General features: G+C 36.1%; 51 protein-coding genes and 1 riboswitch. Of the genes, 21 read left to right on the top strand and 30 right to left on the bottom strand.

The annotated features are described in order from the left end of the window. Positions 1-933 precede the first annotated feature (933 nt). Positions 934-1,500: a hypothetical protein gene (locus D8M05_RS15405; protein WP_121133371.1), complete on the top strand. Its 567-nt coding sequence runs from the start codon at positions 934-936 to the stop codon at positions 1,498-1,500. Between the two features lies 1 nt (position 1,501). On the opposite strand, the gene D8M05_RS15410 is transcribed toward D8M05_RS15405, so the two are convergent. From D8M05_RS15410 to D8M05_RS15425, 4 genes are all read right to left on the bottom strand, one after another. Next, positions 1,502-2,224: an undecaprenyl pyrophosphate synthase gene (locus D8M05_RS15410; RefSeq protein WP_245985422.1), complete on the bottom strand. Its 723-nt coding sequence runs from the start codon at positions 2,222-2,224 to the stop codon at positions 1,502-1,504. 21 nt (positions 2,225-2,245) lie between these two features. Then, positions 2,246-3,709 (bottom strand): DUF4153 domain-containing protein, encoded by a 1,464-nt coding sequence (locus D8M05_RS15415; protein WP_121133374.1) that lies wholly within the window; start codon positions 3,707-3,709, stop codon positions 2,246-2,248. Between the two features lie 82 nt (positions 3,710-3,791). Beyond that, complete coding sequence (locus D8M05_RS15420) at positions 3,792-4,424, bottom strand: HAAS signaling domain-containing protein (protein WP_121133376.1); 633 nt, start codon at positions 4,422-4,424, stop codon at positions 3,792-3,794. Continuing rightward, entirely contained in the window at positions 4,421-4,753 is a 333-nt protein-coding gene (locus D8M05_RS15425; RefSeq protein WP_121133378.1) for a PadR family transcriptional regulator, read from the bottom strand. The genes D8M05_RS15420 and D8M05_RS15425 overlap by 4 nt, the downstream gene beginning before the upstream one ends. A 385-nt stretch (positions 4,754-5,138) precedes the next feature. On the opposite strand from D8M05_RS15425, the gene D8M05_RS15430 reads away from it, so the two are divergent. The 4 genes from D8M05_RS15430 to D8M05_RS15445 all read left to right on the top strand — a co-directional run bounded on the left by D8M05_RS15430 (position 5,139) and on the right by D8M05_RS15445 (position 8,891). Then, a complete protein-coding gene (locus D8M05_RS15430; RefSeq protein ID WP_121133380.1) occupies positions 5,139-6,716 on the top strand; it encodes a Vga family ABC-F type ribosomal protection protein in 1,578 nt (525 codons plus the stop codon). Between the two features lie 138 nt (positions 6,717-6,854). Further along, on the top strand, positions 6,855-7,586 hold the full coding sequence (locus D8M05_RS15435; protein ID WP_121133382.1) for an ABC transporter ATP-binding protein: 732 nt from the start codon (positions 6,855-6,857) through the stop codon (positions 7,584-7,586). After that, positions 7,583-8,359 carry an ABC transporter permease gene (locus D8M05_RS15440; RefSeq protein ID WP_121133384.1) on the top strand — a complete coding sequence of 259 codons (777 nt, stop codon included), beginning with the start codon at positions 7,583-7,585 and terminating at the stop codon, positions 8,357-8,359. The genes D8M05_RS15435 and D8M05_RS15440 overlap by 4 nt, the downstream gene beginning before the upstream one ends. Positions 8,360-8,456: 97 nt before the next feature. Continuing rightward, positions 8,457-8,891 (top strand): MarR family winged helix-turn-helix transcriptional regulator, encoded by a 435-nt coding sequence (locus D8M05_RS15445; protein ID WP_121133386.1) that lies wholly within the window; start codon positions 8,457-8,459, stop codon positions 8,889-8,891. A gap of 40 nt (positions 8,892-8,931) precedes the next feature. Here D8M05_RS15445 and D8M05_RS15450 read toward each other — a convergent pair whose 3' ends face one another. Both D8M05_RS15450 and D8M05_RS15455 read right to left on the bottom strand, forming a co-directional pair. Beyond that, on the bottom strand, positions 8,932-9,885 hold the full coding sequence (locus tag D8M05_RS15450) for a calcium/sodium antiporter (protein ID WP_121133388.1): 954 nt from the start codon (positions 9,883-9,885) through the stop codon (positions 8,932-8,934). A 201-nt stretch (positions 9,886-10,086) separates the two neighbouring features. Further along, positions 10,087-10,593, bottom strand: coding sequence for a CarD family transcriptional regulator (locus D8M05_RS15455; RefSeq protein ID WP_342772271.1), 507 nt, complete (start codon positions 10,591-10,593; stop codon positions 10,087-10,089). Positions 10,594-10,730: 137 nt separating this feature from the next. Between D8M05_RS15455 and D8M05_RS15460 the strand changes: the two genes are divergently transcribed. Continuing rightward, positions 10,731-11,159 carry a winged helix DNA-binding protein gene (locus D8M05_RS15460; protein ID WP_245985424.1) on the top strand — a complete coding sequence of 143 codons (429 nt, stop codon included), beginning with the start codon at positions 10,731-10,733 and terminating at the stop codon, positions 11,157-11,159. Between the two features lie 343 nt (positions 11,160-11,502). Here the strand turns inward: D8M05_RS15460 and D8M05_RS15465 are convergent, their stop codons facing one another. Beyond that, the gene (locus tag D8M05_RS15465; protein WP_121133392.1) at positions 11,503-12,363 is read right to left on the bottom strand and encodes a VOC family protein; all 861 of its coding nucleotides are present in this window, start codon (positions 12,361-12,363) and stop codon (positions 11,503-11,505) included. Positions 12,364-12,558: 195 nt separating this feature from the next. Further along, positions 12,559-12,603: riboswitch (PreQ1 riboswitch) on the top strand. A 6-nt stretch (positions 12,604-12,609) separates the two neighbouring features. Between D8M05_RS15465 and D8M05_RS15470 the strand changes: the two genes are divergently transcribed. Continuing rightward, positions 12,610-13,095 carry a QueT transporter family protein gene (locus tag D8M05_RS15470; RefSeq protein WP_121133394.1) on the top strand — a complete coding sequence of 162 codons (486 nt, stop codon included), beginning with the start codon at positions 12,610-12,612 and terminating at the stop codon, positions 13,093-13,095. A gap of 54 nt (positions 13,096-13,149) precedes the next feature. On the opposite strand, the gene D8M05_RS15475 is transcribed toward D8M05_RS15470, so the two are convergent. The 3 genes from D8M05_RS15475 to yfkAB form a co-directional block, all read right to left on the bottom strand. Then, entirely contained in the window at positions 13,150-14,250 is a 1,101-nt protein-coding gene (locus D8M05_RS15475) for a mechanosensitive ion channel family protein (protein WP_121133396.1), read from the bottom strand. A 512-nt stretch (positions 14,251-14,762) separates the two neighbouring features. Beyond that, positions 14,763-15,260, bottom strand: a complete 498-nt coding sequence (locus D8M05_RS15480; protein WP_121133397.1) for an NUDIX hydrolase — start codon at positions 15,258-15,260, stop codon at positions 14,763-14,765. A gap of 18 nt (positions 15,261-15,278) precedes the next feature. After that, complete coding sequence (gene yfkAB, locus D8M05_RS15485; protein ID WP_121133399.1) at positions 15,279-16,406, bottom strand: radical SAM/CxCxxxxC motif protein YfkAB; 1,128 nt, start codon at positions 16,404-16,406, stop codon at positions 15,279-15,281. 229 nt (positions 16,407-16,635) lie between these two features. Here yfkAB and D8M05_RS15490 point away from each other — a divergent pair, with 229 nt between their 5' ends. Next, a complete protein-coding gene (locus D8M05_RS15490) occupies positions 16,636-18,252 on the top strand; it encodes a catalase (RefSeq protein WP_121133401.1) in 1,617 nt (538 codons plus the stop codon). A gap of 156 nt (positions 18,253-18,408) precedes the next feature. Next, the gene (gene aroD, locus D8M05_RS15495; protein ID WP_121133403.1) at positions 18,409-19,176 is read left to right on the top strand and encodes a type I 3-dehydroquinate dehydratase; all 768 of its coding nucleotides are present in this window, start codon (positions 18,409-18,411) and stop codon (positions 19,174-19,176) included. 91 nt (positions 19,177-19,267) lie between these two features. On the opposite strand, the gene D8M05_RS15500 is transcribed toward aroD, so the two are convergent. The 6 genes from D8M05_RS15500 to D8M05_RS15525 all read right to left on the bottom strand — a co-directional run bounded on the left by D8M05_RS15500 (position 19,268) and on the right by D8M05_RS15525 (position 25,311). Further along, complete coding sequence (locus D8M05_RS15500) at positions 19,268-21,001, bottom strand: ABC transporter ATP-binding protein (protein ID WP_121133405.1); 1,734 nt, start codon at positions 20,999-21,001, stop codon at positions 19,268-19,270. A 20-nt stretch (positions 21,002-21,021) separates the two neighbouring features. Further along, the gene (locus tag D8M05_RS15505) at positions 21,022-21,828 is read right to left on the bottom strand and encodes a MerR family transcriptional regulator (RefSeq protein WP_245985425.1); all 807 of its coding nucleotides are present in this window, start codon (positions 21,826-21,828) and stop codon (positions 21,022-21,024) included. A 159-nt stretch (positions 21,829-21,987) separates the two neighbouring features. Further along, positions 21,988-22,308, bottom strand: coding sequence for a nucleotidyltransferase domain-containing protein (locus tag D8M05_RS15510; RefSeq protein ID WP_121133409.1), 321 nt, complete (start codon positions 22,306-22,308; stop codon positions 21,988-21,990). Between the two features lie 4 nt (positions 22,309-22,312). Next, positions 22,313-22,720 carry a nucleotidyltransferase substrate binding protein gene (locus D8M05_RS15515; RefSeq protein WP_121133411.1) on the bottom strand — a complete coding sequence of 136 codons (408 nt, stop codon included), beginning with the start codon at positions 22,718-22,720 and terminating at the stop codon, positions 22,313-22,315. Positions 22,721-22,798: 78 nt separating this feature from the next. Beyond that, positions 22,799-24,400: an ABC transporter permease gene (locus D8M05_RS15520; protein WP_121133413.1), complete on the bottom strand. Its 1,602-nt coding sequence runs from the start codon at positions 24,398-24,400 to the stop codon at positions 22,799-22,801. Further along, positions 24,400-25,311, bottom strand: coding sequence for an ABC transporter ATP-binding protein (locus D8M05_RS15525; protein ID WP_121133415.1), 912 nt, complete (start codon positions 25,309-25,311; stop codon positions 24,400-24,402). The genes D8M05_RS15520 and D8M05_RS15525 overlap by 1 nt, the downstream gene beginning before the upstream one ends. Before the next feature lie 142 nt (positions 25,312-25,453). On the opposite strand from D8M05_RS15525, the gene D8M05_RS15530 reads away from it, so the two are divergent. Continuing rightward, positions 25,454-26,047: a TetR/AcrR family transcriptional regulator gene (locus tag D8M05_RS15530; protein ID WP_121133417.1), complete on the top strand. Its 594-nt coding sequence runs from the start codon at positions 25,454-25,456 to the stop codon at positions 26,045-26,047. 20 nt (positions 26,048-26,067) lie between these two features. On the opposite strand, the gene D8M05_RS15535 is transcribed toward D8M05_RS15530, so the two are convergent. The 3 genes from D8M05_RS15535 to D8M05_RS15545 form a co-directional block, all read right to left on the bottom strand. Beyond that, positions 26,068-26,784 carry an EcsC family protein gene (locus D8M05_RS15535; protein WP_121133419.1) on the bottom strand — a complete coding sequence of 239 codons (717 nt, stop codon included), beginning with the start codon at positions 26,782-26,784 and terminating at the stop codon, positions 26,068-26,070. Between the two features lie 95 nt (positions 26,785-26,879). Next, positions 26,880-27,398, bottom strand: a complete 519-nt coding sequence (locus D8M05_RS15540; RefSeq protein WP_121133421.1) for a DUF2812 domain-containing protein — start codon at positions 27,396-27,398, stop codon at positions 26,880-26,882. Then, positions 27,388-27,741 carry a PadR family transcriptional regulator gene (locus D8M05_RS15545; protein ID WP_121133423.1) on the bottom strand — a complete coding sequence of 118 codons (354 nt, stop codon included), beginning with the start codon at positions 27,739-27,741 and terminating at the stop codon, positions 27,388-27,390. The genes D8M05_RS15540 and D8M05_RS15545 overlap by 11 nt, the downstream gene beginning before the upstream one ends. Before the next feature lie 257 nt (positions 27,742-27,998). Between D8M05_RS15545 and D8M05_RS15550 the strand changes: the two genes are divergently transcribed. The 4 genes from D8M05_RS15550 to D8M05_RS15565 all read left to right on the top strand — a co-directional run bounded on the left by D8M05_RS15550 (position 27,999) and on the right by D8M05_RS15565 (position 31,354). Next, positions 27,999-28,760 carry a GTP cyclohydrolase II gene (locus D8M05_RS15550; protein WP_121133425.1) on the top strand — a complete coding sequence of 254 codons (762 nt, stop codon included), beginning with the start codon at positions 27,999-28,001 and terminating at the stop codon, positions 28,758-28,760. Then, positions 28,753-29,850 carry a bifunctional diaminohydroxyphosphoribosylaminopyrimidine deaminase/5-amino-6-(5-phosphoribosylamino)uracil reductase RibD gene (gene ribD, locus D8M05_RS15555; protein ID WP_121133427.1) on the top strand — a complete coding sequence of 366 codons (1,098 nt, stop codon included), beginning with the start codon at positions 28,753-28,755 and terminating at the stop codon, positions 29,848-29,850. Before D8M05_RS15550 ends, ribD begins: the two co-directional genes overlap by 8 nt. Before the next feature lie 2 nt (positions 29,851-29,852). Continuing rightward, positions 29,853-30,425 (top strand): 5' nucleotidase, NT5C type, encoded by a 573-nt coding sequence (locus D8M05_RS15560; RefSeq protein ID WP_121133467.1) that lies wholly within the window; start codon positions 29,853-29,855, stop codon positions 30,423-30,425. A gap of 275 nt (positions 30,426-30,700) precedes the next feature. Beyond that, complete coding sequence (locus D8M05_RS15565) at positions 30,701-31,354, top strand: GntR family transcriptional regulator (protein ID WP_121133429.1); 654 nt, start codon at positions 30,701-30,703, stop codon at positions 31,352-31,354. 135 nt (positions 31,355-31,489) lie between these two features. Here D8M05_RS15565 and brnQ read toward each other — a convergent pair whose 3' ends face one another. Further along, entirely contained in the window at positions 31,490-32,848 is a 1,359-nt protein-coding gene (brnQ, locus tag D8M05_RS15570; protein ID WP_121133431.1) for a branched-chain amino acid transport system II carrier protein, read from the bottom strand. A 214-nt stretch (positions 32,849-33,062) separates the two neighbouring features. Between brnQ and D8M05_RS15575 the strand changes: the two genes are divergently transcribed. Further along, positions 33,063-34,226, top strand: coding sequence for a pyridoxal phosphate-dependent aminotransferase (locus tag D8M05_RS15575; protein ID WP_121133433.1), 1,164 nt, complete (start codon positions 33,063-33,065; stop codon positions 34,224-34,226). A 448-nt stretch (positions 34,227-34,674) separates the two neighbouring features. Here D8M05_RS15575 and D8M05_RS15580 read toward each other — a convergent pair whose 3' ends face one another. From D8M05_RS15580 to glgB, 5 genes are read right to left on the bottom strand one after another with little or no spacing between them, the layout of a single operon-like run. Beyond that, complete coding sequence (locus D8M05_RS15580; protein ID WP_121133435.1) at positions 34,675-37,104, bottom strand: glycogen/starch/alpha-glucan phosphorylase; 2,430 nt, start codon at positions 37,102-37,104, stop codon at positions 34,675-34,677. A gap of 14 nt (positions 37,105-37,118) precedes the next feature. Then, positions 37,119-38,549: a glycogen synthase GlgA gene (gene glgA, locus D8M05_RS15585; RefSeq protein WP_121133437.1), complete on the bottom strand. Its 1,431-nt coding sequence runs from the start codon at positions 38,547-38,549 to the stop codon at positions 37,119-37,121. Between the two features lie 24 nt (positions 38,550-38,573). Further along, the gene (gene glgD, locus D8M05_RS15590; protein ID WP_121133439.1) at positions 38,574-39,680 is read right to left on the bottom strand and encodes a glucose-1-phosphate adenylyltransferase subunit GlgD; all 1,107 of its coding nucleotides are present in this window, start codon (positions 39,678-39,680) and stop codon (positions 38,574-38,576) included. Continuing rightward, positions 39,680-40,834, bottom strand: a complete 1,155-nt coding sequence (locus tag D8M05_RS15595; RefSeq protein ID WP_281271923.1) for a glucose-1-phosphate adenylyltransferase — start codon at positions 40,832-40,834, stop codon at positions 39,680-39,682. Before D8M05_RS15595 ends, glgD begins: the two co-directional genes overlap by 1 nt. Continuing rightward, the gene (gene glgB, locus D8M05_RS15600) at positions 40,831-42,741 is read right to left on the bottom strand and encodes a 1,4-alpha-glucan branching protein GlgB (protein ID WP_121133441.1); all 1,911 of its coding nucleotides are present in this window, start codon (positions 42,739-42,741) and stop codon (positions 40,831-40,833) included. Before glgB ends, D8M05_RS15595 begins: the two co-directional genes overlap by 4 nt. A 316-nt stretch (positions 42,742-43,057) precedes the next feature. On the opposite strand from glgB, the gene pulA reads away from it, so the two are divergent. Further along, positions 43,058-45,166, top strand: a complete 2,109-nt coding sequence (gene pulA, locus D8M05_RS15605; RefSeq protein ID WP_121133443.1) for a type I pullulanase — start codon at positions 43,058-43,060, stop codon at positions 45,164-45,166. A gap of 661 nt (positions 45,167-45,827) precedes the next feature. Here pulA and D8M05_RS15610 read toward each other — a convergent pair. The 5 genes from D8M05_RS15610 to D8M05_RS15630 form a co-directional block, all read right to left on the bottom strand. Further along, positions 45,828-46,118 (bottom strand): DNA-binding protein, encoded by a 291-nt coding sequence (locus D8M05_RS15610; RefSeq protein ID WP_121133445.1) that lies wholly within the window; start codon positions 46,116-46,118, stop codon positions 45,828-45,830. A gap of 77 nt (positions 46,119-46,195) precedes the next feature. Then, on the bottom strand, positions 46,196-46,951 hold the full coding sequence (locus D8M05_RS15615) for a GNAT family N-acetyltransferase (protein WP_245985426.1): 756 nt from the start codon (positions 46,949-46,951) through the stop codon (positions 46,196-46,198). A 35-nt stretch (positions 46,952-46,986) separates the two neighbouring features. Then, entirely contained in the window at positions 46,987-47,748 is a 762-nt protein-coding gene (locus D8M05_RS15620) for a class I SAM-dependent methyltransferase (protein ID WP_121133449.1), read from the bottom strand. A 105-nt stretch (positions 47,749-47,853) separates the two neighbouring features. Further along, the gene (locus D8M05_RS15625; protein ID WP_121133451.1) at positions 47,854-48,459 is read right to left on the bottom strand and encodes a methyltransferase; all 606 of its coding nucleotides are present in this window, start codon (positions 48,457-48,459) and stop codon (positions 47,854-47,856) included. Positions 48,460-48,945: 486 nt separating this feature from the next. Further along, the gene (locus D8M05_RS15630) at positions 48,946-50,739 is read right to left on the bottom strand and encodes an SLC13 family permease (RefSeq protein WP_183072824.1); all 1,794 of its coding nucleotides are present in this window, start codon (positions 50,737-50,739) and stop codon (positions 48,946-48,948) included. Between the two features lie 303 nt (positions 50,740-51,042). On the opposite strand from D8M05_RS15630, the gene D8M05_RS15635 reads away from it, so the two are divergent. The 5 genes from D8M05_RS15635 (at position 51,043) to D8M05_RS15655 (ending at position 55,557) form a co-directional block, all read left to right on the top strand. Beyond that, positions 51,043-51,255 carry a hypothetical protein gene (locus D8M05_RS15635; RefSeq protein WP_121133455.1) on the top strand — a complete coding sequence of 71 codons (213 nt, stop codon included), beginning with the start codon at positions 51,043-51,045 and terminating at the stop codon, positions 51,253-51,255. Positions 51,256-51,653: 398 nt separating this feature from the next. Then, entirely contained in the window at positions 51,654-52,190 is a 537-nt protein-coding gene (locus D8M05_RS15640) for a ribonuclease H-like YkuK family protein (protein WP_121133457.1), read from the top strand. A 152-nt stretch (positions 52,191-52,342) separates the two neighbouring features. Further along, positions 52,343-53,398, top strand: a complete 1,056-nt coding sequence (gene ytvI / locus D8M05_RS15645) for a sporulation integral membrane protein YtvI (protein WP_121133459.1) — start codon at positions 52,343-52,345, stop codon at positions 53,396-53,398. Positions 53,399-53,611: 213 nt separating this feature from the next. Continuing rightward, the gene (locus tag D8M05_RS15650) at positions 53,612-54,205 is read left to right on the top strand and encodes a TetR/AcrR family transcriptional regulator (RefSeq protein ID WP_121133461.1); all 594 of its coding nucleotides are present in this window, start codon (positions 53,612-53,614) and stop codon (positions 54,203-54,205) included. Continuing rightward, complete coding sequence (locus tag D8M05_RS15655; protein WP_121133463.1) at positions 54,205-55,557, top strand: MATE family efflux transporter; 1,353 nt, start codon at positions 54,205-54,207, stop codon at positions 55,555-55,557. The genes D8M05_RS15650 and D8M05_RS15655 overlap by 1 nt, the downstream gene beginning before the upstream one ends. Positions 55,558-55,704 lie beyond the last annotated feature (147 nt).

The raw sequence follows: 55,704 nt of genomic DNA on the forward strand, positions 1-55,704 counted from the left end.
CAATCAGACGAGTCTTAGCTTTTAGAAGTGTTACCTTCTATAGAAAGAAACTAGCGTTTCTTTTGTATAATTGTCTAGTTCGAGCGTTCAACGACTAGCGAAACTTCCTTCACCTCCGTACAATAAGTCAACATCGACTCCTTACAGTCGTCGTGTTTCCTTTATCTCCTTTGGCTCAGTCCAGTTCGTACGTCGTAAAACGAACGCTCTCACCTTTCCTTAAATCATACTGGTTGTTTTGTTCAGTTTTCAAAGAGCAATTTCATGTTACTTTTGCAAAAAGCAACTTTATCACTATATCATTTTCAATCGTTGCTGTCAACATCTTTTTTTAATTAGTGTTAACAAATTGTTTTGCTGTCTTCTAGCGACAACTTTTATATCATATCAACTTTCAAATGAAAAGTCAACACTTTTTTTATTCCTCTTAAAAAGGTTTAAAACATAAGAGAAAAGCCTTTTTAAGCAGCGAATTAAATATTACTCTAGAATATCTAAAAAGTCAACACAAATTTTAAAGTGATTAATAAATAAGTAAGCAAACAACTTCAAACAAGGTTTTCGTACTGTCTTTCTATCTATTACTTAAGTTACTCCTCAACAGGCTTTTTGATATTCCCATTAATTGTTTCTTCCCATCTTAATAGTACTTCTTTTATAATACTCGTATATGTAGTAATAATAGATAACGAACTATTAATACTTTAAACTAGTTAACCATTATTTTCTCTTTTACCGTAACCTACTCCTCACAAAAGATTCATTCACTGACGTTATTAGCAGTAAAATCCCACATAAGCCTCAAGTCTTAGACTTAAATATTTCTCAGAGGGCCTTATATAAGTCACAGGGATAGGGTAATATAAAGAAAAACTATAAATATGAAACTATGAATAGCAATATAACGTACTATATACAAAGGGGGATTTTTTTATGGGAGAAAGAAAGATATATATCCTTCTATCTGATACAGGAACATTATTTACTAGAATGATAAAATTATATACAAAGAAACCCTATAACCATGCATCTATTTCCTTCGACCCGTACTTTACAGAGGTATACAGCTTTGGAAGGAAGCAACCACACAATCCCTTTATTGGGGGATTTGTGAGAGAAGACATTAGAGATGGACTATTCACACATGCAAGAGGGGCAATTTATAGTTGTACAGCAACAGATGAACAAATTCGCTACATGCTAGATTACATTAAAAAGATAGAGGCACAAAAACACCTCTATCGATACAATCTTTTAGGTTTGTTTTTCTTAACCTTTAACAAAAGGATGGATAGAAAACACGCTTTCTTCTGTTCTGAATTTGTTGCAACTGTATTAAATAAAGGAAATGTAGTTCAATTTGATAAAGCCCTATCCTTTGTGACACCTCATGACTTTCATGAGGTGGATACATTTCAACTGGAGTATCAAGGTGACCTTGCTGATATTTTTAGCGTTGAAAATCAATTTTTCTTCAATACCTCTATCATCCAGGGCTAGCTTATGCATAATGAGTGTGCTTTAGATCATAGTCATATATTACTTTAGCAAGTGACTTTTTATCAAAATCAGGGAAATAACATTCTATAAAATGTAACTCTGATCTAGCGGATTGCCATAATAAGAAATTACTTATCCTTTGTTCTCCTCCAGTTCGAATAATAATATCCGGGTCAGGTAACCCAGTCGTATATAAGAAACGTTGAAACAAAGATTCATCTACCTGATCCACTTCTATCTTTTTATCCTGAATTTCCTTTATAACTTTTTGACACGCCTGAAGAATTTCCATTCGTCCTCCATAATTTAAAGCAAAGTTAACAATTAAGCCATTATTCCCTTTCGTCTCCTCTACAGCTTTAACCACTGCACGCTTTGTAGCCTTGGGAAGCCCTTCAATATTCCCCGTGGCCAAAATTTTTATATTCTTTTCCATAAAAATGGGTAATTTTTGTTTAAAGAACTTAATCGGTAGATACATCAAATAATTTACTTCATCTTTTGGACGGTTCCAATTCTCTGATGAGAAAGCATATAAGGTAAGAATCTTAATATTCATATCAAAGCAAGCATCTATTATCTTTTCCATCGCCTGCACTCCAGCAAAATGCCCCTCACTACGACTAAGCCCTCTCTTTTCTCCCCATCTTCCATTACCATCCATAATGATCGCTACATGTTTCGGAAGACTCAAAAGCGTTGTCCCTCCTTCTTCCTGTTCCACATTTGTTTTACCGATATTTCCTTATAAATCTAATTCCTCCAAATCCTCTATAACCCGCTCCTTCGTAAAATTAAAGGATTGCCATGTTTCATCTGAACGATTTAATACCTCGTACTTTCGATTAACAAGCATATATTCCAATTCCGGATAGTTAGGGTCTATTTCATACAACTCAATTAGCCCATCTACCCCTGTATACGATAAGGAATTCAAGTAATAGAGATCTATCTTTTCTGTCTCCTTAAATCGTTCCAAATTCCCATCAACAATAATTCGTTCTATATTTACTACATTTAATGCTGTATAAAAAATCAACCCTGCAATGAGGTAAAAATGTAATAACGCGATGCTTTCAACCCAAACATGGATCAACGTATATGCAAAAATTACAATAAGAAAAATCATCACCGCATGTGCAAGTAATCGGTCTAACGTATAGCCATATGCCGCTTCATACATACTTAAGCGCTGATATGCTGAAGCTAGCATAATACCACTTACAACAATAAGAATGGAATACATTATCTTCATCGTAACTTTCATGACCTTCGAAGGGGATTCTACCAATCGTAAACAAGATAACAAGATAGACCAATTCAATAAAGTAACAAATAGCAGTTCAAAGAATCCCCTCCTTGCATACGTTGCGTACGTATATCCCTCTTGTAACCCGTCATGAAAGAAATATTGAAATTGTATTACTGCGAACAATACATAAACCGCATTAAGCATAACTAAGATTGTAAGCACAGTTAAACTATCCCAACGCTTCTTTTTATCAATGGAGGTAGACAATCGTTTTTCTAGTTTAGACGCTGTAGATAGAACCTGAAATATGCCGAAGAACAGTAGTGTGATCACAACAACTAATGCTGTTCGAATAAGCCCATCCCAAAAATTAAACTGCGTAATAAAGCGAGGGAAATGTAAAACAAATTCTTCAAAGACAGCATCCGCTGACATTAATAGACCGATTATAATGAGTAATAACGGTCCCCCGATCACCAAACCAATCAGAATACGTTTCAACGCATATTCTGTTTGTTCATTCATATTGCGAAAGATCTTCTTGAATACCCATTTACAAAAAGAAATACTATATTTAACCCCTTCACTGCCTTTCGCTTTTAGAACAACAACAAATTCCCTTGAAGCCCAACTAAGCTGATTCGGACTTGTAATCAGCACAATATGAAAGTAAACAAGAAAAGGAATAACCAATGCATTAAGTACATAAAAAAAGCCACTATCATAAATTACATAATTCCCCGCTAATATCCAAATGACCAACATAAGCAGTACACCAATTCTCCTGTGTTGAAATGCAAATTTATATTTAAGAAACACTACTATATAAAAAGCACTAATAAATATCGGATACGAGATCCCTACTCTACCGTGAAAAAAACTTAATTCTGCTAATATAGCTAATCCCAAGCAAGCAATGAAAAAGCTCCAATTCCTTTTCTCCATCTTCAAATCCATGAAAAAACCCCACCTTACAAAGTTATTCTAGTTACATAGTATACCTATGTATATATATGTAAAAAATATGGGCACGAACGCTTCATATAGAAATCTTCCGTCCCCACCGGTATCCAATCCACGTTATTGGATACAAAAGACCCGTAAACACAATACAAACGATAATAAAAGGAACACTTAGAAGTGGCTGAAACCATTCATGTGGTATTAATTTAAAAATAACCAAGTACATTAGTAAAAGATTAGGTACAATGGATAGCCAGAATGTCCGCTTTAACAACTTATACCCCCTTTCGCCAAACTCTTTTCCAATTTCATAACCTAACAAAGCCCAAAATAGAATATACACAAAGATGATAATGGATGGAATATCCGTCAAACCTTCCCACAACTGCTCTGCCCATTCCCACTGAAAAACATTATATATAAACGTTAGAAATATCCCGCCAGCAAAAATCGCAGTATTTATAATAACAAATAACCACTGTGTTTTTCTCGGCGTAATTGTCTTTTCTTCTTGCCAGACTTTTGCTATTTCCTCTGGACTACCAAGCCTCGAAATTAATTGCTCATATGTAGATCCATCTTTTTCAGTGAATTCTTGAAGCAGATCATAGATATGCACCTCGTACTCTTCCAAGATTTCTACTTTCTGTGGATGCTTCCCAATTGCTTTATCTAATTCTTGAATGAACCTTTGTTTTGGCTCAATCATGATTCATTTCTCCCAATCAAATTGTTCATCACCTGAACATACCTAAGCCACTCATTCGTCTTCTCCTCTAGAATTTCTTTTCCCTCTAAAGTGATTCGGTAATATTTACGCGCTGGCCCTTTAACTTGCTCTTGCTTGTAACTTTCAATATATCCTTGTTTCTCCATCTTGTGGAGAGCTGGATATAAGGTGCCTTCTTTCATTTGCATATGATGTTCACTTCGCCGATCCATTTCTTTCACAAGCTCGTAACCATACATGTCCCGTTCATTTAATAACTGCAATACTAAAAGGGAAGTACTTCCTTTCACCAATTCCCGGTTAAACATATCATCACCTACCTAGAATTATTAGGTATCTATACTATATAAAATTTATAGGACCGTGTAAAGAGGAATTTCTAAAAACACGTGAGTTTGATTAGACATTAGAGCATTCCATCGCATATAATAAGACTAACTACAAACGGAAGGGTGAACATTGTAACAATGAAAAACTAATCCTATTTTTCGAGATCATTCAGAATAAAGGCATTCTATTTAGCAGAAAATCCTGCTTTTTTCAGTATGGCTTTTATCCTGAATTTTTCAGAATAGGATTGGTTTGTATATTCACCAATAGACGTGGTCTCTATCTGCCTACACCTATGCCTCCTATTCTGTATAAAGAAAAGGAGGCATTTGTGTCTCCAATAAAAGAAACGGAGATGATTGTATGATGTTACTAGAAGCAATCAATTTAAAATATGAAATAAAAGATCGATTATTATTTGAGGTAGAAACCCTCAAGATTAACAATAAAGACCGAATTGGCCTTGTCGGACGAAATGGCAGTGGAAAAACAACATTATTAGAATTACTTGCTAATAGACGACAACCTACAGAAGGAACGATTTTAACAGAAGCAACAAGGGAATTAATTCCCCAATTGAAAAGGACAGATAGTGTTATGAGTGGTGGCGAAGTAACGCAGGAATACATTAATCTTTCACTCGCGAAGAAAGCGGAAATCCTACTGGCCGATGAACCGACAACAAATCTTGACACAGCCCATATCGAGAAACTAGAAAAGCAATTATTAAAATTCCCTGGTGCACTTGTAATTGTTTCCCATGACCGTGCCTTCTTGGATACGATTTGTACGCAAATTTGGGAAATTGAAGATGGGAAAATGAATGAATATAAAGGGAACTATACCGATTACGTAACGCAAAAGGATATAAAAAGAAAACAACAAGAAAACGCCTACGAACAATACATTCAAAAGAAAAAACAACTGGAGAATGCACTAGAGTTAAAGGAACAAAAAGCACAAAGGGCAACCAAAAAGCCAAAGAAAGTAAGTGCGTCTGAAGCAAAGATCACAGGAGCAAAACCCTATTTTGCCAAAAAACAAAAGAAATTACAAAAAGCAAAAAAAGCAATCGAAACACGCTTAGAAAAGCTAGATAAGGTGGAAAAAATAAGGGAAAATCCTGCAATTAAAATGCAGCTTCCCAATGAAGAAGCTTTTACAGGAAGAACCATATTAAGGATTGAGGATATACGAGGAAAAGTTGGTCAGCGCACACTTTGGGAACCTGCACGCTTTTCAATAAAAGGTGGAGACAAGGTAGCAATCATTGGTAACAATGGTGTTGGAAAAACTACTTTGATAAGAAAAATAGTCACTGAAGAAAGTGGTATTTCTATCTCCCCTTCCGTAAAAACAGGGTATTTCAGTCAAAATTTAGATGTACTGGAAAAAACGAAGTCAATTTTAGAAAACGTCCGCTCGACTTCGAATCAGGATGAAACATTAATTCGCACCGTTCTTGCTAGACTTCATTTCTATCGGGATGATGTTTATAAGAAAGTCCACATTCTTAGCGGTGGCGAACGAGTAAAGGTTGCTTTTGCTAAATTATTTGTCAGTGACATCAATACATTAATCCTTGATGAACCAACGAACTATCTTGATATTGGAGCACTCGAAGCGCTAGAGGAACTCTTAACAGACTATAAAGGTACGGTACTATTTGTTTCTCATGATAGAAGATTTATTGAAACGGTCGCTACCAAAATCGTCTCAATCGAGAACCAAGAAATAACATTCTTTGCAGGAAGCTATCAAGCATTTAAAAAACAGGAGCCAAAAACAGCACCTAACGCCAAAGAAGAACAGTTACTTCTATTAGAAACAAAAATATCAGAAGTACTCAGTAAACTAAGCATCGAACCAACAGAGGAATTAGATCAAGAATTCCAAAACCTACTAAGAAAAAAGAGGGAAATCAAAAACGGCAGAAAGTAGTCTGCCGTTTTTTTCCACTAGTAGGTGTTCAACCAATTTTTTTAACATCCTCTATTATAATGCATATTTCTAGAAACCAACTATACAATAAAAGATAATAGATAATGTCGTTACAATTACGCTTAGAAAGGAACTATAATGACCATCACATATAATCCAATTATTGAACTTAGTAATGTAAACTTCTCAGACAGAGGGGTACCTATCTTAAAAAATATCACAGGCTCATTCCCAGAAGGTAGAATTACAACATTAGTGGGACCATCTGGTGCGGGTAAAACGACATTATTCCGATTATGTAATGGGCTAATCTCTCCTGATTCTGGAGAAATTATTATAAAGGAAAAGGCTATTGAAACGTATGACCCTACGGAATTACGACGCAAAGTTGGAATAGCGTTACAAAGTGCTACAATGATAAGTGGCAGTGTATATAAAAATCTCTCCCTTCCACTTTCATTACAAGGGAAACAACTAGCCAAGGAAAGAGCAATAGAACTGTTGAATGATGTTGGATTAGATGAGGAGTTATTACATCGAAATGTGAAAGATTTATCTGGGGGACAGCGTCAAAAAGTATCGATTGCTCGTACATTAGTGAACCAGCCAAAAGTATTATTACTAGATGAAATCACTTCTTCCCTTGATCGCGTCTCCCAGCAAGATATTGAGGAGTTAATTGGAAAAGTAAATAAGAAATATGGGACGACAATTCTTTGGATTACCCACAACCTTGAACAAGCTTTAACTATCGGTGATTACACTTGGGTAATGATGGCTGGAGAAGTAATTGAAACTGGAGAAAGCTCATTATTAAATCATCCAACCGATGAAAGAGTGAAGCGATTCATTAGGGGGGATATGGAATGAGTTATCTAACTTTATCACTAGCTTTAATATTCGTTCTCATTCCGATTATATTATCAAAGACACTTCATTTAGGATTGGAAAAAGATACCGTAAGTGCAACCGTTCGTTCCATTATTCAGTTGTTAGCAGTCGGTTATATCCTTCAATTCGTATTTGACTCGGAACATATCATTTATATCATACTGATGATCTTGCTAATGATTATTGCCGCTACACAGAATGCCAGGAAAAAGGGAGCTTCTATTAAAGGAATTACATGGAAGCTTGTAGCAACGTATGTTTTTGTTGAAATTTTAACTCAAGGTATTTTACTCGGATTCAATATAACACCTGCTACAGCTCAATATATTATACCGATTAGCGGGATGATGATTGGAAATTCGATGGTACTTTCTATCCTTTTCCTTAATCGTTTTACGTCAGAGGTAGAAGCAAACCAAGATGAAACAGAGCTTATTTTATCTCTAGGCGGAACACCGAAACAAGCCATTCATCGACAGCTAATTACTTCGATTCAAGCAAGTACCATTCCGACAATAGAAAGCCAAAAAACAATTGGCCTTGTGCAGTTACCAGGAATGATGAGTGGACAGATTATGGCTGGCGCTGACCCTGTTCAGGCAGTACAATTTCAGTTACTTATTCTCTTCCTCCTTTTAACAGCTGCAGTCGTGACGAGTGCGATGCTTGGATTTCTATCGTACCCAAGTCTCTTTAATGAACGCATGCAGATGCTGAAGATACGAAGAAAAGATGAACTGAATTCCCACTAGGAGTTGACAATTTTACATCTATTTTGTATCATTATATTTAATTAAGTATATTTTAATTAAATATAATGATAAAATAATCCTTTAAGGAAGTGTTACGATGAGTGAGAATCTAGCATTGAAAGCTTTTGTCGTTTTAATGAAGGCAAATAAATCGCTTGAGGAAATTATTAAGAAAGATATTAGCAATCATGGTATGCGAACTTCAGATTTTACCATTTTAGAAGCATTATACCACAAAGGAAGACAAACCATTAGGCAGATATCCGAAGCAGTTCTCATTAGCACAGGCTCAATTACCTATGTTATTGATAAATTGGAAAACAAAGGACTTCTGGAACGAAGCGATTGTAAAGATGATCGCCGTGTTGTTTACATCCAATTAACAGACAAAGGAACAGAACTAATGGATGAAATCTTTCCGAAACACCAAAAAGTAATTGAAGAAATCTTTCAAGATGTGTCAACTGAAGAAAAAGAAATTATAATCGATGTTTTAAAACGAATAGGCAAAAAGGGAGAAGAACTAAAATAAAGAAACCTGCTGTTTATATGGAACAGCAGGTTTCTTTATTTTAATTTCGTATAATGATATACACAAGATAGATGATATAAGCTATTGCTAAAAGCATGCCTTCTCTCTTCCCAATTCGATAATTTGTTCTAGAGAAGATAAGCAATACAACCGTTAGAATAATCATAACATATATATCAATATACATTTTCGTATTAACCGCAAGTGGCGAAATAATTGATGAAGCACCAAGAACGAATAAAATATTAAATATATTACTTCCCACTATATTGCCTAGTGCAATTTCACTTTCTTTCTTTAGGGCTGCAGTTATGGAAGTTACTAATTCTGGTAGAGATGTTCCAATAGCAATAATTGTTAGTCCAACTAATGCCTCACTCATACCCAATGCATAAGCAATCTCCGTCGCGTTTGTAACTACCATATCCCCACCAATAATGATCCCGGCAAGACCTATTACGGTTATGAGTACATTTTTTCCCCATTTCACATTACGAGGAACCGATTCGTCTGAAGAACTATGTCTACTTTTCAAAGCAACTTCTATGACATAATACATAAAAACAGCAAAGAACAATAGAAAGATAAAGCCATCACTTCTGGTGATAAGATTATCTCCGAAGCCAACTAATGCAACGTCGCTCATAAGGATTAACAAAGCTACACTTGCTAATAATGTAAATGGTATTTCCTTACGAATCGTTTCTGTTTGTACCTTAAGCGGATAAATAAATGCCGCCAATCCAACAACAAGTGTTAGGTTAAAAATATTACTACCAACAATATTCCCTAATGATACATCCGCATTTCCTTCCAACGCTGCGATAATACTTACTGTTGCTTCTGGGGAACTTGTTCCAAATGCTACAATCGTTAAACCAATTAATATCGACGGAACACGAAGTAGTCTCGCTATATTGGAGGCACCGTCAACAAAGAAGTCTGCCCCTTTAATTAATAATGCAAAACCAATAATCAACAAAATATAAGTCATAGACATTTCTCCAATTCAAAATAGAATATAGTATATCCATTCCCAAATTTCCATTAAGAATTCCTCATAAATAATGGATACTCGTATTCATACGTTTCAAATTAGAGAAAGGTATCAGAATGGAATAAAAAAATGCCCCTTTCTTAAAAAAATTTGGAAATTGGGCACTTCTAACATTAGTACGGGGTAAGTATGTAATTTTCACGCACGATATTTGATCAAACGATTAATTTGTTCCGATATATCTTCATAAGAAATATTAAGGGACATGGCTAATTCCTTAAACAATATTTTTTGTATATTGGCTAATAGTGTTCGATCCTGATCATATAGTCTCTTTTTGTTCTGGTGAGCTTCATTATTTTTCCTCATTAAGGTATTTACGATTCTTGATATTTCCTTACGATCTCCTGTATTTACGAGACTATTATACTTTTTGCTCCGATTCCTAGCATCCTCTATCCAACTAATACCTGGCTGCCTAAACAATTGTAAAATCTCTTCCGCTTCTTCCTTTTCCATCATATTTAGCATAACTACTTTATCACTATCTACTGGTGTATTTATTGTTAGTCTCGGATCCTCTAGCGGATGCATCACATAATAAGTTCTCGTAACGTTGCCATAGGTTTTATCCGTTATATCATCGATTTCACATAAACCGTGCACAGAATATATAACCAAATCTCCAACATTAAACATTCTCATTAGCCTCAACTCCAAAGTCGTCAACTTAGTTTACAATATTATTGTACTACATTTTCCCGAAAAACGTCAACCTAATTGACGAAATTGGTTGGTTTTTGTATAGTAATTGTCTAATGGATTATTTAGGAGTGAAGCCAGTGGATGCTGAATTAGAAAACTTAGATTTAATTGATGTATTAAGCGAGCGCCATCTAGAATTACGAAAAATAACAGAAAAATTATGGAACGATAGTAGTGATATTTATTTATCAAATTCTGAGTGGTTTATTATAGCGAGAATTTATAAAAAGCAACCTACTATTGCACACGTTTCCAAACAAGTGGACATTTCTAGACAAGCAACCCATAAGTTTATTAGAAACCTGGAGTCAAAAGGATTAGTTGAAATCAATAATATGGAAAATAATAAAAAGAATAAATCTATTCGTTTAACTAAATTAGGCGAAGAATGCTATGAAAAAAATGAATTACTAAAGGCAAATTTGGAGAGAAAAATAGCTAATAAAATTGGGCCTAGTCAATTGATTGCTCTCAAAGATATTTTGAAATTGGATTGGGGAATATAGTTTTTGTACGCAAAAAGGGCAATACCTAAAGTAGATGAAACTCATACGTTAAAAAAAGGGACAGTGGCAAATAAAAGTTCTACTCCATTTTGAACTTGAGAGCCTTTATCTAGTTACTTTTGCTTACTTAGGAGCTCCGTTTTGAACTTGAGAGACCTTATCTAGTTACTTTCGCTCACTTAGGAGCTCCCTTTTGAACTTGAGAGCCTTTATCTAGTTACTTTCGATTGCTTCGGAGTCAGTTCATATAAAACCTGACGTAATTTAAATTGTATTGGAAATATTTGAAGCATCGTTCGAACTTTACATTAGTCAAAATACTTTTTCCCTAACCTCTTTTATATTAATTAACTTTAAGGTATATCGTATTTCCTGATGGATCCTGTGTTATATAATCGGCATTTTCCTTTACAACATTTGCGCCTACTTCTTTTAACTGATCAATTGTTTTTGCTCTCGTCTCTTCATCTGGAAACATTAATGTAAACCAATTAAGTCCTACACTATTTGCTGTAGGTGCTGGTGCATTTTCCCCATTCCATACATTTAATCCGATATGATGATGATAACCATTATGTGATGTAAAAAGCGCACCAGGGAATCTTGTAACAACATTAAACCCTAGACCATTTACGTAGAATCCCTCTGTCTTATTAAGGTCAGCGACATGTAAATGGATATGTCCCATTACTGTATCCTCTGGCATTCCCTTCCATTCCTCGTTTGTTTCTGCAAGAAGGCCATCTCCATCCAATGCCACTGTTGCCATATCTACTTGTCCATCAGACCAATTCCACTCAGAAGAAGGTTTGTCATGTGCAATTTCAATTCCATTTCCATCTGGATCGTCAAAATATAATGCTTCACTTACATAATGATCTGATGCACCTAAACGCATTTGTCCTCCGGATGCTTGTATCAAATGTTTTAGAAATGCAGAAAGGTCCCCGCGAGTAGGCAGGAGAATAGCAAAATGATATAAACCTGTTGTTCTGCCTTGTTTAGGAGCTACATCATCTGGTTGTTCTAATGTTAATAAAGCTGTTTTCCCATCCGCTGTTAATACTGCTCTGTTATTTTGTTGTTCCAACACTTTAAATCCCATAAAATCAATGTAAAACGTTAGTGACTTCTGCAAATTCGTAACATTGATACTAACGTCACCTACGTAAATCGTTGGTTTTTCAAAGAATTTCTTTTCCATTTTTATTACCTCTTTTCTATCTTATATTTCACTAATTTATTTTCTTTATCTATTATATTACAATTTATTAGTTAGTTACTTTATGTAAGTATACGATTTATATAGGTACTTGTCAATGACTTTTCGCTGTATCCCAATTCCAAAATATCCTTTTCTTTTCATCATTTTTATACTATACTAATCTTTGGCCTTTTAGAGCCCGTGGTTCGTAACCATCCCACGAAAAAAAACTAGGGAGAGATGAATATGAAGACAAGAACGTTAGTAGTAAACGCCTTGTTAGCTGCGCTTTATGTAGCTGTATCAGGACTTGTTGCACCATTTGGATTTACGAATGTTCAATTCCGTATATCCGAAATGTTTAATCACCTTGTTGTTTTTAACAAGAAGTTTTTCTTTGGAATTGTTGTTGGTGTATTTATGGCTAATCTATTATTCTCACCAATGGTATTATTTGATGTTATTTTTGGAACAGCACACTCAGCAATTTCATTAGGACTTATCATTTTACTTGGAAAATATATAAAGAATATTATGGTTCTACTGGTAGCCAATACAATGATTTTTTCATTTAATATGTTCATCATTGCCTTTGAACTTTATTTAGCACTTGATTTGCCATTTTTATTCTCATGGTTAACGACAGCTGCAGGTGAAATCGTTGTTCTAGCAGTAGGAATTCCAATCGTATATGCTTTAAATAAACGTGTTTCTTTCGATAAACTTATATAAGTAGATACACGTTAAAACACAAATGGAGCTGAAATAATCAGCTCCATTTTTTATTTATGATTCCTGCCTAAGCGATTTATTGGAATCAGTTAACGTATCATTTTCCACATATAATTTTCTTGCAGATAATGCGAATTCTGCTTCTTCTTCCTTTACGATATCTAATATTTTAAAATTGATTTCTTCTTTTATTGCTAAGAATTCGCCCCAAGCAGTCGTCTTTGTAAAGAAATAAAGAAAGACATCTAAGCTACTATCATTATACGTATCAAATTTAACGAAAATCGTTTCTGGATCAATTCCAGGATGATTTTTTACCAGGCTTTCAATTTTTTGAACAATGGTTTGCAGCTTTTCTTTTGGAGTCTCATACGACAATGCTAAATTAAATGTAATCTGTCTTTTGTTCATCTTACTCCAGTTCGTAATTGGCTCATTTGCTAATTGAGCGTTTGGAACTGCTACAAGTGCATCTGCAAAGGTACGAATCTTTGTCGTACGAAATGTAATATCCTCTACCGTTCCTTCTACACTAGGTGTCAATATCCAATCACCAATTGTAAATGGTTTTTCTGAGATGATGACAATACCACCAAGGAAGTTAGCTAAGGCATCTTTGGCTGCTAATGAAATAGCTAGGCCACCTAACCCTAGACCTGCTATAAACGCTTCAATATTATACCCAAACTCCTGAAGAACGACGGTTAAGGCAATTGCAAGAATAACAAATTGTACCGTTTTCGATAATATTGGGATGAGAATCTCGTCAATTTTTATATCTGTCTTCTCATTAATTTTTCTAAATAAGGCAGAAGTTGAGGATGAAAGCCTCATTAAGCCCCACGTAAAGAGAAGGACAAAGGAAACACTCATCAAGCTACTAACAAATGAAGGAATGTTGTAACCGATACTTATTCCATAATACCTTATCGCTACATATAAACCGATAATCGTAAACAGCCACTGTACAGGCTTTTCAAATGCTACTAATATATTGGAAAGAAAGCCAATTTTGGTTTTTCTCGTAAGTTTTAATAAAATAGAAAAAACGTATTTTGTAAAGAGTTTCCTGAAAAGCATAAACAGCAGGAAAATACCAACCGCTATGCCAAGGTCTATCAAATGATCTATTGATATGAAATATTCCCAAGTCATATAAATCTATTACCTCCGTGTAGTATATAGTATTAACTGCTATAGTTTATCAAAGGTAAACAAATGATGCCACCAAATGCATGTATTCCATTTAAAATCCTTGCAGACTTTTAACAGTTGTACCACTCTTTCTATTCCCAGCATGAAACGACCTTAAACACATTATTGCTATGTATGTGGATCCTCAGCAAGAGGATTCAACACTTCTTTATTTTATTTTATTTACTTGAATAAATTTAAAATATTTTCTTATTCTGCGTCTCACATTTCTAGTGTACCTCTTACCTGAAAGGCTATCTTTACTTAATTGCTCCAAACGATCTCGGGTAATAGCTTTATATACATCATATCCCAAATGCATGGTTACACATCTCCTTAATGATTATTTCTACAATATAATCATACATTCTGGATACGCTTACGTCTTCGGCTTACTGACTGATATTTCCATACAGAAAAACCCTACTTAGAATGTAGGGCTACTAAAACTTAAGACGGATAAAGTAAACTACTTAATCACCCGTATATAGGCGCTTAAAAAGATGGTATGGATAATGTAGGGTTGGCACAATTTCATTATCTTCTAGCATTTTATCGTAAGTAAATCGATCCACCCATTTAGCATCAATAACTTCTTCTTTTTGTAAGAAGAGGTTCTCAAGCGTTGCATTCGATTTAAAAAACCACTGATCTGAATGAAAATCTGCACGTACTTCACTACACAAAAACTTTCCTAGCGATGGGTCTAGTTCCAGTCCAAGTTCTTCTTTCGTTTCACGAAGTGCACCTTCGAAACTGTTCTCTCCAGCTAATACCGAACCACCTGTACATTCCCATAGGTTGCCGTAATGCTTTTCAGGATGGCGCCTTGAAAGCAGAATTTCTCCTTTATCATTTTGAATCCAGACGTGGACTACCAAATGATAACTCCCTTGAGGCAACTGTACTCCACGTTCATGTGTTCTTCCTAACTTTTTCCGATTTATATCATATAGGTCCCATCGTTCCATGAACACTTCTCCTAACAGTTAACGACTAAGGGAGGCTTTCCTCTTACTAAAATCCACACCTCGATAGTACGCATTTTTCACTAAGATATTCGGCCCCAAGCATTTTACTGCTGGACAATGACAGTTCAAGCTTTTAGCAGTTTTGCTCTCCATCCAACGTGAATATGCCTCTGGTAATGTCGTTGATTGAATATTTCCCAAGGAAGGCTCATCATCACCAAAATCTGTAACAATCACTTCACCTGTAAATATATTCACATTTAAACGAGATCTTCCATCAGGATCATTTCTGAGAGACACATTTTTCTCCTTATAAAGTCGTTCAAGTAAATCCAAATCATCTTTATTTGAACTACAAGCATAAAAAGGTAAAGTTCCAAACAACATCCACATCTCTTCATTTCGGTAATCTAATAATCGTTTAATAGCTGCCCGCATTTCATCTAAACTAAGAATTTCCAAGTTACTCGCAAAATCTACTGGATACATTGGGTGAATCTCATGGCGCGCACATCCCATTTCATTAACATGGTCATGAATTTGCTCAAGGTATGGAAATGTTTTTTTATTAAGCATCGTTTCTGCTGATACCATTACACCATCCATCGATAAGGCTTTCGCATTTTCCACCATTTGATGAAAGTAGTTTTTGCGATTTTCTAATGTTGGTTTTCGTTCCATTAGTGCAAAACCTGTTTCAGCAAATTCCTCAGCTGTTCCCCAATTATGAGAAATATGTAGGACATCAAGATATGGGATGATTTCTTCGTAACGAGCATATGGTAATGTCAGATTAGAATTTATTTGTGTTTTCACTCCCCTGCTATGCGCGTATTCAAGCAATGGAACAACATAGTTTCTAACAGATTTCTTATTCATCATCGGTTCTCCGCCAGTAATACTTAATGTACGAAGTTTCGGAATCTCATCTAGTCGCTTTATTATCAAGTCAATTGGAAGTGCATCTGGATCACGATTCTGCAATGTGTATCCAACAGCACAATGAGCACACCGCATATTACACATAGTTGTTGTCGTAAATTCTATATTTGAAAGTGTCATTTCTCCATATTCTTCAACATCTAAATATGCTTCCCAAGGATCCTTAGAAGGTGTCATTGTTTCGTATTTCTCGGATGTATACATATCTAAATTTCCCCTCTCTTATTACATATTCCTTATTTTACCACCCCTTTTTTACTATGTATATATGAAACAACATATGCCAATTTAAATCATTGACCTTCTTTTCATCAAATTTTTTATAAATCATTTCAAATTTGAGCACTTTTTTAGATTAATTTTGGAACATTAAGGAAACGATGGATACTGTTATTTATTTGTTAAAAATCTATATGAAAAAGAGGGGTTATTGATGGAAAAGGAACCAACAAATAAGAATGAGCACTTAACGAATATCGAAAATGACGATACGTTAACAACTCGGCAAGGTCACCCTGTAACAAATAACCAAAATATTAGAACGATCGGAAACCGAGGTCCAGCTACCCTTGAAAATTACGACTTTATTGAAAAGATAAGTCACTTTGACCGAGAAAAAGTTCCAGAAAGAATTGTTCACGCTCGCGGTGCTGGTGCACACGGATATTTCGAGTCTTATGGTATGGCAGGCGATGAGCCTATTTCAAAATATACTAGAGCAAAGGTTTTCGGGGAAAAGGGCAAACAAACACCAGTATTTGTTCGTTTTTCAACAGTGGTTAATGGGTTGCATTCGCCTGAAACCGTTCGTGACCCACGTGGTTTTGCGGTCAAGTTTTACACAGAAGACGGGAATTGGGATTTGGTAGGAAACAATATTAAAATATTCTTTATTCGTGATGCAATGAAGTTCCCTGATATGATTCATGCTTTCAGGCCTGATCCCGTTACGAATATTCAAGATTCTGAACGGTTCTTTGATTTTTGCGCTAACTCACCAGAATCGTTTCATATGGTAACATTTATTTATTCTCCATGGGGAATTCCTGCAAATTATCGTATGATGCAAGGTTCTGGGGTTAATACGTATAAATGGGTAAACAAAGAAGGAAAAGCAGTTCTCGTGAAATACCATTGGGAACCTAAACAAGGAATTAAGAACTTGACCGTAAAAGAAGCAGAAGAAATACAAGCGAAAAATTTCAGCCATGCCACACAAGATTTATATGAAGCAATTGAACAGGGTGACTACCCTGAGTGGGAAATGTTTGTTCAAATCATGGAGGATGGCCCACATCCAGAACTAGACTTTGACCCGCTTGATGACACAAAGTTATGGCCAGAAGATAAATTTCCATGGCTACCAGTTGGAAAAATGGTTTTAAATAAAAACCCAGAGAATTACTTTACAGAAGTAGAACAATCAGCCTTTGGGACTGGCGTACTTGTAGATGGTTTAGATTTCTCTGATGATAAAATGCTACAGGGGAGAACATTCTCTTACTCAGATACGCAACGATACCGGGTAGGTGGAAATTACCTTCAAGTTCCGATTAATGCTGCAAAAAAACGTGTGGCAACCAATCAAGAAGGCGGGCAATTACGTTACCATAACGATAAAGCCCCTGGGCAAAATCCACATGTCAATTACGAACCATCCATTCTTGGCGGATTGAAAGAGGCAGAACAAACAGGAAAAGAATATACTCCTAAAGTAGAAGGAAATCTTGTTAGAGAATCGATTGATCGTAATGACAATACGAAGCAGGCTGGTGAGACGTATCGCCGTTTTGAACAACGGGAAAAAGATGAGTTAATTAATAATCTAGTAGGTGACCTTTCAACCTGTGACAAACGACTCCAAGATAAAATGATTGCACTGGCAGAAGAAGCTGACGAAGAATATGGTCGTCGTTTACGTGAAGGATTAGCTGAAAAAGGCAATATGAAAACAGAATTCGCCTCTGAAATGCACCCACTAGGAGCAAAGGATGCAGGGAAAGCAGTTAAGGATGCTGTTGAGAAAGGGCATGACGCAGAGCCATATTAAAGGATTAAACCCCCTCGGTAGTTGCTACTATTTAGCAATGCCGAGGTTTTTTAGGATTATTATGTAATTCCCTCTTCATCTACTATGTAATAAAAGGTAAGATAAAGTAAATATACTCAACCCAAAGTCACTTTCGGCTATGGAGAAGGGAGTAATATCATGGAAACCATTAAAGTAAGAGGGATTACAATTGGTGAAGGAATGCCAAAAGTCTGTATTCCAATGATCGGACATACAATTGAGCATCTAAAAGAAGAAGCAACTCTGCTAAAAACATTAGATTTTGATGTTGTAGAATGGCGTGTTGATTTTTTTGAACATGTTGAGGAGATAGCGAAGGTTAAAGAAGCACTTCAGGAAATACGGGGGATTTTGCCACATGCACCTTTAATCTTTACTTTTCGTAGCGCCAAAGAAGGTGGAGAAAAATCAATTAGAACATCCGATTACATAGAATTAAATAGTGAAATAATAAAAACAAAAGCAGTAGATATCATTGATGTGGAACTATTTAATGAAGAGAAGCATATAAGAGAGCTAATTGACAGAGCCCACGAAAATAATGTTTTTGTCATTATCTCAAATCACGATTTTGATAAAACACCAGCAAAGGGAGAAATTATATCTAGATTACGTAAAGCACAAGAACTTGGTGGAGATATACCAAAGATTGCAGTTATGCCTACAAACACGAAAGATGTGCTTATATTACTAGATGCAACAAGAGAGATGAAGGAGTTATACGCTGACCGACCAATCATCACGATGTCCATGTCTGGTAAGGGTGTAATCAGCCGCATCGCTTGTGAAGTATTTGGTTCAGCATTAACCTTTGGAGCTGCAAAACACGCTTCAGCACCAGGACAAGTTGCTGTCGCAGATTTAAGGAATACCCTAAATCTATTGCACAACAACCTTCAATAAAATAAAAAATAAAAAACAAACGTTTGACCAGGACTCCTGTCCTCATTTCAAACGTTTGTTCCATCCTTGTGTGCTTATACGATTTAATGCCTTATGTTAATTGTTGTTCTGCAAAGTTACGATACAATGAATGGGATGCGACTAATTCTTTATGGGTTCCCATACCAGTTATTCGCCCTTTCTCGATGAAAATTATTTTATCTGCATCAACAATTGTGGATAATCTGTGAGCAATGACAAAGGTTGTTCTTCCTTCCATTAATCTTGATAAGGCTTCCTGTACAGCATGTTCTGATTGACTGTCTAGACTAGCTGTTGCTTCATCAAGCATTAAAATCTTTGGATCTCTAAGGAAAGCACGAGCAATATTGATCCTCTGTCTCTGACCACCTGATAACTTGACGCCACGCTCGCCAACTTCTGTATCCAACCCTTTTGCAAATGATTTGATAAACTTATCGGCATAAGCCATTTCTGCAACTTTCCATAATTGTTCATCTGTTATTTCCTCAGCATCTGCTAATCCGTATGTCAGATTACTACGAATCGTCCCTGCCATCATCGCACTTTCTTGAGAGACATAACCAATTTGACTACGCCATGACACAAGTGACAATTCATTGATCGGTGTAGAACCAATTCTAATTTCACCTGCAATTGGTTCATAATATCGCTCAAACATCCCAAATAACGTCGTTTTACCTCCACCACTCGGACCAGCAAAAGCGATCATTTCACCAGGCTTCGCATCAAAGGATATATTTTCAAGTACAGGGTCATTTTCATCGTAGGAAAATGAGAGATTAGACACGAACACAGTCTCGTTCGCAATATCCTTTTCTATCCCTTCCTGTCCCGCTTCATCTGATATTTCCATAATCTCAATAATACGTTCCGTTGCACCTTTACCTTTTTGCAATTCCGTAAAGAACATAGCAAAAGATGTAATTGGAAAAATGATTTGGAATAAATAAAGCAGGAATGCAACTAGGGATCCAGTAGACATAGAACCTTCCGCAACACGTATTCCACCGTAACCAATAATAGCGACGATGACGAGCATCATAATGGTATACATGAATGGCCCGATTAATGCAAAAATTCGTGCTTCTTTTAAACCGTATCGATACAACTCTATAATGCCTTTCATTCCTTTTTTCTCTTCAACTTTCTCAGCAGTTGAAGATTTCATCAAACGCGCTTCACTTAATGTTTGTTGTATTTCTCCAGTAAATACCGCTGTTTCATCTTGCATTCCTTTTGATACTTTCGCCATCTTCGCACCTAAAGGCATCATAACAATAAATGAAACAGGTACTGCAACTAACATTAACAATGTCATCTTCCAGTCCATAATGAACAGGATAACAAGCGCACCGATAATCGTAATTAACCCAGTAATAAACTGCGGAAAATGCTGTGATATTAAATCTTTTACAATTCCCGTATCATTTACAACACGACTAACGGATTCACCGCTAGCATGTTTATCGAAATAACTAACTGGAAGCCTAATTAACTTAAACCACATCTTTTCCCGCAATCGTGCTACTATCTTCTGCCCGACTGCAGCTAGTAAATAAGTAGACACGCCATCTACAACTGCTTGTAAGATCAAGACTACTAAGATAACAACGACTAGAGTAGTGCTTAATGCTTCTAAAGAAAATCCATCCACTAACTCTCTAGTAAGAAGCGGAATAGAAAGTCCGACAATCATCGTAATAATACTTCCAATCAACCCAAAAGTAAGTGCTACTTTCGGGATATTTGTTGATAAAATTAAGCTTATAAATGGCTTGAGACCATTTTGTTTTTGCTTCATCTTTTTGCTCCTATCTTCTATTACTCATTTTCATCCGTTTGAAAACCAAATGCTTGATTTTCTATATAATATGCCATAACCTCATCCAACCATTCTTGCTCTTCCTTCGTTAATGGGGAGGGGACAAATTTTTCCACTTCCGCTTCTAATTTACTTAGTTCTTCATCACTAAAGTCCTCTATACTTTCTATTCCTGTAAAGATATTTGTAATATCATCAAAACTAGCTACATCCAGGAATGTCAAAATGAGTGTGAAATATTCTTTAAGTACATGCATCACTTCTTCATCATTTGCTGGTTTTCCTACCAATCTTTTTATCTCTTTATAAAATTGCAATGTTGCCTTTTCCCATTTCATTTTTTCCTCTTCAGAGACTTCGTAAAGACTTTCTACTACGTCTTTCTCCATAAATTGCTCCGCCCATTCGCGTTGTGCTTTTTCTGTCTGCATACTTGAAATCAGACTCATCAAGATATTGCTATTAACTTCTTTTTCACCCTCAATTAATAAAATAGTCCTTCTAATCGTTACGAGTGTCGTTTCTATGTCTTCTTTATCTTGTTCTAGTTTCTTCTGCTGCATTCGTAATGAATCAACTAAACTCATATCAAAGCTTGACTCACGAATCATCTCACTTATTTGTTCTAATGTATAGCCAAGAGCTTTTAGAGTCATAATCTTATGCAAATTCATTACATCCCTATCTGAGTAAATCCGATGCCCAGAGATCGGATTCTTTTCTGGCTTTAACAATCCTTTCTCATCATAGTAATGCAGTGTTCGAATGGATACTCCAGTCCTTTTTGAAAACTCTCCAATTAACATTATTCTCATCCTCCTTGATCTGCTTGTTTCTATCACTAATCATACAACCTAACGTTACTGTAGGTGCAAGAGGGATTTGATAAATTATCTTAACTTTAATCACATTCATAATAAAAACCAACAAAGGTATATCGAATGTTGGTTTTTATTTACTACTTATTATGAAGTTTTCTTATCGAAAGTTGATTCTGCTGAATAAAGTATTTTCCCGTCTTTCCTAATCTCTTCTTTCAATTCCTCCTGAGCATCTTCATACTTAATCATATCCAAAAAAAGTAACGTATCCAATTCCTCTTCTAAAGTAAAGGTGAATTCTGTCCATTCTCTTTTTGTCATATTTGGTGCAACAAATGCCAAGTCAATATCTGACTTTTCCGTATGATCACCAACTGCTCTTGAACCAAAAAGGACTATTTTTTCAATTGTATCTATTCTTTGACCAATCTTAAATAGTTGCTCTATTAACCTTTGCTCAATCATTTGATTATTCCCCCATATTCCCTAGAAATTTTTCCTTTAATCGTTGGAATGTGGTTTGCATTTCAGGGAAATAACTTGAAATATTTTCATATATTTTTCTAGCCATTTCTTCATCATATACATGAGAGGTTTCGTTTCTATCTCGAAGCATTTGTAGCCAAGCTTGCTCATTTTCTAACCAGCCAGCAGCAAAAGCGTGTTTTAATGTCTCTCTAGGTGTCTTTGTTTGAATCCCTTCAATCAACAACAGCCTTTTCAGGGTTTTCCAATATAGTTCTATTGTAAATTCGAAACGCTGGATTGTACCATCAATATACAGACTATTCATATCATCTTCCTGTAACGCTTCTTCTAGCCTTCCCAATGCTTTCTCTAAGTTATTTAGACTCTGCATTACTTTTCTGTCAGACATGAATTTACCCCCCTACTCCATTAAACCGATTCTCATTTATGTTTATCTTACTACACTAGCTAGTCCCTGTCACCCTGCTTATCCAGCAATATCCCGCCTATTATAAGCCATAAATCCAATAACAGTTACTACTATAGCAACGATTCCTAATACAATCATCACCATGAAATTCATATCCTCAGCAGGAATTTGCGGAACATGTTCAAAGACAGATAAATTATTCAACCATTCAGGGAAATCCAGTATTCCGCTTAGATAAACAACAATAAAACAATAGACAACATACAACCAAACAAAACTTGTTAATTTCGGCAAAGATCCGACTAATAGTGTAGCAAGGCTAATAACAACCCACATCGCAGGTAGATAAACAAATGCTGATGCAAAAGTTGTACCGAAAGATAACGCATCATCCATCATTGACTGGCCAACAGACCATAGACCTAAAGCAACAAGTGACTGCATCAATACACATACAAGAATAGCTAAGAAATAATGATTTCCTAACACATTTGTACGTGAAACAGCACGACTATAATAGTTTTCTGTACGAAACTTGTTTTCTTCTCCTTTTAGCTTTAACACGGTCATTACTGCAGGAATCACACTAATTAGTGACATAATTGCCATCAATAATGTAATAAATTGCTCTGTCATTGTGTAGCCAGATTCTTCTTCGATAAAAGCTTGCATAAACTCTATTTCAATAAAATATGCTTCTAGGTCACCTAAGACCGCTCCAAAAGAAAGGCTCATCGCAAACATTCCAATTGCCCATGTAACGATATTTGTCCGTCCTAATCTTAAAGTAAGACCAAATGTTGTTTGTAAGAATGGATTTGCATGCCTTTTTCCTTTTCTTGCCGCAATAAATCCTACTCCTAAGTCACGAATTGCATTTAAATAGAAGGAAAGCAGTAAGATAACAATAGCAACAATTAATGTTAGTAAAAAAAGGCCCCAATTATTATCAGCAAAAACACCCGTCCTACTCAGCCAGCCAAGTGGTGAAACATAGGATAACATTTCATTACTTACATCCCCAATTGCACGAATTAAATATGCACCAATCAGAATTGCAAAGGATGACATCGTTGTTCCTCTAGATGTCTCAGTAAGTTGTGCAAATACAGCGGTAATTGAACCAAACAATAGCCCACTTACACCTAGGATGGAACCATATAATAATGAGCTCTCAAAATCGAACCCTTCTATTCCTAATAGACCTAAACCTAATCCCGTTAAAAGAGCTAATAGTAAATTGGTTATAACAACAACAATCATTGATGCACTTGTATATGCTAAGCGCCCAACAGATAGTGCACGAATCATTTCAATTCGACCATCCTCTTCATCTGCACGAGTGGAACGCCCAACAAGTAAAATATTCATAATAGCTACCGCAATAATTGTAAAAAGCAACATCTCATGTGCAAATAACGTACCAACAGAGGATAAATAGTCTTCTAAGTCATAACCCACACCAAGCATAGCAATCATTGCTGGATTTTCCATTGTCAAAGCATATGCCTGTCTTGTTTCGTCCCCTTTATACATCTCTGGATATGCCGAGGCTGCAGCTAAAGTAACCAGAATTAACCCCAATAACCAAATAATGATTTTAAAACGCCGCTGCCGAAAGATAAACTTTGTTAAGCTATGCGTTCCTTTAAATAACATTATAATTCCCCCTGAGACCCAGAATCAGATGCTGTTCCTTCGTAATGACGCATAAACAAATCCTCTAGTGTTGGTGGAGCACTCTCTAATTTCACAATGCCAAAACCACTGATATAGCGAATAATAGCATCGATTTCTTCTGTATCCACTTGAAAAGAAAGCTCCGCATTTTTTTCTTCCAAATTGTAAATCCCTTTCATTTTATTTAAATCAGTTATCGGCTCTTTCGTTTTAACCGTAAAATTAGTACGTGTGAGGTGACGCATTTCGCTTAGAGTACCTGTTTCAATCATCTTTCCCCCACGAATAATCCCTACTCGATCGCATAATTTCTCAACCTCGGATAAAATATGACTGGAAAGTAGAACACTTTTTCCTAGCTTTTTAGCCTCTAACACACACTCCTGAAATACATTTTCCATTAATGGGTCAAGTCCTGATGTTGGCTCATCTAAAATATATAGGTCTGCTTCCTGTGCAAATGCAGCAATTAAAGCCACCTTCTGCCTGTTCCCCTTCGAATAGGTTCTACATTTCTTCGTTGGGTCAAAGTCAAATTTCTTAATTAATGCCTCTTTTCTCGCTTTATTTACTCGACCATTCATCTTCATAAAAAGGTCAATAACTTCCCCGCCTGATAAGTTTGGCCATAAATTTACATCCCCTGGAACATAAGCAATACGTTTATGGATTTCAACTGCATCATCCCAGACATCCATACCAAACATCTCGGCACTTCCCTCTGTTGCCTTTAGCATTCCAAGTAGAATACGTATTGTTGTCGATTTCCCCGCACCATTCGGTCCAATAAATCCATAAATTTCGCCTTCTTTAACTTCAATATTTACCCCATCTAGTGCAGTAAACTTCCCAAAACTTTTTGTTATGTTCGTAGTTTTTAAAACCACCATATTTCATTCTCCCCTCCAATTATGAAATATTTTTATATTATAAGTTCATAATATACAAAAACATTCTATTACTCAATAGTTATGAACGATTTTATTTGTTTTATTACATAATTTTTATTAAACTACTAATGAGGTGAAAGATATGGACGGGTTTGAGCGTCGCAGAGAACAAAAGAAGCAGGATATCTTAAAAGCAGCACTCGCTTTATTTATAGATTATGGCATGCAAAAAGTATCCGTTGCTGAAATAGCTAAAAAAGCAAATGTCTCACAAGTGACCATCTATAATTATTTTGAAAGTAAAGATAATTTGGTTCAGATTGTTTTAAAATATTATGTAGATAAAATATGGGAAGAACAAAGAAAACTATTGGATAGTGATCTTCCTTTTGTTGATAAAATAAAACAATTTATATTTGAAAAAAATGACCTTGCAAATGAAATGAGCGAATCATTTTTCTTAGATTTTATGAAGGATTATTCAACAGGGAGAAGCTATGTAGAAGATTTATACGAAAAGGAAGCACTTCCTCGTTTAATAAAGTTATTTAATAATGGGAAGGAACAAGGATATATTGATTCAGGAATTTCAAACGAAGCAATTTTAATGTATTTGCATATGTTTCAAGAGTATATCCGAAAAGAAGATGTTGGAAGAATGATGCTACCATATACGGAAGAAATTTCAAAGCTTTTCTTTTATGGAATTGTTGGAAACAGCACAGTTGATGAATAGGGCCAAGCGAGTCGCTGGCCCTATTCCTTATCCACTAAAATCCGCATTCGATACACATTCATCGTAGTCTCTGCTAGTTGGTCCATCAAATTATGGTTTGCGTAGGCACCAACAATTGCACCGAACCCAGGGATTAACTGAAACATTTTAATTAAATCAATATGGTCTCTGTACTCCTGCTGAAAAACACGCCAATCCATATCTGTTAATTTTCCCTTTTGTTCCTCCCAATGTTCAAGAATATATAATGTTTCTCTTCTCTTTTCTTCACTAGAAAAAGCGAGTTGAAAAACATGGAGAATAAATAAGCGCTCTGCATATATGTTTGTATCAAACCCATAAATAGCTGCTGCTTCAAATAGAAATTTTATTTTTATGGATAATAATAAGGGGAAATCCACAGCGCCAAGCAGAATTCCCCCCGCACCAGTACCTGCTCCCTCCACAACCGCTGTTTTACGATAGGTCGCAAACTTCTCCTTTAATCGTTCCTCTTTCTCATAAAGGCTCATTTCCATTCCAATCGCTGGCTTTGTCGTTAGATTAGAACCGACCAAAGTTGCCTTCACCATATTCTTTATACTGTCAGTCACAATCTTATGAGCTTTTTCTGGAATCCAACTATTTATCTTATTCTGCGCTTTTTTCGAGAAGCGGTTTAACGTTCCTGACTGTTTCATTATTTTTATTCGCCAATCCTGCACCTCATCATATACTTTTCTTTCATATTCGTTCATTTAATCACCCTTTTAGCAATCGTATAAGCAGTAATACGAATCTACATCTAAAAAGGTTCTAACAATCAAAAGGAACGTTCAAACAACATCACCGTTTATATCTGCTTCCGGTAATAATTTATTTTTCGCTTTATGGAGAAAAGTAAAAACACATATAAAAGAATAACAGAGAAAACAATCGTGCTCGATATAATACTAACTAAACCACTATTGTCCCACATTAAGAATAGTCCTGACTGAATTGCAATTAAACTAAGGAAGATAGCCACATACATGTTCATCATTCTTTGCAGGGATTCCGCGACAGATTCTGGATCCGAATATATTTTTTTAAATCCTGATTTATCCGCTTCTGTTCGAAAGTAATGAAAAGACTCGAGATAACTCATCATATGCTGCCATCCTGCATCCTTATAGAGTTGGAAATATACCTCATCCGTGTCTTGTCGAAAGTCTGTTTGATAAACATAAGAAACGGCTGCATCCTGTTCAAAATAATAGAAGCCATACTTATATTTCGTAAAATGATACCCATTCTGCGACATTTCTGTTAGCCACGCTTCTTCCTTTTCAATATTTGACGCAAGAAAAAACCGAAACTTTTTAATGGCCATTTTTTTCTCCCCCTAAATGATTGATAAATTCCTTTGCATTCTCAATAAGTGACGATAAGCGTCGATATTCCATTTTCAACACGTCGATTCCTAACTCGGTTAATTCATAATATTTCCGTCGGTCATTGATATCTATTTCTCCTGTTGTTATTGTTATTATTCTCTGCTTTTCAAGCTTCCCTAATGCCCCATACAACGTACCTGGTCCCATCGTTACTTCACCATGGCTAATTTCTTCAACATCCTGCATAATTGCATACCCATGCCTGATTTCCCTAAGCGATAATAATATATAATAGGTCGCTTGGGACAACGGCAAAAAATCACTTGCTTTCTTTGTCATCTTCTCACTCACCTTTTATATCGCGACTCGATATATATCGTCTATCGATATAATAGCATATTATATTCATTTACTCAATATTTTTCCACAACATTATTGCCTACACTCCTTCATTAATTAATGCATATTTATAGTTCATCAAGGCTCTTCATTATCTGCATTTTTAGACTTCCTTCACTTCCCGAGAAAAGAAAATTGATGAACTTATGTTTTTTATCTATACTAAGTGAAAGTGGTACAAAAAAGGAGTTTAGACAATGGAACAAATAAAGCTTGAATCAAAAGTTTTTTCTATCTTAAAAGATAAAATTCAATTAATAAACACGGATGAGAATCGTGCAATATATTTAGTAGGACCAATCCGATTACCAGTTAATTTATATGGAGAAACGGTAGAATTCAAATGGTATTGTTGGCTTAATTATGATGAGGTAACTGAGGATTATGAGAAGATTATTGAAAAGCTATCATCTTCTAACCTAGCCGAATATCAACAATCAAGCGTGCTCGTCTATGGCGATTTCGAAAATACTGACGATGCCCTTATTCGTATGCATTCCATCTGCCATACTGGGGATATTTTCGGTAGCAAGCGTTGTGACTGTGGTTATCAATTAAAACAATCCATGAAAAAAATTAAGGAGCATGGTGCTGGAGCACTGTTTTATTTAGCCAACCACGAAGGTAGAGGAATTGGACTATTCTCCAAAGCAATGGCTTACGTTCTTCAAGAAAATGGTTTCGACACGGTTGAAGCAAATGAAGGACTAGGATTTGTTAATGATTCTAGAAACTATGACGATGCAATCCAAGTGTTAAAATCATTACGCCTAAAACCTGTCACATTGATTACGAACAACCCGAAAAAACTGGAAGCATTACAAAACGCAGGATTACTCGTATCTGGAAGGGTTCCGCTATGGGGCGATGTTTCGGAATACAATAAAAAATATTTAGAAACCAAAGTAACAAAATCAGGACATATGCGTGAAGATGAAGGGACATGTTCGAATGATTAATGATGAATTTTACATGGATCTAGCATTACAAAATGCAAGATCCATGAAAGGGCAAACGGACCCTAATCCGCTTGTTGGTTCTGTTATTGTAAATGATAACCGAATTGTTGGTGTTGGAACGCACCTAAAAGCAGGTGAACCTCATGCAGAAATCCATGCCCTTCGCATGGCTGGGGATAAAGCAAAAGGTGGTACGATTTATGTGACACTTGAACCCTGCTCCCATCACGGGCGAACTGGCCCCTGTGCAGAAGCTATTGTCCAGGCTGGATTAAAAAAGGTAGTCATTGCAACATTAGACCCCAATCCAATCGTGGCAGGAAATGGCGTTAAAATACTCCAAGACGCAGGTATCGAAGTAATTACAGGTGTGAGAGAACAAGAATCGATAAAAATGAATGAGGTTTTTAACAAGTACATTGTTAAGAAGAAACCTTTTATAACACTAAAAGCAGGCATAACATTAGACGGGAAAGTGGCAACACATACATTCAGTAGTAAATGGATTACTTCTGAAGAGGCAAGAGCAGATGTTCATCAACTAAGAAGTGAAAATATGGCCATTCTTGTTGGGATTAATACAGCATTAAAGGACAATCCTGCATTAACCTCACGTATCCCAAATGGCCGTAATCCAATTCGTATCTTGATGGATTCTAGTTTAAAAATTCCACTTGATTACAATCTTGTATCAGATAACGAGGCAGAAACTTGGATATTTACGAGTAAGAATCATGATTTTGAGAAAAGAAAAGAATTAGAAAATCGTGGAATAAACATTTTCATTACAAATTCCAAAACATCTGTTGATCCGAATGAAGTGGTAAACAAATTAGGAGAAAAGGGTATCTCTTCTCTCATAATAGAAGGTGGCGGAAATATTAATGCTTCTTTTTTCGAAAATGGGCTAATTGATAAGGTTATTTTATATATTGCACCAAAGCTTGTTGGCGGAAAAGATGCACCAACTTTCCTCGAAGGTACAGGTGTCGAGGAAATGAACCAAGCCTTTGAACTAGAAGATACAAATATTAAACGTATTGGAAAAGACTTTAAATTTATTGGCTATCCTAAATATGGAGTTAAATAATGATGAGATTTGGTTTTGATATTGATGATACACTTATTAACTTAAGAGAACACGCCTTTCACATATATAATCATAAACTGCATAAAAATATCGGACTAGATATTTTTATGCAAATAGGAAGAGTTGAAATCCATGAACCCTTTGGCCTATCAGATGAAGAAGGAAAGGAAATGTGGAATAATTCCTTAGAAGAAATTTACTATACGAATTGTCCTGCCTTTCCACATGCAATTGAAACATTGCAGATGCTAGATAAAGCGGGACATTCAATATTCTATATTACAGCAAGACCAAAGGAGCACGGCGAAAGAACAAAAGAATGGATGAAACAAAAAGGTTTTCCAGTTAATGATGCCAGGTTCTTTTACGGAATGAAAGACGAGGAAAAGATAGATATAATCAAAGATTTACACCTTGATTATTATGTTGACGACAAACCTACTATTTTAAAGACATTAACGAAGGAACCTATCCATTTATTGCTTAAGGATCAACCGTACAATAGAGATATAGACGACTATGAGCGAATGATTAACTGGAAGGATTTCGCTAAACTTATAAAAACAGAATCCTAATCTATCTAATTGACATAATAAAACAGATACATAAAAGCCTTTCATTGTCCTGATGAAGGGCTTTTATAGTGCATTTTATTAACAAAACTTTCATGGACGCAATGACTTACATTATTTCCCTCTTATTTGCAACCCTAAATGGAAATCCAATCCGTTAGATTTATAACTCTTTTTACTGTATGCGGCACCTAGAAATATATTGCATATATCATCCCCCTCATTTCTGTAGTATACTATTTTATAAGAATAATTATTTACTGGGAGCGTGTATGAAGATGCCTATACCTAGCAATCACTCAAAACCTAATAGACAATCCGCTAAAGAAACAGCATTTAATCAACTGCAACAATGGATTATTGACGGAACATTACTCCCAGGTGAAAAATTGAATGACACGGAACTTGCTAGCGCCTTGGGGGTAAGTAGAACACCTGTAAGAGAATCCTTACAATTATTAGAAGTACAAGGATTTGTAGAAATGTTCCCTGGAAAAGCCACACAGGTTACAGAGGTACGAAGGGAAGCCATAAAAGATTTACTTCCACCATTGGCAGCACTTCAAGCATTATCAGCTGAAATGGCAGTGGAGCATGTAACAGATAGTACATTCACTTTGTTAGAAAAGACAAATATCCGCTTTGCTGAGGCTATTCACTCAGAGAATTATTATGCTGCACTTAAAATTGATGAGCAATTCCATAAGATTATTATCGATACTGCTAATAATCCATACATAAAATCTATTATTGGATCCTTACAAGCACATGTTAGGCGCCTATTTTTCCATAACTCTATTATTTTAACGGAAAAATCGATAGAAGATCATCTTCAGATAATACATTTAATGAAACATGGTGATGTATCGACTCTTCACGGAAAAATGAGGGAAAATTGGCTCCGTACCATTGAATTTTTTCCAGACATTTAAAAAAACCGGTCTTCCTAAGGAGGACCGGTTTTTCTTGTTATTTATGGCTGTTTTCTAAAAGATTGTTAATTGGAGCGGAAATCAACGCGCACTTTACATCTATAACAACAAACAATACGAAAAGGGCCATATTTATTAAGCTTCCTGTGTGTTAAATGCTCTTTGTAAACGTGCAACGATACCTGTAACTGCAATAACAATTACTGCTGGAACTAACCACCCAAGTCCTTGATCATATAATGGTAAGACCTTTTCAAACATATCAATTATAGGAACCAGCCAACCAAAATAATCGATCTCAAGTGAATTGCAAAGTGCTTTTAGACCATCAACAACGCTAAGGGCAAAAGTTACCGCAATAGTTGATACATATACCATACGTGAATGGTTAAATAACGGCGACAGAAATGCCAATAGCATTAGAACAATTGCTAACGGATAAAGAAACATTAATACTGGAATAGAGTAAGTAATTATATTTCCTAATCCAAAGTTTGCTATAACAAATGATAGTGTTGTAAAGAATACTACTAATGTTTTGTAGCTAAACTTAGGCAAAAGCTTATGGAAATACTCAGCACAAGCTGCGATTAGTCCAATTCCAGTTGTCAAACATGCTAAGATAATAGATACTGCCAACATAACTGATCCAAATGTTCCAAAGTAGAAAGAAGCTGCACCACTCAGAACAGGGCCACCAGTATCAAACAAACCTAGTGTTCCAGTACTTGTTGCTCCCAAATAGGCAATTCCCACATACAATGCTCCAAGTAGGATTATTGCAATTACTCCAGATTTTGCAGTTGCCGTAAGAATCTCATTTTTGGAAGTAACACCAAAGGATTTTACGACATTAATTACAATAATACCAAACACCAACGAAGCAAGAGCATCCATTGTATTATATCCTTCTATGAAACCTTTCATAAATGCCCCACTAGCATAAGACGCGTCTGGTGCTTGAACTTGTCCCATCGGATTTACTACCGCAGTAACTAACAAAATCGCCAATATGATAACAAGTGTTGGTGCTAATATTTTCCCAACATTATCGACAAGTCTTGCAGGATATAGTGAGAATAACAAAACTACTACAAAGAATAATAGAGTAAAGAGAAGCAACGCTATTTGCTTGTAGCCTTCAGGAATAAAAGTTAGAATTCCAACTTCAAACGCCACTGTCCCAGTACGCGGAATAGCAAAAAAAGGACCTATTGTTAAATATAATAATGAAGTAAAAAATATTCCATACGCTGGATGGATTCTACTTGAAAGTTCTTGTAAGTCTCGGCTACCAGAGTACCCCATTGCCAAGATTCCAAGAAGGGGTAATCCCACCCCAGTAATTAGAAACCCAATTATAGCTGGCAATAGGCTTGTCCCAGAGTATTGTCCAAGCTGTGCTGGAAAAATTAAATTTCCTGCTCCAAAAAACAATGCGAATAGCATAAGACCAATTGCTAAATATGAAGAAAAGGAAAGCTTATCCTTCATTTCTGTTCCCTCCTGTAATATCCTACACGTAATTAATATGCAATATATTAGTTGAATCCATCATACTATTTAACTAATTGAAATGCAACACATAAAAGTAAATTTTTTGACAATTCTCCGGAAATGGCCCTTGATGTTATGGACACCCCTAGTAGACATAACCATTCAAATAGTTTAACATTCAATCTATATTTAGAAAAATGAGGGGATTACTATGGATTATTCAAATAGATTAAAGAACTTGCCTCCACAGTTTTTTGCTTCATTAGTACAAAACGTAACGAAAGCAATTTCCGAAGGTCGCGACGTTATCAATTTAGGACAAGGAAATCCAGATCAACCAACACCGCCACATATTGTGAAAACATTACAACAAGCTGCTGAGGATCCAATTACACACAAATACTCGCCATTCCGGGGAACAGTCGCCTTTAAAAGAGCTGCAGCTGACTTTTATATGCGTGAATACGATGTGGAAATTGATCCACATTCAGAAGTAGCCATTTTATTTGGAACAAAGATTGGCCTAGTCGAGTTGCCGTTAGCTTTAATGAACGAAGGAGATTTAATGCTACTACCAGACCCTGGCTATCCTGATTATTTATCAGGTGTTGCACTTGCTAATGTAACATACGAGACATTACCATTACGAAAGGAAAATCATTTTTTACCGGATTACCAGTTACTAACCCAGGAACAAAAAAAGAAAGCAAAATTACTCTATTTAAACTATCCAAATAATCCTACTGGGGCAACTGCATCGAAGGAGTTTTTTAGGCAAACTGTAGATCTTGCAAAGGATTCTAGCATTGGAATTGTCCATGACTTTGCATATGGAGCAATTGGTTTTGAAGGTGTGAAGCCTGTAAGTTTCCTACAAGCAGATGGTGCTAAAGAAGTTGGCGTTGAATTGTATACGCTATCTAAAACATATAATATGGCTGGTTGGCGGGTTGGTTTTGCAGTAGGTAATGCTGAAATGATTGAGGCGATTAATTTATTGCAAGATCATCTATTTGTTAGCTTGTTTCCAGCTGTACAACAAGCTGCAATTGAAGCTTTAACAAAAGACCAGTCAAATGTAACAGCACTTGTTGATCTTTATGAACGGCGTAGAAATACACTTATGAAGGAATGTAAGCGTATTGGGTGGAATGTCGAAGCGCCAAAAGGCTCTTTCTTCGCTTGGCTACCAGTTCCAAATGGTTTTACAAGTGGAGAATTTGCTGATTTCTTATTAGAAAAAGCAGACGTTGCTGTCGCAGCAGGCAATGGCTTTGGAGAATTTGGAGAAGGTTACATTCGTGTCGGCCTACTCGTTGATGAAGAACGTTTAATCGAAGCTGCACAACGTATTGAGAAACTAAATATCTTTTAGATGTTGCTTTTTTAGATATAGGCTGTGACGTAGAAGATATAAAATGCGCAGTAAGGTTACACGCAGAAAAGGTATTTTGACTTAAATTCAGGAACCGAGTCCTCAAGGAAGAGAACGTAACTTGATAAAGGCTTTTCAAGATGAAAACAGAGTATGATATCAGAATCTGTAACTTGATAAGCGCTCTCTAAATGAAAACGGAGCTCAAAATCAGAATTTGTAACTTGATAAGCGTTCTCTAGATGAAAACGGAGCTCAAACACTGAATTTGTAACTTGATAAGCGTTCTCAGATCAATTTATTTCCGAATCTTTTTAATGATTACCCTAAGTACATCTAATGCACATTTTATAACAATTGCAATAAAAACACGTGCAGTGCCTGGGTGAATCACTTTTCTTTCTTAACAAAACACCACCGGATATCGCATCTGGTGGTGCTTTGTTAATTAAACTTGTTTAATTTTCCATATGTCTGTTGCATATTCTTTAATCGTTTGATCACTTGAAAATTTACCTGAATATGCAATATTGGTAACACTCATACTTAACCATGCTTGTCGGTTTCTATATGCACGTTCAGCCAATTCATGGGTTTCTAGATACGGCTCAAAATCCTTTAATACAAAATAAGGATCATTGTGGTATAGAATATTGTAATAAATATCTTTGAATTCAATATCATGGATACCGAATTCACCTTGCTTTAACTGATCCATTATCCGTTTTATCCGATCATCAGTATTATAAATATCCTGGGCATTATACCCCCCATTTTGGTAATATCCTAGTACCTCTTCTGCCCTTAACCCAAAGATAAATATATTATCCTCTCCAACTAAATCGTGAATCTCAATATTTGCTCCGTCCATGGTCCCCAAAGTTAAAGCACCATTCATCATCATCTTCATATTTCCCGTTCCAGACGCTTCTTTACTAGCTGTTGATATCTGCTCACTGATATCTGCAGCTGGAATAATCTTTTCTGCTAGACTAATATTATAATTTTCTAGAAAAATCACTTTAAGTTTGCCACCGATATCCTTATCATAATTAACTATCGATGCAACCGTGTTTATTAACTTAATCACTTCTTTTGCTTGGTAATAACTAGGAGCTGCCTTTGCTCCAAAAATGAATGTTCGAGGTGTCATATTCTGATTTGGGTTTTCCTTAAGCTCATTATACAAATAAATCACATGGAATATATTTAACAGTTGTCGCTTGTATTCATGCAGTCGCTTAATTTGTACATCAAAAATCGAATTATCATCAACAAGTATCCCTGTTTGCTGATGAATATAGTTTGCTAATGCTGTTTTATTTTCATTCTTTACCTGGTCAAATTTATCCAATAAAACACGATCATTTGAATATTTTAATAAGCTAATCAATTGCTTTGGTCGCTTAATCCATTGTGGACCAATAACATCCGTTATTAAGTTAGCTAATTTGGGATTTGCCTGTAATAACCAGCGACGATGGGTAATACCATTCGTTTTATTGTTAAACTTATTCGGATATAATGCGTAAAAGTCCTTCATTTCTTTTTTCTTTAAAATCTCTGTATGGATACGTGCAACACCATTCACGCTAAAACTACCTACTATTGCTAATCTAGCCATGTGTACCCGCCCGTAAGCAACTATTGCTAACTCTGGTATCTTATCCCGCAATTCCTCATGATCAAACCACACCTGCTTACAAAACTGCTCATTAATCTCATCAATAATCATGTAGATTCTTGGAAGCAGGTACTGAATCATCTCCGCCTGCCATGTTTCAAGTGCTTCACTTAATGTTGTGTGATTCGTATAAGCAAACACATTTGTTGTTACTTTCCATGCAGCATCCCAACTAAGTCTCTCTTCATCCATCAATATGCGCATCATCTCAGGAATTGCGAGACTTGGATGTGTATCATTGATTTGGATAACAACTTTTTCAGGTAATTTACTGATTGGCATTTTACTGTTTTTCTTAAAATGCTTTATAATATTTTGTATACTAGACGAAACCAAGAAGTACTGCTGCTTTAAACGTAATTCCTTTCCTTCATAACTTGAATCGTCTGGATAAAGAAACCCTGATATTTGATCGATAGAATGTTGATGATCAAGGTCATGATAGAATTCCTGATTCGCACTACTCACATTTGTATCATCCCCGAATACTGGCTCTGCACTCCATAATCGTAGTGTATTCACCACATCATTGTTATACCCTACTACTGGAACATCATATGGTACAGCCATTACCTTATCCGTATTTTCATACTTAAATTCCAAGGAGCCATCGTTTCTCTTAAACATATGTACTTTTCCATGAAACTGGATTACGACAGCTTCCTCCTCTTTTCTCACTTCCCAAGGATAGGGATCTTTTAACCAATAATCTGGTAACTCTACCTGGTTCCCATGAATGATACGTTGTTCAAATAAACCGTAACGATACCTGATACCGTATCCGTGACCAGGATATTGGAGGGAAGCGAGAGAATCTAAAAAGCACGCAGCAAGTCTACCTAAGCCCCCATTTCCTAGTCCCGCATCATGTTCTTCTGAAAAGACATCTTCAGGATGGAAACCTAGTTCCTCCAATGCCTCTTTTGCAGCATTTAACATCCCACAATTAAGTAGATTACTTTCTAAAAGCCTACCAATAAGAAATTCCATCGATAAATAGTAGACTTGTTTATAGTTTTTCTTAATATAGTGTTTGTTCGTGTTAAACCAATTTGGCATTATTTCCTCATTAACAATCGATGCAAGTACAATATACATATCTTTACTATTTGCATCCTCAACCTGAATTCCTCTATCAATGATCAGTTTATTTGTTAACTTCTCCTTTAAAAGCCGCGTGGTTACCTGTGGCAAGGAATCATCTCTCCCTATCCATATATTGGGGTTGGTACTAATTGTTCGTATAAATCTCTATATTCCATTGCGGAATCCTTCCAGCTAAACTGACTCTTATTAACATTTTTTATTAACTGTTGAAAGTGGTCATCCCTATGATAAATTTCAAGAGAATACTGTAGCACATGCAGTAGGTCATGTGCATTGTAATTCGTAAAACTAAATCCATTTCCTTCTCCTGTTATTTCATTATAGGAATTTACCGTATCTTTTAAGCCACCTGTTTCTCTCACAATTGGTAACGTTTTGTATTGTAATGCAATGAGCTGCGCTAAGCCACACGGTTCAAACTTCGATGGCATAATAAGGAAGTCTGCGCTAGCATACAATTGCCTTGCCAATCCTTCATCAAACATGAGTAATGTGGACACTTTATCAGGAAACCAACTCGCTAGTTTAGAAAAGTAGTCTTCAAATTCATATTCACCCGTACCTAAGATAATAAGCTGTACATCGTCCCTAAGGAATTCCTCCACTATCGCCTTAACAAGATGCAAGCCTTTTTGTTCTACAAGCCTCGTTACGATGGTATATAATGGTTTATCTAAATCCATTTCAAAGTTTATTTGTTCACCAAGCACTAACCGATTCTCAATCTTTTTCGATCTTGCGGAGCGATAATTTACAGCAATATACGGATCTGTTAATGGATTATATTCCTTTATATCAATCCCATTTAGTATTCCAACTACATCCTTTTCCCTATGGCGTAATACTGGATCCATTGTCTCACCATAATATGGGTGTTTAATTTCCTCTGCATACGTCTTACTTACTGTCGTAATCTTATCTGCATGAAATAAGGCTCCCTTTAGACAATTTAACATTCCTTCCCATTCCAACCCTCCGATATGTTCTCTATCCAATTGGAAGAAATCCTCAAATATATCGATTGGCATCATGCCCTGATACTTTATATTGTGAATCGTAAACACAGTCTTCATCTCTGGAACTGGCCTAAGGATATTCGCTAGCACTACGGATATACCTGCCTGCCAATCGTGTGCATGTAAGATATCAGGTTTAAAATCAATATGGTCTAACGCTTCTATTACCGCATGACTGAAATAAACGAATCTCTCCCCATCATCGTAATAACCATATATTCCCTTTCTTGTAAAATAGTATTCATTTGAAATAAAGTAATAGTTAATCTGATTATATTTAAGTGTATAAATCGTAGTTTCTTGATTACGCCATCCGATTCTCACATCAAAAGAGGTGAGATATTCCATTTTACTTTTCCATTCTTCAGCTATTTCATCATAAAGAGGTAGAATAACGCGTACTTCTACTTGTTCATTTTGCTTTAGTGCTTGTGGAAGTGATCCGATTACATCTGCTAAACCTCCCGTCTTGATAAAAGGAGTGCATTCAGATGCTACAAATAATACGTTTTCCATTTCGTATTTCCCCTTTCGTAATTTTTAGATTGTCTGTCTTTTGGCAATGACAAATGGTTTATCCTTTGAGCCTATAATCCTTTGCCCCTTTGATATGTGGACGTCCTTGTCCAAAATGACATTCTCTAAGTAGGCTCCTTCTTCAATCTCACAGCGCTGCATAATGATGGAATTCTTTACACTAGCGCCCTCTTTAACCACCACTCCTCTAAATAGGACGCTTCCTTCAACATCTCCATCAACGACACAACCGTTAGCTAGTATAGAGTGATCAACCACCGCCCCGGAGCGATATTTAACTGGGGAATTATTTGAAACCTTCGTCCTTATATAAGTAGGTTTATAAAATAGTTCCTTATAATTGTCCTCTGATAATAGATTCATATTATGACGATAAAAACTCTCTATTGTATTAATAAATGCACTGTAGCCGCGATATTGGTAGGTTTGGATTTTTAATTCAGATAGTCTTTCTTTGATACCATGCACAAAGAAATTATCATGCCCGTAAGCAATACAATGATCTACTAGATCAATAAGAAGTTCTTTATTAATAATATAAACGCCAGTAAATACCTTGGGATTCTTTCTATCATTTGTAATATGCTGTACCCAGCCTAAGTCATCTGCCTCAATTCTGTATGAAGGAGTATGCTCATCCTTTAGCTCCTCAACCTTTGTTGATACAAGTGTAACGTCTGCATTTCTTTCTACGTGTAAATTAAAGGCTTCCTTATAATCCGTATTTGCTATAAACTGGCTTCCACTAACTAATACATAAGAGGACTTCCCTCGATGGAAATAATCACGATTGTTATGGAAAAATTGCAGATCCCCTTTCGATACATCGGTTGGGTCATTCCAATCAGGAGGGAGAATAAAAAGCCCGCCATTTCTACGGTCTAAATCCCAATTCTCACCTGTTCCAAGGTGATCTAAAAGAGAACGATATTTTGACCGAGCAAATATGGCAACTTCATGGACGTTTGAGTTGACCATATTGGATAATGCAAAATCAATTAATCGGTACCTACCCGCAAAGGGTATGGAGGCACTGCTTCGGAAATAGGTCAATTCGTTAAAAACATAGTGTTCATGCTCAAGATTGATTAATCCCATCATTGTTTTCATCACTTTCCACCCCCGGTTAGAGCTAACATTCCGTGCAGAATTTCTTGGTTTAGTACAACAGGTTCTTCGTTTTCACTAACCCTTATATTCGTTCCCTCTGGAATTTCTGTGTTTTCCATAACAATGACTCGTTCAAGAATAGAATTCTTTCCTACTTTTGTTCCTGGGTGTAGAATCGATTCCGAAATACTACATCCACTATTAACGACTACATTTTTAAACAATACCGAACGATTAACCTTTCCATATACAAAACAACCAGAATTCACGAGTGAATGATTGACAATCGCATTGCTCCCAATGTATTGAGGTGGGAAATTGGAGTCATTCGTATAAATTCTCCAATTTTTATTATTTAACGTATTACCAAAGTCCTCATCAAGTAAATCCATATTGGCCTCCCAATAGCTTTGAACGGTACCGACATCCTTCCAATAGCCATCAAACTGATAAGCGAACAAACGTCGATCATCATTGAGCATCGTAGGAATAATATCCTTCCCAAAGTCATGGCTCGATGCCTTATTCTTCGCATCCTTCAATAAGTAATCTTTTAACGTATTCCACGTGAAGATATAAATCCCCATTGATGCAAGGTTGCTCCCGGGTACAGCTGGCTTTTCCTCAAATTCAAAGATTCGTTCGGTATCTGTCGTATTCAATATCCCAAACCTGGATGCTTCTTCCCAAGGTACTTTAATAACAGAAATTGTAGCATCGGCTCTGGTAGCCTTGTGCTGATTTAGGAGCTTCTGATAATCCATTTGATAGATATGGTCACCGGAAATAACAAGAACATATTCTGGATTATATTGATCGATGAAGTGAATATTTTGGTAAATAGCATCCGCAGTACCTGAGTACCAATCTCCCCCAGTCTTACCTGTATACGGAGAAAGAACGGTAACACCACCATTTCTACGATCAAGATCCCAAGGTTTTCCATTTCCAATATGTTTATTCAGTTCTAGTGGGGAATATTGCGTCAATACACCTAATGTTTGTATATTTGAATTGGTACAATTACTTAAGGTGAAATCAATAATACGATACTTCCCACCAAATGGGACTGCTGGCTTTGCAATATGATGTGTCAAAGCTCCCAATCGTTTTCCTTCTCCTCCGGCTAACAACATACCCACACATTCCTTCAATCTACACTCTCCTCATCGTCTATTCTTTTATATACTGACATTGCTAATGGCGGTATTTTTATCTTGATATGTTGCGGCAACCCGTGCCATTTTTCTGAAAAACTAAAATGTTCTTCTTCATTTAATTGGCCAGAACCACCGTATTCCTTTGCATCCGAATTAAAAATTTCCTGATACTTTCCAGGACTTGGAACACCAACCTTATAGTCGTATCTGACAGTTGGCGTGAAATTACAAACAATAATTAATTCAATGTTAGGATGTTTACTCTTTCTTCTAAATGCAATAATACTCTGGTCTATATTGTGTGGATCTATCCATTCAAATCCTTTAGGGTCATGATCTAATTCATATAATTGAGGTTGTTTAAGATAGAAATGATTTAAAGCTTTAACATAAGTGAAGATACCTTGGTGAAGAGGATAATCTAAAAGATGCCAATCTAGTTGTTCCTTGTCCTTCCACTCGGCATATTGCGCGAGTTCAGCGCCCATAAATAATAAGTTCTTACCAGGATGTGCGATCATATATCCGAGTAGCAATCTTAAATTTGCGAATTGCTGCCACCTGTCACCGGGCATTTTATCCAAGAGCGATTTCTTACCATGAACCACCTCGTCATGTGACAATGGTAATAGGAAGTTTTCTGAATAAGTATACATAAAAGAGAAGGTTACTAAGTTGTGATGCCACTTACGATGGACAGGGTCCTTTTTTATGTAAGATAACATGTCATTCATCCAGCCCATATTCCATTTAAAATTAAATCCCAATCCCCCAGAATAGGTTGGTGCTGTTATAAGCGGGATGTCCGAACTATCTTCTGCCATCATTAATGCATTTGGATGATATGAAAAGACTACTTCATTTAATTTACGCAAAAATGCTATTGCTTCTAGGTTCTCCTCTCCGCCATATGAATTATAGATTTTTTCTTCACCTTCTTGGCGGTCAAAATTCAGATAAAGCATACTCGCAACAGCATCAACCCGTATTCCGTCAATGTGGTATTCTTCTAACCAGAATAGGGCGTTAGATATAAGAAAACTTTGTACTTCTGGACGGCCAAAATCGAACGTTAATGTTCCCCACGATCTTTTCTCACCCTTTTTAGGGTCGGCATACTCATATAAAGGTTCCCCATCAAATTCCCGAAGGCCAAAATCGTCTTTACAAAAATGCCCTGGAACCCAATCCATAATAACGCCGATATTATGTTGATGGCATTTATTTATAAAATATTTAAAGTCTTCACGTTTGCCATATCTGGCTGTTACAGAAAAGTATCCAGTAATTTGATATCCCCAAGAAAGGTCAAAAGGGTGTTCTGCTAGGGGAAGTAATTCGATATGCGTAAACCTTAGTGATTTAACATATGGAATCAACTCATCTGCTAATTCCTTATATGTATAGTATTCGCCTGTCTCTTTTTTCTTCCATGAACCTAAATGAACTTCATAAATTGAAAGTGGTGATGTATATGGGTTATATTTCTTCTTCTTTGACAGCCAATTTTGATCAGTCCACTTGTATGTAGATTTCCCTGCGGTAAGGGAAGCTGTATTGGGCCTTAATTCAGATTGGACTGCATAAGGGTCGGCTTTTAGACGAACTTCACCAGTAACAGATACTATTTTATATTTATAGGGTACTTCAGATTGGACGTCCGTAAAGAATCCGACCCACAACCCTTCTTTGGTCAGTCGCTCTAACGCATAATTACCTCCATCCCAGCTATTAAAGTCACCAATAATTTGAACTTCCAAAGCATTTGGTGCCCATACTACAAAGCGAAATCCTTTCTTTCCTTCTATTTCAATAAATTGGCTACCTAAGAGTTGGTGACTATGATAATTTGTACCTTGATGAAACAAGTAAATTTCTTGCTCGGATATGTTGTAATACACGTAGTAAGTAACCTCCTTTTTCCTCCGATTGACCTTAATTAACGAAATATGTTGGTGAATTCATATGTATATGTTTCATTATAATCCGAATAATCATTCACTTCAATACAATATCGCACAAAGTGTTCGACAATTCACACAAATTTAGCGAAACAATGTCGAATATTGCTTTTGTTGCTTATTATTGTTTAAATGTGAAGAGTAGTGGGCTATAATTTGTCAACACTTCATCCAATATATTTGCATAATTCAAAAGTATCCATATACTAAATGCAGAGGTAACAAAATCGCTTTACCTTCAAAGGAGTTGCTCCCGGTGAAATTTCCAATTGCATGGATTGATGACGTTCATGAATTAACGGTTATCGGTGATTTATCAGCCTATATTCAGAAATCTAGCTCTCTTGTTATCGTTAGACAGGACAAGAAAAGTTATATACAGGCTACCATTGATGAGATAAGTAATGAATCCAAGGTAAAAGTTTGCTTCCATGAAGAACTTCCGATGGGAGAAACACTTTTTCTTATATGGGATGACTTAGAAATCCCCATCTTCCCAGGGGCTATTGTACGAACCAGCTGGTTTGATGAAAATTATGCACCTTTAGACGTAACACTTGGTGCTACCTGTAATGTATATTCAACAAGTTTTGCTTTATGGGCCCCAACTGCAACTCAGGTGAAAGTTATAATTGATGGCAGGCACCATCAACTAAAACGAATGGAAAAAGGGACATGGAAAACAACTGTAGCTGATAACTTACATGGTGTTCCTTATGAATACGAAGTAACTGTAAATGGAGAAACAATACGTGTTATTGATCCCTATGCAAAAGCCTTACTACCAAACAGTAAGAAAGGGGTTATTGTTGATTTTTCTAAAACGAAACAATTAAATAAAGATGCAAGGCCTCATATAACACACTTACAAGATGCCATTATCTATGAAATACACACCAGAGATGCAACCATCCACAAGAACAGTGGTGTTAAACATAAAGGGAAATACTTGGGATTAACTGAATTAAGCACAACGACTTCAGGTGGCTCCCCTACAGCATTATCCTATATAAAAGAGTTAGGCTATACACATGTCGAGTTTTTGCCAATAAATGATTATGCTCGTGTTGATGAGCTTAGTCCTGATACCACCTATAATTGGGGATACGACCCATTATTCTTTCAAGTACCCGAAGGCAGTTATTCACTTTACCCGGAAGACCCCATAACAAGAATCAATGAGTGTAAAACAATGATTGATTCTTTTCACCAAGAAGGATTATCTGTGATTCTTGATGTTGTTTTTAACCATGTATTTATTATGGAAGAATCCCCTTTCGAAAAGCTTGTCCCTGGTTACTATTTCCGCTACCATCCTGACGGCACAGTTAGTAATGGAACAGGAGTAGGAAATGATGTTGCAACCGAACGACAAATGGTACGGAAATTCATTCTAGATACCATTGATGTGTGGCTCAAACACTACCATGTTGATGGATTCCGCTTCGATTTAATGGGTGAGATTGATGTAGAAACAATGAAACAGATTGTATCACGATGCAATCGTGAATCCGTACCAATTATGCTTTTAGGTGAAGGATGGGACCTTCCAACAGCACTTGCATCGCATCAAAAGGCGACAAACAGTAACTCGCATCAATTGCAGGGGGTGCGTTTCTTTAATGATTTATTCCGTGACTCCTTGAAGGGAAATTTATTTAATCAGGAAGATCAGGGGTATGTTAATGGACATGGAAGGTTTATTGAAAGACTTCCACATTTAGTTTCTGGTTCAGTACTTGCAGCGTTTGGTACCCCTTTTGTCTCTGACATTTCACAAACAGTAAATTATGTTGAATGTCATGATAATCATACATTATGGGACCGACTTCTAATTACTAGTAAGAATGAGAATGAGGATACGTTAAGAAAAATGCACCAACTAGCTACTGGTATTACATTATTAAGTCAGGGTGTTCCGTTCATCCATGCGGGTCAAGAATGGTTCCGAAGTAAACAGGGTATTGAGAATAGCTATATTTCTGGTGATGAAATCAATCAATTAGATTGGAATAAACGTGAGATGGAAGAAGAAAATGTTACATTTGTTAAGGACCTCATTCAATTGCGGAAACAACATGATGTCTTCCGTATGAGAACAAATCAAGAGATTCAAAGAAGGCTTCATATTTTAGAAACGCCTGACGTTGTATTTGGTTTTACCTTATTAGGGGATGATGAAGATTTCTCTGTTTACGTTAATCCCACAAAAAAGAAGCATCCACTACACTTACCATCATCTGGAAACTGGCAAATTGTCATATCAAATGACTCCGCTAGATTTAAGGAAAGTCACCAGATTGTTGGGGAATATACGCATATTAGAGCCTATGAGCTTATCGTGCTAAAGAAAATGCGAAAGTAATCTTCTCTTAGTCGAATTAGAGGCTAGGGAAAAAGTAAATTATTATAGCAAAATCCTAACGATGCTTCAAAATCTTTCATTAAACTCGAATTACTAAGGATTTGATATAGACTTCGGGTCTATTTAATTCAGAATAGTGTAGCTCTCGCTCACACTTATGAATGTTGTGTGTAGTCATTCCCTGCGGCAGAATGCTTCGCTTTCCGCGGGCACGGCCTCAGCCCTCCTCGGAAGAAGAACACTTCCTGTGGGGTCTTCAGACACGTGCTGTTCCCGCAGGAGTCTACGCATTCTGCCTACGCTATATTGAGTGCTCTAGATGTTATTAAAGCTATCGAACATAAAATTACGTTCTGGGCAGTTTTTCCTCGCAAAAGCATCGTTTTTTTAGTGGAAATCAAGTAGAGCAGGAGCTTAGTGGAGGAAAGACATGAAGACTCCTACGGGAGGCTCACCAGCCGCCCGTGGAAAAGCGAAGTGTCTTTCCGGAACGGAGTGCTTAAAACAATTCTGAATTAAATATATCTACACTTTATATCAATTATGAATTAATATTAAGCTTTAGAAAACTAGGATTCTCAGCTTCCTATCCCATAATCTTTCGTCTTTAGAGTGAAAGGTTTTAGTTATGCCCCAGCCCCTTGTACTTCTTATAATTCACCTATTCACCAATTTTTAATAACCACTCTCGCAACTTAGCTTTCGGATAATAATTCTTTCCATTTAGCTTAATATGAGGGATATCTGGATACTCTTCAATTAACCGTTTAGCATCCTCTTTTGAAACCCCGATAAACCAGTGAACCTCTCCCTCTTTAAGCAGTTCATATCTATCATCCTCATCCTCTAGTAATCCTTTCGCGTCTGGGTTGTTAAAATTTTTCAGCCCATCTCCAATGAAATAACCAAATGCTGCCAGTCCTAACGCTATCCAGAAAAAGTCCAGTTCCATATTTAATCCCCCTAGGTCTAGTGGTAAGTACGTATAGTCTTATACGGATAACCATACATTATCGTTTCATTAATGGCTTAATCATTATAAATCTTCTGAACCTCGTATTGAAACCCAAGAAATTGATAGTTTTGTTTCTGGTACATTTCTCTCGGAGTATCTTCCCCATCTGCCACAAGAATTACCCTTTTATCAGGAAATCTCTCCATAACAAAACGTTGTAATCTACTGCCAATACCTTTATTACGGAACATTTCCAATACTTCTAACCCATCTATTTCTACGGTATCCGCTGTAATAATCACATCTAAACAACCTGCTGGTTCCCCTTTATAGAAAGCAATCACTTGTAGGATAGCAGGATCTTTAAAATGCTTTTTATTTAAGTCCACTTTTTGCTTTGCAAAATTCTCCCCAAATTGTAAATCGATCTTATACTGCAAATCTATATAGCCCTTCATTGTGTCCTCTGTAACACTTTGTACAACAATGTCTGGATTAATTTCAAGGGTTGGAAAATCCCTTGGATTAATCGCATATAATTCTAAAAAACCAGTTTCATAGTTATGTTTTTTCAGATAATCAACTAATGTTGTACCTAATTTCTCATTTTCTGGAAAGTAAAACTTCACATGCTTTTGCCCATTCCTTAAGTGAAAATCCCTTAAGAATCCAACTGTTTCCACAAATGCATCAAGAGAAGGCATTCGCTTAAATGCGATAAAATTACTATCATAACGTGTGAGCATTTCTGGATAATGGATATGTCTGTAAAGCTCGTTTTCCGCAATCACATGACCAATTGTGTAAATATCTTCAAATGTTATTTTCATTATTGTAATCTCCCCTGTACTGATTCAATTCTTCCTTAGGTTAACTCTGCCTTAATAAGAAATCGGTGCTGTTTTGCATCAAAATACCCTTGTCGTTGAATAAGTTTATGAACTTGATATAAACCATCCATATACTTATCTACTCTAAAGTCAGGTACTTGCCATGGTATTGCTTTTAAGTAATAAACCAATGCTCCAATATCAAAAAAACGTTGTATAGGAAATTCCTCTTTCATTAAAGTAATTCGAAATCCGTTCTGCTCTAATCCCCCTACAGCATTCTTTAGATTCCAATTGAAATATTCATGGTTTAAATCTGATCCAATTATTTCATTTATCCTAGAACAGTCTAATCCACCAACCTGCTGTGTAATAAATGAGCCATTATCTGCTAAAATCCGTCTTAGTTCTTTTGGTGAATAATATTCATGTCGGTTTATGATTAAATCAAATTGTGCTGTTTCAAATGGTAAATTATCTTCATCAACTAACTCAACCACCTTTACACCCAATGGTTCCAACCTTCTCTGTGCAATCGATACATTGGGCTTGTAAGCTTCTGTAGCAATAATACTTTTTGGAAACGGTCTAAGCATAGATAAAAATTCTCCTCCACCTGTTCCCATATCAAGCATCGAGTTTACCGTTTGTATAAGGGGTCTTACTATACTTCCATACGACCAAGATAAAAGTTCATTTTGTAATCTCCCCGTTTCTGTAACAAAGGAAAAATCCCAACCTTCAAATGTTTGATTGATATCATTTAAATAGTTTTCAAACAACTTGTCTTTTATCATGCTAACCTCCGTCATTTCAGATGATTTTTAACGTATTTTGCCAAGAAGTCTCCCACTTCAAGCGAAGCTAAGTAGTGAGTAGTTCACTTCATTAAGTGCCTAATACTATAACCGATAGATTAAAAACCGTTCATAAGAACTTTTCTCGTATAGATGTGGTAATTTAATCTCTTTTACCAATTCAAAAGCTGTTTCATCTTCTAAAAAGTAAACGTAGTCTTCATATCCGTAATATAGGATAAGCTCAATATCCCGCTTCGCTTCTTCCACCGAAAGCAAAATATGATGAACAATTTTCCGAAAGATTTGGATCGAAAATGGATTAAAGAAGTAAAAGCGATTATCTGTAGGTTTTATGGAATATTCCTCTGCTAAACAACAATGGAACTGAATTCTATTTGCTTTTTGTTTTGTCTGCTTCGTGTATCCTTCCAGATTATGAATTGCATCATGGTAAAACCGCTCATTCATTTCAATTCCTGTAACTGCTGCACGATAGAAATAATGAATATAAAAATTTAGCCTGCCTTTTCCACAACCAAAATCCACAATGTGATCGTTAGACGTCACTTCATATTGTTCAAATAACGTTTCCAATGCCTGATAAGGTGTTGGCTCATATGGATAATAATGATACGCATTGTTAATCGGTTGGAACGCATCTTTTCTCGTGTTGATATTTAATAATTTATCATAATAAAATTCTTGCATGGATATTCCCCTTTAAATAGTAGACTGTTTTCTAAAAGAATGTTGTTAATTACACTATTGATATAAAATGCGCAACAATAAGTGCTTTGTTGATTTCCTCTCCAGGCAGCCAGTACGCGCACCTTAGGGCACGGCCTCAGCCTCCAAAGAAGCAAAGAGCGCTTCTTCTGGAGTCTTCGGACACGTGCTTTTCCCGCAGGAGTCGACTGGCTGCCCTCCGCTCCAATCAACCACATACTAGCAATAATATTATTAGTAAGTTGAATAGCGCAATCCTAGTGGAGGCAATACACGTAGACTGTGGGAGGAAAGGCATCGGTGAGACTACGTAGTGCGTTAGCACGGAGGAGGCTCACCAGCCGCCCACGGAAAGCGAAGTGTATTGCCGGAACGGTAGGACATGTATTTTCTCAACTTACTGCGCATTTTCTATCAATTGTGAAGAATAAAAAGCAACTAACATGATGAAAACAGCTAAATAGTAAACTACAATGGAAAAAATATAGGAATGATAATCATCATTACAATAAACATAACAAATTGAAGGGGTACCCCTATCTTTACAAAGTCAAAGAAGGTATATCCTCCAGCTGTCATTACTAAAGCATTGGTAGGAGATGCTACTGGTGTTGCAAAAGACATGCCTGCACCAACCGCTACCGCAATTAAAAATGTGTACGGATTTGCATCCATCGAAATGGCTGCATTCATTGCAATTGGTGCAAATAATACAGCAGTAGCCGTGTTACTAATGAATTGTCCAAAAACCATTGTAAGTAAATATACCCCACAAAGGACACCCATTACACCAAAGCCACCTAACAACTCAATAATTCCATTTGAAATGATTTCCATGCCGCCAGTCTTTTCCAGGGCCGTCGCAATGGGAAGCATAGCAGCAATTAATACGATACTCTCCATATTCATTTCACTATAGGCATCATCCATGTTACGTAAGCACCCAGTAACGATCATTAATACCGCACCGATTAATACAGAGATTACTGCCGGAAATACTTCAAATATCATGAACAATACCATTAATAGCATAATAGCCCCTGCCACTGGTGCCTTTCCAGTAGCATATACTTTTGCAGCGCTTTCCTTTGGTTGCCCAATTACGACTACATCTTTCGTCTCCTTAGAAAGTAGCTCAATTTCATCCCATGCTCCCTGTACTAACAACGCATCTGCAAAACGTAAACGCTCTGTTGACATATTTTCTAAAACAAAGTCACCCTTTCGATTGATTCCGATAACATTTAAATTATACTTTTCTCGAAATGCTATATCACGAAGGGTTTTATTAATAAAGGCAGAGTGTGGGGTTAAAAGCACTTCTGCTACTCCAAGTTGTTTTGAAACCAACGCTTCTGCTTTTGATTCTTCTTCCGCAATTAATAAGCTGTATTCTTGTGAAAATCTCTCAATTTTGTCAAACGATCCTTGGACGGACAACACATCGTTCTCCTGGATAACACTATCTGGACCAGCCATTTCCTGATAGGTAATTGCAAGCCTGTGTATCCCCTCTTTCGACCCTCGTTCAATTTTTAAGATTAATACGTGATAGTTGGCAGGAATTTTTAAATCTGCTAATGGCTTTCCAACCATCTTTGACCAACTTGTGACTTTTACTTTAAATAAACTGTCACCTAGGTGATAATCCTTTGCTATCTGGTCTGGAGAAAGCTGATACGAGTCATTCCTATTGCTAAGGCTTTTATTATCCGGCAATAATGACCTTTGCGTAAAAAACAAATAGATCATACCTACTATAATTGCAATAATACCGATTGGCGTAATTTCGAAAAAGCCAAGCTTTTCGTAGCCATTATCAACTAGCATTTGGCTAATAATCAAGTTAGGTGGTGAAGCGATTAATGTTAATAACCCTGACAGACTACCAACATAGGAAAGTGGAATTAAATACTTTGACGGACTGCTTCCCATGCTGATTGCAACACTTATTACGATTGGAAGCATTAGAGCCACCGTACCAGTATTACTCATAAATGCACCTACACAAGCAACAATAATAAGCAATAGAAAGAATAACTTCTTCTCACTGTTCCCAGCCCATTGTAGCAAGAGATTACCAGCCATCTGTGCTAACCCCGTTCTTAGAATACCTGCCCCTACAACAAACAGTCCTGCAATCATAATAACAACAGAATTTGATAATCCAGCAAGTGCCTCCGTAGAATCTAATACCCCTGTAACAACGAGAGCAAGTAGTGCCATTAAAGCTACTAAGTCTGTCCGAATTCGGCTAAACATAAATAAAATAATAGTTAGGATAAGAATGGTAAATGTAATAAACAAACCGATTCTCCTTTAAGCTTTTTTTCTGATTTAAAGTTCTACTATTAATCTCTGTTCAAAGAGAAGGACTATCCTCTAAATTCTTTAATTCTGATAATTAGCGTATGATATTATTATATACTAATTATTAGAAATAAAGTGGGGCAAGATGATGAAAAGGATCCAAACCGTATCACTAATTGCCCTTGCAAAACTTAAACACGTGCTAGGTGAGAATTGAATTTTAAGTTGTTGCAGATAGAAATTGAGTACAGCGATATGAGAAAACAGCTTTTACCATTAACACCAAAGTACAACGTTTCAACTATAAATCTTTCTTTATTAAACGGGATTTCAAATGAAGCGGAAATCTATTTTGGTGAAAGAGATAAATCTATATCTGAAAAGGTTGGTGTACATATAACAGAAGCAGAGCACTTCGCTGGAAGAGCAAGTAAACTAGGAAAGATATATAGCGTACCACCCTATTAATAATCAACTTTATACTATGATCACATCATTGGGGAAATGGCAATGATAGAAAGATAGTAATGGAAAGTCAACCAAGTAGTAAATCGAAAATTGCTTGGTTGACTTTTTTACCCCTGTAAAGGGTTTTATATTCTAAAAAAGGTTAATAATAATTTTACAAGAATAAAAGAGGAAACTCTTATGCTGGAATTGAATTTTAACCTTAAAGCATAAAGGGCTATTATATCGAAAGACGTAAATGCTACCCAATATTTCTCGCTTCATTTATCGACACATATCGACATTTCCCGACAAGTGACAGGCACCTAGAATTAAAATTGTTTCATCGTATTTGTACATAATGAATATACTTTAATAAAGTTAATTGTTACATTACTCTTGTTAAAAGGAAGGGAAAAATGTCAAAACTTAAAGTATTGAATTATACCTTTCAGAACCTAAGCCAAAAGAACATGTCTTTCGAACAGGTCTTCCAGCATATCATGCAATTTATGAGGAATGACCCCAACGGAAATTACCGCCTCATGTTCGGAACCGATTCACAAGTTCACAGCTATTACACAAGGTTTATTACTGGCATTGTCATTCAACGTGAGAAAAAAGGTGTTTGGGCATGTATTCGGAAAACTGTTGTTCCTAGAAAAATGACAAATCTTCATGAGCGTATATCTTATGAAACTACTTTAACGGAAGAAGTGGTTTCGATGTTCTCTGATGAAAGGAAAAATCAACTAATTGATATTGTATTACCAAATATTTATAAAGGGGCATCGCTTGCAATTGAGGGGCATATTGACATTGGATCAGGAAACAGAAATAAAACAAGTATTTTTGTTAACGAAATGGTAGCAAGAATGGAGTCTTTAGGCGTAGAACCAAAAATAAAACCGGATTCATTTGTCGCTAGTAGTTATGCGAATAGATATACAAAATAGACATTACAGCAGTAGCTGTATTCAGTTTTTAGAAGGTGATGGAATCATCATCTTCTTTTTTATCTTTTCTTTACTTCTCTTTGGCATTAAGCAATCCTATCATATATAATTTAGCTATATACATAGAGCTAGGTTAGGAAAGGAGCCTGTTTTTGAGAAAAATTTTCACTACAAAACGTATTGTTATAGGGATTATCTTAATAATCGTTGCATTAATTCTTTACTTTTACTCTACTGCATTTATGCCATTTATTTTAGCAATCATTACCGCCTTCATCCTTGAACCAATTGTTAAGCTAGCACAGAAATATTTAGGATTCAAAAAAAGATTTCCAGCTGTAGTTACTGCCTTTATTCTTTTCATAGCTTTCATTTCATTTTTAGCTTACATATCTATTACACGTTTAGTAAATGAAACCATTCAATTTGCTGCAAAATTACCTTATTACATCGTTGAGTTAAATATAATCTTTGAAAAGCTCCTTGACAGGTTTAATGAAACAGTCGCAGGACTACCTCCCCGTTTTATCGAGGAGATGGAAAAGCAAATCACAGCACTATTCGAATGGGCAACAGACTTAACCCAGGATATAATCCCTTTGTTAGCAGGCTGGGCTCAAGGAATACCAAATATGATTTTTATTATAATCGTTTATTTAATCGCGCTATTCCTAATCAGCTTAGATTTACCTAAATATAAAGAAGCATTCTTTGCGCGATTCGAAAAGGAAAATGCTGAAAAAGTTAAATATATGCTACAGCGGTCAACAAGATTTTTCGTAGGCTTCTTTAAGGCTCAATTCTTAGTGAGTATCCTTATCTTTATTGTTACCTATATCGGATTATTAATTATCTCTCCAGGAAATGCATTATTAATGGCATTGATTATCTGGTTTATTGACTTTGTTCCTTTCATCGGTTCCATCGTTATTCTGGCACCTTGGGGATTATTCGAGTTAGTTAGTGGAAGTACGGATACCGGTGTTCAATTGTTAATACTCGCTGCTATTCTCCTTATTATCAGAAGAACGGTCGAGCCAAAGGTAATGGGTGACCAAATCGGATTACCAGCATTACCGACACTAGCAGGCATATGGCTAGGACTATATTTCTTTGGTGTCATTGGGCTAATTATTGGACCGTTAACAATTATCGCAATATATTCTGCTAAAGAAGCTGGTATTATTAAATTAGATTTCAAAATTTAATGGAGGAAAATGGCTAGATACAAACGTAGCCATTTTCCTCCATTATTTTGATTTTATCTTTATAAAGCATCTTCCCCAATATTAATCTCAGAATAATATAGAAGTTGTATTTGATAATTAACATTTCCATAAGATATATCTATTGCCATTTACGTTAGATTCTGTTATTATTTCCAACTAACGAACGGTCGTCAGTTAGAAAGGGGATTTATTATGTCTTCCGAAAAAATAAAGAAAGCTGCAATATATTACTTTGCAATAAATGGCTATGAGGGTACCTCTTTATCCCAAATTGCAGAAAAGGTAGGAATTAAAAAGCAATCTATCTATTCTCATTTTAATGGCAAGGATGATCTATTCCTTCAGGTTATGAACGATGCGCTTAATCAAGAAATATGTGATTTAAATACAAAAATAAAACAGTACCCAAAATCTTTAAAAGAAACCTTATATGATTTGCTTCAGGACCTAATGATGCGATATGAAAATAATGTGTATATGAAATTTTGGTTACGTATGTCCTTTTATCCACCAGGGCATCTGTTTGATGAAATAAATACCGCTTTTTATCAATATGAAAGAGAACAAAAGCAGCTTTTTCTCCCCCTATTTAAAAGTGCAATAAAGGATAATGTATTGAAGAAAAAGAATCCAGAACACCTAGTTATTGCTTTTATTTCATTGCTTAATGCCATAACGGTAGAGCTTGTGTATGGTGGAGTGGAACGAGCAAAGGAAGTTGTAGATCCGTCATGGGAAGTTTTTTGGGACGGAATTGCACTGGCAACTGAAGGAGCGAAGGAATAATGACGACCAATCAAACAGATTTCCTAGATACTGAGCCGGTCGGTCGTATCTTTATGAAATATCTAATTCCATCGTTAATTGGAATGATGATTATGGCACTAAATATTGTGATCGATGGAGTAATGGTCGGAAATCGACTAGGAGAGGTAGCATTAGCTGGAGTAGGCATTGCGTCACCAGTCTACACCATTTTTGTGGCAATGTCACTTTGGATAGGGATGGGTGGTGCGACGTTGTTCTCCCAAGCGATAGGTGCACGGGACGTAAAACGAGCACAGTTTACTTTTACACATTCCATTGTACTCATTGCTCTATTTACCATTGTTATCGGTTTAACAGCTTTTATCTTTCAAGAACAACTTACGTATGTACTTGGTGCAAATGAAGAAACATTTCCATTTGCCAACGATTATTTGAAAGTAATGCTCTTCTTTGGTTTTATCTTAACGATAGAAAATGCATTAAGTACATTTATACGCAATGACCAAAATCCAAACTTAGCAATGATTGCCTTAGTTGTTACCGCTATTTTAAACATTGTTATTAATTACTACATTTTATATGTGCTTCATTTAGGTGTAGCAGCCGTTGCTCTGGGAACAATTATCGCTGCTGCTATTGGTGTACTCGTTCTGTGTACGCATTTTCTTAGAAAAGGAAATCAACTACGATTTGTTCGAATACGGTTTAACAAATCGATATTTAAAAGTACCATGAGTATCGGTTTTCCAAGTTTCTTATCGGAATTGGGAATCTCTGTTTTTACAATCGCTTATAATATAAGCCTTGCACGTATCGCGGGAACAGCAGGTGTAGCAGCTTTCTCTGTTCTAAATTATGTGCACAGTGTTATGCTAATGATATTTCTTGGGATGGGATCGGCAGTACAGCCTCTTATTAGCTATTATTATGGCGCAAGAAAACAAGTGCGAATAAGAAAGACAATGAGAATAGCATTAATTGTTGCAAGTATTTCTGGAATTTCCGCATTTGTAATTGGTCAGCTTGGAGCGAGACAGATTGTAGGTATCTTTGGAGATTTTGATGAAGAAGTAGTAAACATCGCAATTACAGGAATCCGCCTATTTTTCATCGCATACCTCTTTATGGGGATCAATTTTATCATGATGAGTTATTTTCAATCTATTGCACAAATTAAGATGGCAACTTGGATTACCGCTTCAAGAGAAATTATCTTTATGATGATATTTATTCTTATTCTCCCGTTATTATTTGGAATACAGGGTGTATGGCTTTCTATACCACTTGCTGAGTTTATTGTTTTGGTAACCATTTTTCTTTATGTACGGAGAAATCGGGATTTTATGACAAACTTTACTCGTTCTAATTAACTAAATCTTTATATGAAAGCTTACTAATAAAGTAGGGAAACCATTCTCATGGCTTCCCCCTTATCAAACCGTACGTGCCCTATTAAGGCATACGGCTTACCCATATGTTACAATGATTATCAAGAGGATGCGTTCCAGGCATTTTGC

The sequence above is a fragment of the Oceanobacillus bengalensis genome (assembly GCF_003628445.1).
GTDB classification, from domain to species: domain Bacteria; phylum Bacillota; class Bacilli; order Bacillales; family Amphibacillaceae; genus Oceanobacillus; species Oceanobacillus bengalensis.

Bases quoted from the DNA above. Each gene is read 5' to 3' on its own strand.
- D8M05_RS15405 (WP_121133371.1), top strand. From the start codon at position 934: ATGGGAGAAAGAAAGATATATATCCTTCTATCTGATACAGGAACATTA.
- D8M05_RS15415 (WP_121133374.1), bottom strand. From the start codon at position 3,709: ATGGATTTGAAGATGGAGAAAAGGAATTGGAGCTTTTTCATTGCTTGC.
- D8M05_RS15420 (WP_121133376.1), bottom strand. From the start codon at position 4,424: ATGATTGAGCCAAAACAAAGGTTCATTCAAGAATTAGATAAAGCAATT.
- D8M05_RS15425 (WP_121133378.1), bottom strand. From the start codon at position 4,753: ATGTTTAACCGGGAATTGGTGAAAGGAAGTACTTCCCTTTTAGTATTG.
- D8M05_RS15430 (WP_121133380.1), top strand. From the start codon at position 5,139: ATGATGTTACTAGAAGCAATCAATTTAAAATATGAAATAAAAGATCGA.
- D8M05_RS15435 (WP_121133382.1), top strand. From the start codon at position 6,855: ATGACCATCACATATAATCCAATTATTGAACTTAGTAATGTAAACTTC.
- D8M05_RS15440 (WP_121133384.1), top strand. From the start codon at position 7,583: ATGAGTTATCTAACTTTATCACTAGCTTTAATATTCGTTCTCATTCCG.
- D8M05_RS15445 (WP_121133386.1), top strand. From the start codon at position 8,457: ATGAGTGAGAATCTAGCATTGAAAGCTTTTGTCGTTTTAATGAAGGCA.
- D8M05_RS15450 (WP_121133388.1), bottom strand. From the start codon at position 9,885: ATGACTTATATTTTGTTGATTATTGGTTTTGCATTATTAATTAAAGGG.
- D8M05_RS15455 (WP_342772271.1), bottom strand. From the start codon at position 10,593: ATGAGAATGTTTAATGTTGGAGATTTGGTTATATATTCTGTGCACGGT.
- D8M05_RS15465 (WP_121133392.1), bottom strand. From the start codon at position 12,363: ATGGAAAAGAAATTCTTTGAAAAACCAACGATTTACGTAGGTGACGTT.
- D8M05_RS15470 (WP_121133394.1), top strand. From the start codon at position 12,610: ATGAAGACAAGAACGTTAGTAGTAAACGCCTTGTTAGCTGCGCTTTAT.
- D8M05_RS15475 (WP_121133396.1), bottom strand. From the start codon at position 14,250: ATGACTTGGGAATATTTCATATCAATAGATCATTTGATAGACCTTGGC.
- D8M05_RS15480 (WP_121133397.1), bottom strand. From the start codon at position 15,260: ATGGAACGATGGGACCTATATGATATAAATCGGAAAAAGTTAGGAAGA.
- yfkAB (WP_121133399.1), bottom strand. From the start codon at position 16,406: ATGTATACATCCGAGAAATACGAAACAATGACACCTTCTAAGGATCCT.
- D8M05_RS15490 (WP_121133401.1), top strand. From the start codon at position 16,636: ATGGAAAAGGAACCAACAAATAAGAATGAGCACTTAACGAATATCGAA.
- D8M05_RS15500 (WP_121133405.1), bottom strand. From the start codon at position 21,001: ATGAAGCAAAAACAAAATGGTCTCAAGCCATTTATAAGCTTAATTTTA.
- D8M05_RS15505 (WP_245985425.1), bottom strand. From the start codon at position 21,828: ATGTTAATTGGAGAGTTTTCAAAAAGGACTGGAGTATCCATTCGAACA.
- D8M05_RS15510 (WP_121133409.1), bottom strand. From the start codon at position 22,308: ATGATTGAGCAAAGGTTAATAGAGCAACTATTTAAGATTGGTCAAAGA.
- D8M05_RS15515 (WP_121133411.1), bottom strand. From the start codon at position 22,720: ATGTCTGACAGAAAAGTAATGCAGAGTCTAAATAACTTAGAGAAAGCA.
- D8M05_RS15520 (WP_121133413.1), bottom strand. From the start codon at position 24,400: ATGTTATTTAAAGGAACGCATAGCTTAACAAAGTTTATCTTTCGGCAG.
- D8M05_RS15525 (WP_121133415.1), bottom strand. From the start codon at position 25,311: ATGGTGGTTTTAAAAACTACGAACATAACAAAAAGTTTTGGGAAGTTT.
- D8M05_RS15530 (WP_121133417.1), top strand. From the start codon at position 25,454: ATGGACGGGTTTGAGCGTCGCAGAGAACAAAAGAAGCAGGATATCTTA.
- D8M05_RS15535 (WP_121133419.1), bottom strand. From the start codon at position 26,784: ATGAACGAATATGAAAGAAAAGTATATGATGAGGTGCAGGATTGGCGA.
- D8M05_RS15540 (WP_121133421.1), bottom strand. From the start codon at position 27,398: ATGGCCATTAAAAAGTTTCGGTTTTTTCTTGCGTCAAATATTGAAAAG.
- D8M05_RS15545 (WP_121133423.1), bottom strand. From the start codon at position 27,741: ATGACAAAGAAAGCAAGTGATTTTTTGCCGTTGTCCCAAGCGACCTAT.
- D8M05_RS15550 (WP_121133425.1), top strand. From the start codon at position 27,999: ATGGAACAAATAAAGCTTGAATCAAAAGTTTTTTCTATCTTAAAAGAT.
- ribD (WP_121133427.1), top strand. From the start codon at position 28,753: ATGATTAATGATGAATTTTACATGGATCTAGCATTACAAAATGCAAGA.
- D8M05_RS15560 (WP_121133467.1), top strand. From the start codon at position 29,853: ATGAGATTTGGTTTTGATATTGATGATACACTTATTAACTTAAGAGAA.
- D8M05_RS15565 (WP_121133429.1), top strand. From the start codon at position 30,701: ATGCCTATACCTAGCAATCACTCAAAACCTAATAGACAATCCGCTAAA.
- brnQ (WP_121133431.1), bottom strand. From the start codon at position 32,848: ATGAAGGATAAGCTTTCCTTTTCTTCATATTTAGCAATTGGTCTTATG.
- D8M05_RS15575 (WP_121133433.1), top strand. From the start codon at position 33,063: ATGGATTATTCAAATAGATTAAAGAACTTGCCTCCACAGTTTTTTGCT.
- glgA (WP_121133437.1), bottom strand. From the start codon at position 38,549: ATGGAAAACGTATTATTTGTAGCATCTGAATGCACTCCTTTTATCAAG.
- glgD (WP_121133439.1), bottom strand. From the start codon at position 39,680: ATGAAAACAATGATGGGATTAATCAATCTTGAGCATGAACACTATGTT.
- D8M05_RS15610 (WP_121133445.1), bottom strand. From the start codon at position 46,118: ATGGAACTGGACTTTTTCTGGATAGCGTTAGGACTGGCAGCATTTGGT.
- D8M05_RS15615 (WP_245985426.1), bottom strand. From the start codon at position 46,951: ATGAAAATAACATTTGAAGATATTTACACAATTGGTCATGTGATTGCG.
- D8M05_RS15620 (WP_121133449.1), bottom strand. From the start codon at position 47,748: ATGATAAAAGACAAGTTGTTTGAAAACTATTTAAATGATATCAATCAA.
- D8M05_RS15625 (WP_121133451.1), bottom strand. From the start codon at position 48,459: ATGCAAGAATTTTATTATGATAAATTATTAAATATCAACACGAGAAAA.
- D8M05_RS15630 (WP_183072824.1), bottom strand. From the start codon at position 50,739: ATGTTTAGCCGAATTCGGACAGACTTAGTAGCTTTAATGGCACTACTT.
- D8M05_RS15635 (WP_121133455.1), top strand. From the start codon at position 51,043: ATGAGAAAACAGCTTTTACCATTAACACCAAAGTACAACGTTTCAACT.
- D8M05_RS15640 (WP_121133457.1), top strand. From the start codon at position 51,654: ATGTCAAAACTTAAAGTATTGAATTATACCTTTCAGAACCTAAGCCAA.
- D8M05_RS15650 (WP_121133461.1), top strand. From the start codon at position 53,612: ATGTCTTCCGAAAAAATAAAGAAAGCTGCAATATATTACTTTGCAATA.
- D8M05_RS15655 (WP_121133463.1), top strand. From the start codon at position 54,205: ATGACGACCAATCAAACAGATTTCCTAGATACTGAGCCGGTCGGTCGT.